53 protein-coding genes and 2 tRNA genes (2 of these 55 running past the window's edge) are annotated in these 53,547 nt (G+C 67.1%); 30 read left to right on the top strand and 25 right to left on the bottom strand.

Going from position 1 to position 53,547, the window contains the following annotated elements; translation table 11 throughout:
* A protein-coding gene (gene pdxR, locus HFGMBDPB_RS18970) for a MocR-like pyridoxine biosynthesis transcription factor PdxR (RefSeq protein WP_212646010.1) crosses the window boundary here: on the bottom strand, positions 1-121 show its beginning. The gene continues 1,343 nt to the left of window position 1, outside the view; the window shows 121 of its 1,464 coding nt (coding positions 1-121); the start codon lies at positions 119-121; its stop codon lies beyond the left edge, outside the window.
* A gap of 105 nt (positions 122-226) precedes the next feature.
* On the opposite strand from pdxR, the gene HFGMBDPB_RS18965 reads away from it, so the two are divergent.
* Positions 227-973, top strand: coding sequence for a GNAT family N-acetyltransferase (locus HFGMBDPB_RS18965; protein WP_212646009.1), 747 nt, complete (start codon positions 227-229; stop codon positions 971-973).
* Here HFGMBDPB_RS18965 and HFGMBDPB_RS18960 read toward each other — a convergent pair.
* Complete coding sequence (locus HFGMBDPB_RS18960; RefSeq protein WP_174538880.1) at positions 949-1,854, bottom strand: LysR family transcriptional regulator; 906 nt, start codon at positions 1,852-1,854, stop codon at positions 949-951. The two genes, HFGMBDPB_RS18965 and HFGMBDPB_RS18960, sit on opposite strands and share 25 nt — an antisense overlap.
* Before the next feature lie 143 nt (positions 1,855-1,997).
* Between HFGMBDPB_RS18960 and HFGMBDPB_RS18955 the strand changes: the two genes are divergently transcribed.
* The gene (locus HFGMBDPB_RS18955) at positions 1,998-3,005 is read left to right on the top strand and encodes a tripartite tricarboxylate transporter substrate binding protein (RefSeq protein ID WP_212646008.1); all 1,008 of its coding nucleotides are present in this window, start codon (positions 1,998-2,000) and stop codon (positions 3,003-3,005) included.
* A 12-nt stretch (positions 3,006-3,017) separates the two neighbouring features.
* Here the strand turns inward: HFGMBDPB_RS18955 and HFGMBDPB_RS18950 are convergent, their stop codons facing one another.
* Positions 3,018-3,788 carry a helix-turn-helix transcriptional regulator gene (locus tag HFGMBDPB_RS18950; protein ID WP_016445242.1) on the bottom strand — a complete coding sequence of 257 codons (771 nt, stop codon included), beginning with the start codon at positions 3,786-3,788 and terminating at the stop codon, positions 3,018-3,020.
* A gap of 187 nt (positions 3,789-3,975) precedes the next feature.
* Here HFGMBDPB_RS18950 and HFGMBDPB_RS18945 point away from each other — a divergent pair, with 187 nt between their 5' ends.
* Positions 3,976-4,464 (top strand): DUF3237 domain-containing protein, encoded by a 489-nt coding sequence (locus tag HFGMBDPB_RS18945; protein ID WP_016453040.1) that lies wholly within the window; start codon positions 3,976-3,978, stop codon positions 4,462-4,464.
* A 46-nt stretch (positions 4,465-4,510) separates the two neighbouring features.
* The gene (locus tag HFGMBDPB_RS18940; protein WP_212646007.1) at positions 4,511-5,518 is read left to right on the top strand and encodes a Bug family tripartite tricarboxylate transporter substrate binding protein; all 1,008 of its coding nucleotides are present in this window, start codon (positions 4,511-4,513) and stop codon (positions 5,516-5,518) included.
* 3 nt (positions 5,519-5,521) lie between these two features.
* Here HFGMBDPB_RS18940 and nth read toward each other — a convergent pair whose 3' ends face one another.
* Positions 5,522-6,175 carry an endonuclease III gene (nth, locus tag HFGMBDPB_RS18935; protein WP_017406542.1) on the bottom strand — a complete coding sequence of 218 codons (654 nt, stop codon included), beginning with the start codon at positions 6,173-6,175 and terminating at the stop codon, positions 5,522-5,524.
* Positions 6,176-6,385: 210 nt separating this feature from the next.
* Between nth and HFGMBDPB_RS18930 the strand changes: the two genes are divergently transcribed.
* A complete protein-coding gene (locus HFGMBDPB_RS18930) occupies positions 6,386-7,456 on the top strand; it encodes a PDDEXK nuclease domain-containing protein (RefSeq protein ID WP_016445246.1) in 1,071 nt (356 codons plus the stop codon).
* A gap of 62 nt (positions 7,457-7,518) precedes the next feature.
* Here HFGMBDPB_RS18930 and HFGMBDPB_RS18925 read toward each other — a convergent pair whose 3' ends face one another.
* Positions 7,519-8,427, bottom strand: a complete 909-nt coding sequence (locus HFGMBDPB_RS18925) for a LysR family transcriptional regulator (RefSeq protein ID WP_016445247.1) — start codon at positions 8,425-8,427, stop codon at positions 7,519-7,521.
* Between the two features lie 116 nt (positions 8,428-8,543).
* Here HFGMBDPB_RS18925 and HFGMBDPB_RS18920 point away from each other — a divergent pair, with 116 nt between their 5' ends.
* From HFGMBDPB_RS18920 to HFGMBDPB_RS18905, 4 genes are all read left to right on the top strand, one after another.
* Entirely contained in the window at positions 8,544-10,031 is a 1,488-nt protein-coding gene (locus HFGMBDPB_RS18920) for an amidase (RefSeq protein ID WP_016445248.1), read from the top strand.
* 74 nt (positions 10,032-10,105) lie between these two features.
* A complete protein-coding gene (locus HFGMBDPB_RS18915; RefSeq protein ID WP_212646006.1) occupies positions 10,106-11,092 on the top strand; it encodes a Bug family tripartite tricarboxylate transporter substrate binding protein in 987 nt (328 codons plus the stop codon).
* Between the two features lie 180 nt (positions 11,093-11,272).
* A complete protein-coding gene (locus HFGMBDPB_RS18910; RefSeq protein WP_016445250.1) occupies positions 11,273-12,469 on the top strand; it encodes an aminotransferase-like domain-containing protein in 1,197 nt (398 codons plus the stop codon).
* Positions 12,466-12,723 carry a SlyX family protein gene (locus tag HFGMBDPB_RS18905; protein WP_016445251.1) on the top strand — a complete coding sequence of 86 codons (258 nt, stop codon included), beginning with the start codon at positions 12,466-12,468 and terminating at the stop codon, positions 12,721-12,723. Before HFGMBDPB_RS18910 ends, HFGMBDPB_RS18905 begins: the two co-directional genes overlap by 4 nt.
* A gap of 52 nt (positions 12,724-12,775) precedes the next feature.
* Here HFGMBDPB_RS18905 and HFGMBDPB_RS18900 read toward each other — a convergent pair whose 3' ends face one another.
* The 5 genes from HFGMBDPB_RS18900 to HFGMBDPB_RS18880 all read right to left on the bottom strand — a co-directional run bounded on the left by HFGMBDPB_RS18900 (position 12,776) and on the right by HFGMBDPB_RS18880 (position 16,359).
* A complete protein-coding gene (locus HFGMBDPB_RS18900; protein WP_016445252.1) occupies positions 12,776-12,910 on the bottom strand; it encodes a DUF3149 domain-containing protein in 135 nt (44 codons plus the stop codon).
* A gap of 141 nt (positions 12,911-13,051) precedes the next feature.
* Entirely contained in the window at positions 13,052-13,513 is a 462-nt protein-coding gene (locus HFGMBDPB_RS18895) for a type II toxin-antitoxin system YhaV family toxin (protein WP_043789674.1), read from the bottom strand.
* Positions 13,513-13,833, bottom strand: a complete 321-nt coding sequence (locus HFGMBDPB_RS18890; protein WP_017404436.1) for a type II toxin-antitoxin system PrlF family antitoxin — start codon at positions 13,831-13,833, stop codon at positions 13,513-13,515. The genes HFGMBDPB_RS18895 and HFGMBDPB_RS18890 overlap by 1 nt, the downstream gene beginning before the upstream one ends.
* Positions 13,834-13,906: 73 nt before the next feature.
* Entirely contained in the window at positions 13,907-15,334 is a 1,428-nt protein-coding gene (locus tag HFGMBDPB_RS18885; RefSeq protein ID WP_212646005.1) for a M20 family metallopeptidase, read from the bottom strand.
* Entirely contained in the window at positions 15,331-16,359 is a 1,029-nt protein-coding gene (locus HFGMBDPB_RS18880) for a tripartite tricarboxylate transporter substrate-binding protein (RefSeq protein WP_212646004.1), read from the bottom strand. Before HFGMBDPB_RS18880 ends, HFGMBDPB_RS18885 begins: the two co-directional genes overlap by 4 nt.
* 189 nt (positions 16,360-16,548) lie before the next feature.
* On the opposite strand from HFGMBDPB_RS18880, the gene HFGMBDPB_RS18875 reads away from it, so the two are divergent.
* Entirely contained in the window at positions 16,549-17,538 is a 990-nt protein-coding gene (locus HFGMBDPB_RS18875) for a LysR family transcriptional regulator (RefSeq protein WP_016453034.1), read from the top strand.
* A 109-nt stretch (positions 17,539-17,647) separates the two neighbouring features.
* Entirely contained in the window at positions 17,648-18,196 is a 549-nt protein-coding gene (locus HFGMBDPB_RS18870) for a DUF2721 domain-containing protein (protein WP_016445256.1), read from the top strand.
* A 28-nt stretch (positions 18,197-18,224) separates the two neighbouring features.
* On the opposite strand, the gene HFGMBDPB_RS18865 is transcribed toward HFGMBDPB_RS18870, so the two are convergent.
* Positions 18,225-19,130 (bottom strand): HTH-type transcriptional regulator ArgP, encoded by a 906-nt coding sequence (locus HFGMBDPB_RS18865; protein WP_016445257.1) that lies wholly within the window; start codon positions 19,128-19,130, stop codon positions 18,225-18,227.
* A 71-nt stretch (positions 19,131-19,201) separates the two neighbouring features.
* On the opposite strand from HFGMBDPB_RS18865, the gene HFGMBDPB_RS18860 reads away from it, so the two are divergent.
* Complete coding sequence (locus HFGMBDPB_RS18860; protein ID WP_016445258.1) at positions 19,202-19,852, top strand: LysE/ArgO family amino acid transporter; 651 nt, start codon at positions 19,202-19,204, stop codon at positions 19,850-19,852.
* A gap of 30 nt (positions 19,853-19,882) precedes the next feature.
* Here HFGMBDPB_RS18860 and HFGMBDPB_RS18855 read toward each other — a convergent pair whose 3' ends face one another.
* Positions 19,883-20,191 carry a hypothetical protein gene (locus HFGMBDPB_RS18855; protein WP_016445259.1) on the bottom strand — a complete coding sequence of 103 codons (309 nt, stop codon included), beginning with the start codon at positions 20,189-20,191 and terminating at the stop codon, positions 19,883-19,885.
* Between the two features lie 56 nt (positions 20,192-20,247).
* Positions 20,248-20,736, bottom strand: coding sequence for an Lrp/AsnC family transcriptional regulator (locus tag HFGMBDPB_RS18850; RefSeq protein ID WP_016445260.1), 489 nt, complete (start codon positions 20,734-20,736; stop codon positions 20,248-20,250).
* Positions 20,737-20,833: 97 nt separating this feature from the next.
* On the opposite strand from HFGMBDPB_RS18850, the gene HFGMBDPB_RS18845 reads away from it, so the two are divergent.
* On the top strand, positions 20,834-21,736 hold the full coding sequence (locus HFGMBDPB_RS18845) for an EamA family transporter (RefSeq protein WP_016445261.1): 903 nt from the start codon (positions 20,834-20,836) through the stop codon (positions 21,734-21,736).
* A gap of 92 nt (positions 21,737-21,828) precedes the next feature.
* Here the strand turns inward: HFGMBDPB_RS18845 and HFGMBDPB_RS18840 are convergent, their stop codons facing one another.
* The gene (locus HFGMBDPB_RS18840) at positions 21,829-22,614 is read right to left on the bottom strand and encodes a MetQ/NlpA family ABC transporter substrate-binding protein (RefSeq protein ID WP_017404430.1); all 786 of its coding nucleotides are present in this window, start codon (positions 22,612-22,614) and stop codon (positions 21,829-21,831) included.
* A gap of 198 nt (positions 22,615-22,812) precedes the next feature.
* Here HFGMBDPB_RS18840 and HFGMBDPB_RS18835 point away from each other — a divergent pair, with 198 nt between their 5' ends.
* Positions 22,813-23,031 carry a DUF3820 family protein gene (locus HFGMBDPB_RS18835; RefSeq protein ID WP_209802199.1) on the top strand — a complete coding sequence of 73 codons (219 nt, stop codon included), beginning with the start codon at positions 22,813-22,815 and terminating at the stop codon, positions 23,029-23,031.
* Between the two features lie 40 nt (positions 23,032-23,071).
* Here HFGMBDPB_RS18835 and HFGMBDPB_RS18830 read toward each other — a convergent pair whose 3' ends face one another.
* Positions 23,072-24,412: an aminotransferase-like domain-containing protein gene (locus HFGMBDPB_RS18830; protein WP_016445264.1), complete on the bottom strand. Its 1,341-nt coding sequence runs from the start codon at positions 24,410-24,412 to the stop codon at positions 23,072-23,074.
* A 102-nt stretch (positions 24,413-24,514) separates the two neighbouring features.
* On the opposite strand from HFGMBDPB_RS18830, the gene HFGMBDPB_RS18825 reads away from it, so the two are divergent.
* Entirely contained in the window at positions 24,515-25,000 is a 486-nt protein-coding gene (locus tag HFGMBDPB_RS18825) for a PaaI family thioesterase (RefSeq protein ID WP_012204692.1), read from the top strand.
* Between the two features lie 63 nt (positions 25,001-25,063).
* On the opposite strand, the gene HFGMBDPB_RS18820 is transcribed toward HFGMBDPB_RS18825, so the two are convergent.
* The 4 genes from HFGMBDPB_RS18820 to mfd all read right to left on the bottom strand — a co-directional run bounded on the left by HFGMBDPB_RS18820 (position 25,064) and on the right by mfd (position 30,917).
* Complete coding sequence (locus HFGMBDPB_RS18820) at positions 25,064-25,585, bottom strand: ABC transporter substrate-binding protein (RefSeq protein WP_154834709.1); 522 nt, start codon at positions 25,583-25,585, stop codon at positions 25,064-25,066.
* Between the two features lie 306 nt (positions 25,586-25,891).
* Positions 25,892-26,605: a phosphoserine phosphatase SerB gene (gene serB, locus HFGMBDPB_RS18815; RefSeq protein ID WP_016445267.1), complete on the bottom strand. Its 714-nt coding sequence runs from the start codon at positions 26,603-26,605 to the stop codon at positions 25,892-25,894.
* Positions 26,606-26,740: 135 nt separating this feature from the next.
* Positions 26,741-27,406 (bottom strand): hypothetical protein, encoded by a 666-nt coding sequence (locus HFGMBDPB_RS18810; protein ID WP_154834708.1) that lies wholly within the window; start codon positions 27,404-27,406, stop codon positions 26,741-26,743.
* A 16-nt stretch (positions 27,407-27,422) separates the two neighbouring features.
* Positions 27,423-30,917, bottom strand: coding sequence for a transcription-repair coupling factor (gene mfd / locus HFGMBDPB_RS18805; protein ID WP_209802196.1), 3,495 nt, complete (start codon positions 30,915-30,917; stop codon positions 27,423-27,425).
* Between the two features lie 161 nt (positions 30,918-31,078).
* On the opposite strand from mfd, the gene ispD reads away from it, so the two are divergent.
* Positions 31,079-31,909, top strand: a complete 831-nt coding sequence (gene ispD / locus HFGMBDPB_RS18800; protein WP_212646003.1) for a 2-C-methyl-D-erythritol 4-phosphate cytidylyltransferase — start codon at positions 31,079-31,081, stop codon at positions 31,907-31,909.
* Positions 31,910-31,925: 16 nt separating this feature from the next.
* Positions 31,926-32,405 (top strand): 2-C-methyl-D-erythritol 2,4-cyclodiphosphate synthase, encoded by a 480-nt coding sequence (ispF, locus tag HFGMBDPB_RS18795; RefSeq protein ID WP_013803157.1) that lies wholly within the window; start codon positions 31,926-31,928, stop codon positions 32,403-32,405.
* Positions 32,406-32,520: 115 nt separating this feature from the next.
* Here the strand turns inward: ispF and HFGMBDPB_RS18790 are convergent, their stop codons facing one another.
* Both HFGMBDPB_RS18790 and ompR read right to left on the bottom strand, forming a co-directional pair.
* Positions 32,521-34,023 carry an ATP-binding protein gene (locus tag HFGMBDPB_RS18790; protein WP_012204699.1) on the bottom strand — a complete coding sequence of 501 codons (1,503 nt, stop codon included), beginning with the start codon at positions 34,021-34,023 and terminating at the stop codon, positions 32,521-32,523.
* Between the two features lie 242 nt (positions 34,024-34,265).
* Complete coding sequence (gene ompR / locus HFGMBDPB_RS18785) at positions 34,266-35,003, bottom strand: osmolarity response regulator transcription factor OmpR (protein WP_017404718.1); 738 nt, start codon at positions 35,001-35,003, stop codon at positions 34,266-34,268.
* Between the two features lie 305 nt (positions 35,004-35,308).
* Between ompR and HFGMBDPB_RS18780 the strand changes: the two genes are divergently transcribed.
* Positions 35,309-36,055, top strand: a complete 747-nt coding sequence (locus HFGMBDPB_RS18780) for an SIMPL domain-containing protein (protein WP_061287643.1) — start codon at positions 35,309-35,311, stop codon at positions 36,053-36,055.
* Positions 36,056-36,128: 73 nt separating this feature from the next.
* On the opposite strand, the gene HFGMBDPB_RS18775 is transcribed toward HFGMBDPB_RS18780, so the two are convergent.
* Complete coding sequence (locus HFGMBDPB_RS18775; RefSeq protein ID WP_016445272.1) at positions 36,129-36,923, bottom strand: 3-hydroxybutyrate dehydrogenase; 795 nt, start codon at positions 36,921-36,923, stop codon at positions 36,129-36,131.
* A 177-nt stretch (positions 36,924-37,100) separates the two neighbouring features.
* Between HFGMBDPB_RS18775 and HFGMBDPB_RS18770 the strand changes: the two genes are divergently transcribed.
* The 3 genes from HFGMBDPB_RS18770 (at position 37,101) to HFGMBDPB_RS18760 (ending at position 40,390) form a co-directional block, all read left to right on the top strand.
* Entirely contained in the window at positions 37,101-38,000 is a 900-nt protein-coding gene (locus tag HFGMBDPB_RS18770) for an alpha/beta fold hydrolase (RefSeq protein ID WP_061287642.1), read from the top strand.
* Positions 37,997-40,246: a RelA/SpoT family protein gene (locus HFGMBDPB_RS18765; RefSeq protein ID WP_016445274.1), complete on the top strand. Its 2,250-nt coding sequence runs from the start codon at positions 37,997-37,999 to the stop codon at positions 40,244-40,246. Before HFGMBDPB_RS18770 ends, HFGMBDPB_RS18765 begins: the two co-directional genes overlap by 4 nt.
* Before the next feature lie 67 nt (positions 40,247-40,313).
* Positions 40,314-40,390: transfer RNA gene (locus HFGMBDPB_RS18760), tRNA-Val, on the top strand.
* A 146-nt stretch (positions 40,391-40,536) separates the two neighbouring features.
* Here the strand turns inward: HFGMBDPB_RS18760 and speG are convergent.
* Positions 40,537-41,067: a spermidine N1-acetyltransferase gene (gene speG, locus HFGMBDPB_RS18755; RefSeq protein WP_212646002.1), complete on the bottom strand. Its 531-nt coding sequence runs from the start codon at positions 41,065-41,067 to the stop codon at positions 40,537-40,539.
* A 4-nt stretch (positions 41,068-41,071) separates the two neighbouring features.
* Positions 41,072-41,752, bottom strand: a complete 681-nt coding sequence (locus HFGMBDPB_RS18750; RefSeq protein ID WP_016445276.1) for a TetR/AcrR family transcriptional regulator — start codon at positions 41,750-41,752, stop codon at positions 41,072-41,074.
* Positions 41,753-42,076: 324 nt separating this feature from the next.
* On the opposite strand from HFGMBDPB_RS18750, the gene HFGMBDPB_RS18745 reads away from it, so the two are divergent.
* The 9 genes from HFGMBDPB_RS18745 (at position 42,077) to adhP (ending at position 52,802) form a co-directional block, all read left to right on the top strand.
* The gene (locus HFGMBDPB_RS18745; protein WP_212646001.1) at positions 42,077-43,444 is read left to right on the top strand and encodes an NAD(P)-dependent oxidoreductase; all 1,368 of its coding nucleotides are present in this window, start codon (positions 42,077-42,079) and stop codon (positions 43,442-43,444) included.
* 34 nt (positions 43,445-43,478) lie between these two features.
* Positions 43,479-44,798 (top strand): NAD-dependent dihydropyrimidine dehydrogenase subunit PreA, encoded by a 1,320-nt coding sequence (gene preA, locus HFGMBDPB_RS18740; RefSeq protein ID WP_013803150.1) that lies wholly within the window; start codon positions 43,479-43,481, stop codon positions 44,796-44,798.
* A gap of 132 nt (positions 44,799-44,930) precedes the next feature.
* On the top strand, positions 44,931-46,424 hold the full coding sequence (locus tag HFGMBDPB_RS18735; protein WP_034363133.1) for an NCS1 family nucleobase:cation symporter-1: 1,494 nt from the start codon (positions 44,931-44,933) through the stop codon (positions 46,422-46,424).
* Positions 46,425-46,454: 30 nt separating this feature from the next.
* Complete coding sequence (gene hydA, locus HFGMBDPB_RS18730; RefSeq protein ID WP_212646000.1) at positions 46,455-47,915, top strand: dihydropyrimidinase; 1,461 nt, start codon at positions 46,455-46,457, stop codon at positions 47,913-47,915.
* A gap of 24 nt (positions 47,916-47,939) precedes the next feature.
* Positions 47,940-49,208 (top strand): Zn-dependent hydrolase, encoded by a 1,269-nt coding sequence (locus HFGMBDPB_RS18725; RefSeq protein ID WP_154834701.1) that lies wholly within the window; start codon positions 47,940-47,942, stop codon positions 49,206-49,208.
* A 70-nt stretch (positions 49,209-49,278) separates the two neighbouring features.
* A tRNA-Val gene (locus HFGMBDPB_RS18720) sits at positions 49,279-49,355 on the top strand.
* A gap of 245 nt (positions 49,356-49,600) precedes the next feature.
* Entirely contained in the window at positions 49,601-50,140 is a 540-nt protein-coding gene (gene phaR / locus HFGMBDPB_RS18715) for a polyhydroxyalkanoate synthesis repressor PhaR (protein ID WP_016445296.1), read from the top strand.
* 92 nt (positions 50,141-50,232) lie between these two features.
* Entirely contained in the window at positions 50,233-51,621 is a 1,389-nt protein-coding gene (gene rimO / locus HFGMBDPB_RS18710; RefSeq protein ID WP_047468807.1) for a 30S ribosomal protein S12 methylthiotransferase RimO, read from the top strand.
* Between the two features lie 152 nt (positions 51,622-51,773).
* Complete coding sequence (gene adhP / locus HFGMBDPB_RS18705; protein ID WP_212645999.1) at positions 51,774-52,802, top strand: alcohol dehydrogenase AdhP; 1,029 nt, start codon at positions 51,774-51,776, stop codon at positions 52,800-52,802.
* A gap of 63 nt (positions 52,803-52,865) precedes the next feature.
* On the opposite strand, the gene HFGMBDPB_RS18700 is transcribed toward adhP, so the two are convergent.
* Positions 52,866-53,547 carry the 3' end of an MATE family efflux transporter gene (locus HFGMBDPB_RS18700; protein ID WP_046983666.1) on the bottom strand. It continues 740 nt past the right edge of the window, so 682 of the gene's 1,422 nt are visible here — the last part of the coding sequence; its start codon lies off the right edge, out of view — the gene reads right to left on this strand; its stop codon occupies positions 52,866-52,868.

The raw sequence follows: 53,547 nt of genomic DNA, 5'->3' as shown, positions 1-53,547 counted from the left end.
CACCGGCCGGCAGCCGGCCAGCCAGGATGGCCTGCTTCAGGCGCTGGATCAGCTGGCGCTGGCGGGGAGCCGCTCCAGGGCCGGATTGCAAGGGACTGGTCAGCAGGTCGGAAGCGTGCATGCAATGGACGGCGTGGCACCATGAAATAAGGAGGATATGGCGCTTTCAATGATGCCACGCGGGCGATATCGTGGCCCTGCCAAATGACCTGACCAGGAATCTCCCATGCCCCCCGCACTCAACGCCCACTCCCAACCCGTAGGCCACGACCTTCCCAACTGGACCCCACGCCAGCGCCCGCCGCGCACGCCCATGCAAGGCCGCTACTGCCGGCTGGAGCCGCTGTCCGCCGCGCGCCATGCAGCCGATCTGTTCGATGCCTTCAGCCAGGCGCCGGACGCCAGCGACTGGACCTACATGTCGGTAGGCCCCTTCGCGGATGCCCAGGCCTATCTGCGCTTTGCCGAGGCCGCCCAGGCCAGCGATGACCCGCTGCACCACGCCGTCATCGACCTGGCCACGGGCCGTGCCATCGGCTCGCTGGCGCTGATGCGCGTGGACACGGCCAGCGGCGTGATGGAAGTGGGCTTTGTCTGCTACTCGCGCCAGCTCAAGCGCACGCGTGCGGCCACCGAGGCGCAGTTCCTGCTGATGCAGCGCGCCTTCGACGAGCTGGGCTACCGCCGCTACGAGTGGAAGTGCGACAGCCTGAATGCGCCGTCGCGTGCCGCAGCGGCGCGCCTGGGCTTCCGGTTCGAGGGGGTGTTCCGCCAGGCCGTGGTCTACAAGGGCCGCAGCCGCGACACGGCCTGGTTCTCCATCATCGACAGCGAATGGCCGGCGCTGCGCGCGGCCTACCAGTGCTGGCTGGAGCCCGGCAACTTCGATGCGCAGGGCGGGCAGCTGCGTTCGCTGTCCAGCCTGATGGAGCCGGGAGCGCAGGCGGCTCAGGAGCCTGCCGGCGTGGCGTAGTAGGCCTGCAGCACCTCGATCAGGGCCTGCGCATGGCGCGGCAGCCGGCCCTGATCGCGCACGAGGATGCGGCGCTCGCGCACGCTCCAGGCATCGGTCAGCTCGATCAGTGCCAGCCGCATGCTGTCGCTGTTGCGCCGTGCGGCGCTCTCGGGAACGATGCCGATTCCCACGCCCGCGCCGATCATGCGGCACATGGCGTCGAAGCTGGACAGCTGAATGCGCAGCTTCATGGGCTTGCCCAGGCGCTCGGTCACACCCGCCAGAAAGGTCTGCAGCGTGCTGCCCTGCTGCATGCCGATGGCGTCCTCGTCCAGCGTCTCGGCAAACGCAATGCGCTTGCGCCGCGCAAAGCGGTGGCCGCGCGGCGTGGCCAGCACCAGCCGGTCGGTGCTGAAGTGGATGGTCTGCAGGCCCAGCGTGTCCACCTGGCCGGCCACGATGCCCAGGTCGGCCCGGCCGTCGAGCACGCCGCGCGCGATCTCGGCGTTGGGCCGCTCCTGCAGGTCCACGTTCACGCGCGGGTGGTCGGCAAGAAAGGCGGGCAGGATCTCGGGAAGAAAGTCGGTCACGGCCGTGGTGTTGGCAAACACCCGCACATGGCCGCGCAGGCCGGCGCCGTACTCCTGCAGGTCGTGGCGCAACTGCTCGGACTGCAGCAGCATGCCGCGCGCATGGTGCAGGAAGGCTTCGCCGGCCGGCGTGGGCCGCACGCCGCGCGCCTCGCGGTACAGCAGGGGCATGCCCGCCTGCTCCTCCAGCGCCTTGATACGCAGGCTGGCTGCGGCCAGGGACAGGTGCTGCCTTTGCGAGGCGCGCGTGAGGCTGCCCAGTTCGGCGGCATGCACGAACAGGCGCAGGTCCGTCAGGTCGAAATGCATGAGGGGCATGAAGGGCGAAGAGGGCATGGGCGGGGTCAAGGCTTTGTCAATTCCGAAGGCCGGGTCAGGAAATGCGCGATTGTGCGCCGGCCCGGCACGGGCAACCATGCGGGCTTGCGACAAGAACAAATGGAGACATGACCATGCCGGATTCTTCCTTTCCCCTGCCGTCGAGCCTTTTGCACCGCCGAAGCCTGCTGGCCGCCGCACTCGCCTTGCCCCTGCTGGGCCATGCCCAGGCCTGGCCCGCGCGGCCCATCGTGATGATCGTTCCGCAGACGCCGGGCGGCACCAACGACATCGTGGGCCGGCTGGTCAGCCAGAAGCTGGCCGAGGTGCTGGGCGCCAGCGTGGTGGTCGAGAACCGGCCCGGTGCGGGCGGCAACATCGGCACACAGGCCGTGGCCAAGGCGCCGCGCGACGGGCATACCCTGCTGATGACCATCAGCAGCAGCCAGGCCATCAACCCCGCGCTGTACCGCAAGCCGGGCTTCGATCCGGTGAAGGACTTCCGGCCCATCGGCCTGATCGGCTCCGTGCCCAATGTGCTGCTGGCCCATCCCGGCTTTGCGGCCAAATCCGTGCCTGAGCTGATCGCCATGGCCCGGGGCCGGCCCGACGAGTTCCGCTATGCCTCGGCCGGCAACGGCACGCTCAACCATCTGCTGGGCGAGATGCTCAACAGCATGGCGGGCATCCAGCTGCAGCATGTGCCCTACAAGGGCGTGGCGCCCGCGCTCAACGATGTGCTGGGCGGGCAGGTACCGCTGCTGTTCGGCAGCCTGCCGTCAACGCTGCCCCATATCCAGGCCGGCCGGCTGCGCGCGCTGGCCGTGAGCGGCGCGGCGCGATCGCCGCTGCTGCCTGATGTACCCACCATTGGCGAAACGGTGCCCGGCTACAACGGCACGCTGTGGGTAGGGCTGTTTGCTCCTGAAGGCGTGCCCGCGCCGGTGCTGGCGCAGTTGCAGGACGGCATGGCCCGCGCGCTGGCGGCCGGCGATCTGCGCGGCAAGCTCGAAGCCTCCGGCGTGGAGCTGGCCGGCCCGGCCGACAAGCCCGTGTCACCGGACCGGATGGCGGCCTTGCTGCGCGAGGACATCGCCAAGTGGGCGCGCATTGTGAAGGACTCCGGCGCCTCGCTGGACTGAGCCCCGGCCCCTTCAGCCCTGCGGCTCCATGGCCAGCGCGAACAGCTCGCTGCGAAAGTGGATGCCCAGCCGTGCAAATGCCCGGTTACGGTAGGTCTTGACGGTGGGCAGGCTGAGGGACAGGTCGCAGGCAATGCCCTCGTGCGTCATGCCCTGCAGCAGCCGGGCGCAGACATCGAGTTCGCGCGGCGTGAGGCCGGGCTGTGCCTGCAGCAGGCGCATGCGCAGGGCGGGCAATGTCTGGCGCTGTCTGGGCTGGGGGGCTGGGGACGCCGATGCCGCAGCCACGGCAGGCTGCGCCTGCGTCAGCGCGATGTGCTTGTGCGCCAGGGCCAGCAGCACGGGCGCCATGCTCTCGAAGCAGCCGATCTGCGCATCGCCCAGCGCCCTCTGGTGCTGGTGGCGGTAGAAGTTGACGGCAAACACACCGCCGTCGTCCTGGTGCTCGACGATGGATACGCGCTCGGCCATGCCGTGCGCGTCGTAGACCAGGGCGCGGTGCTCGCCTTCCACCTCCTGGGCCGTGATGTGGCACAGCGCCGTGCTGCGTGCCGGCGCTGTGCCGCCGTGCTTCCACGTGCTGTCGCGCAGATGGGGGCCTGAGAGATAGGCGCGCCAGCACTCGCGTGTGGTGTCACGCGCCTCGCTGCTGGCCGACAGGAACAGCTGCGGCCGGCTGCGCTGCCCCGTGCGGTAGACCGACCAGGAGGCGACAGGCAGCAGCGCGTTCATGGCCTGCAGCACCTGCAGGGCGAAGCCCGGCCCACCCAGGCTGGACACCATCTGGCCCAGCGCATGGCTGGACGCCTGGCCGGGCAAGGCGCTGGCGTCAAGGGCGGGGGAGGGGCAGGTCCAGTGTCTCAAGGGATGGCAGGGGCGGGCAGTGCGCTGTCATCTTCCGGGATGACGGCCTGCCCGGGCAATGGTGCTTATGCTAGGTCCCGATCCCATTCACCGGAGCCCCAGAACCATGCCAGATGACGTGCCGCAGCTTGCGGCCTTGCCCGATCCGCGCTTTCGCTTCTTCGCCGACCTGAGCGTGCAGGTGGGCCCGCCGCAGGAGGTCGGTGCCACGGCGCACGGCGGGCGCCGGCTGATCCCCATCCTGGGCGGCACGGCCCGGGGCGACGGCTGGAGCGCGCGCGTGCTGCCCGGAGGCGCGGACTTCCAGCGCATCGTGCACGGCGGGCTGGCCGAACTCGACGCGCGCTATGTGCTGGAGACCGATGCCGGCGACCTGATCTATGTCTGCAACCAGGCCCTGCGCAGCGGCGACCCGGCGCACATGGCCAAGCTGGCACGTGGCGAGCCCGTGGACCCTGCACATATCTACTTCCGCTGCGCGCCCCGCATGGAGACGGCCAGCCGTGCGCTGGCCTGGATCAACGAGCGCCTGTTCTTCGGCACCGGCGCGCGCCATCCCGATCGCGTGCAGATGCGCTTTCACGAGCTGCTCTGAGGGGGCCTTCCCCGCTTCGATACCTACAACACAGGAGACACAACACATGAACAACCCTGCATCCAAGGCGCGCCGCGCCGCCGTGGCCTGCACTCTTGCCGCCGTGCTGGCCACCGGCCTGGCTCCCTGGGCCGCGGCCAGCGCCCAACCTGCTTTTCCGAGCAAGCCCGTGCGCCTGCTCGTCGGCTTTCCTGCGGGAACGGGGCCGGACATCGTGGCGCGCCTGCTCGCGCAGAAACTCTCCGAGCAATGGGGCAACCTGGGCGTGGTCGTGGACAACAAGCCGGGCGCTGGCGGCCTCATCGCCGCCAGCGAGGCGGCACGCGCCGTGCCTGACGGCTACACGCTGATGCTGGGCGAGACCGGCCAGCTCAGCATTGCGCCCAACACCTACCAGCGCCTGCCCTACGACCCGCAAAAGGACTTTGTGCCCGTCAGCCAGGTCGTCACCTCCGACTTCGTGCTGCTGGTCAATCCGCAGAAAGTGCCGGCCCGCAATGTGCCCGATTTCGTGGCCTGGGCGCGCCAGCGCAAGGAGCTGTTCATCGCCACCTTCGGCGCCGGCACGCCCGGCCACTTCGGCGCCTTCATGTTCGGCAGCGCCGTGCAGCTCAAGCCCGAGCCCGTGCACTACAAGAACACCAACGATGCCCTGGGCGGCCTGTTCAGCGGCGACGTGCAGGCCGTCTTTGCCACGGCAGCCCTGGCCGCGCCCCAGGTCAAGGCCGGCAAGCTCGCAGCCCTGGGCAGCACGGGCGCCACGCGCACCCCGTCCATGCCCGATCTGCCGACCATCCGGGAGCAGGGCTATCCGTCGCTGGAGTTCAATTCCTGGTTCGGCGTGGTCGCGCCCGCCAAGACACCGCCCGAGATCGTGGCCAGGCTGCAGGCCGACATCGTGCGCGCCCTGCAGCAGCCCGACAGCCGCAGCCGGCTGGAAGAGGCCGGTTTCCGCGTGACGGGCACCACGGGCGACGAGCTCGCCCGCATCATGCGCGCCGACACGGTCACCTGGGGCAAGGCCGTGGCGGCCACGGGCTTCAAGGCCGATTGAAGCTCAGCGCTTGCCCGCAGCCGGCGCAGGCGTCTTGGGCGAGTAGTCGCAGTACGGCGCCACCACGCACTCCCAGCAGCGCGGCTTGCGGGCCTGGCAGACGTAGCGGCCCAGCAGGATGAGCCAGTGGTGCGAGTCCACGGCGTAGGCCGCCGGCACGCGCTTCATGAGCTGCATTTCCACGGCCAGCGGCGTCTTGCCCGGCGCCAGGCCCGTGCGGTTGCCTACGCGGAAGATGTGCGTGTCCACGGCCATGGTGGGCTGGCCAAAGGCCACGTTGAGCACCACGTTGGCGGTCTTGCGGCCCACGCCGGGCAGGGCTTCCAGTTCCTCGCGCGTGCGCGGCACCTGGCCGCCGTGGCGCTCGACCAGGATCTGGCAGGTCTGCATCAGGTGTTTGGCCTTGCTGCGGTACAGGCCGATGGTCTTGATGTATCCCTCCAGCCCTTCAAGTCCCAGGTCCAGGATGGCCTGGGGCGTATTGGCCACGGGAAACAGCTTGCGCGTGGCCTTGTTCACGCCCACGTCCGTGGCCTGGGCCGAGAGCAGCACGGCAGACAGCAGCTCGAACACGTTGGTGTATTCCAGCTCGGTCTGGGGCGAGGGGTTGGCGGCCTTGAGTGTGGCGAAGAAGGGTTCGATGCTGGTGGTTTTCATTGTGGGAAGCGCGTGTCCATCGATGTGGCGAGCATTGTCGTGCAAGTGTGATTTCTAGGACTGTTCTGGTTTTTGATGTCTGCGAGGGCCAGATCGTCTGGTTATGCCGTTGCGGCGTTGACGTGCTGGGGCCGCATGGCAATAGTGGGCCGGATCGATTCCGCCGACACCACACATACAGACAACACGCCACCAGGAGGGGGCGACCGCATGGCCACTCGCAAGATATCCGTTTCTCCCGCGATCGCGGCGGCGCAGACCCTGCTGGGTGATGTCCGCGACCTGATCGAGGCCGCGCGGCTTCGGGTGGCTTCCACCATCAACAGCGAAATGACCCTGCTGTACTGGCATATCGGCCAGCACATCCATGACTGCGAATCCGAGGTGCGGCAGGCCGGCTGCAGCGACAAGGTCCTGCCCTCCCTGGCCGGGCATCTGGTCCAGGGCTATGGCGGCAGTTTCTCGGAAAAGAACCTGTGGCGCATGGTGCAGTTCTCCACCACCTTTCCTGATGAGCCCCTGGTCATCTCGCCCACGCGGCAGTTGAGCTGGGCGCATTTCATCGCGCTGATTCCGCTCAAGGACGCCCTGCAGCGCGAGTACTACGCCAGCATGGCGAGCATTGAGCGCTGGAGCGCTCGCACGCTGCGCAGCCGCATCGATTCCCGGCTGTACGAGCGCACCGTGCTGTCCTTCGATGCGGACACGCTGGTCGCGCAGGAGCCCACGCAGCGAGCCACCGAGCGCATGTCGCCAGCGCTGTTCATGCGAGACCCCTACATCCTCGACTTCCTGGGGCTGCACGATGCCTGGCAGGAGGGTGACCTGCAGGCGGCCGTCATCCGCGAGATGGAGGCCTTTTTCCTGAAGTCGGGCATGGGCTTCAGCCTGGTGGCGCGGCAAAGGCACATGCAGATGGATGACCAGGATTTCCAGCTTGACCTGCTGTTCTACCACCGCAGGCTGCGGCGGCTGGTGGCGGTGGAGCTGAAGGTGGGCGAATTCGCGGCCGAGGACAAGGATCGGATGGAGCACTACCTGCGCTGGCTGGATCGGCATGAGCATGAGCCGGGCGAGGATGCGCCGCTGGGCATCATGCTGTGCTCGGGCAACAGCTCGGAGCAGATCGAGCTGCTGGAGCTGGGCCGCGGCGGCGTCCAGATGGCCGAGTATCTGCCCGGCCTGCCTGCTCGCCATGTGCTGGCCCAGCGGCTGCGGGAGGCCACGCGCCGGGCGCAGTGGCACTGGGCACAGTGCCACCTGGAAGTCGGGCAGGGCTGAGCACGGGCCCCGGCCTGCAGTCCATCCCTTCCGTCTTTCTCTGCTTTTTCTACTTCGTCTTCTTACCCGGGAGGCAGCAGCTCCCGCAGATGCTCCACGAAGGCCCGCACTCCCTTGGACAGCGTGCGGCCTGCCAGCGTCTGCAGCTCGATGGCGCGTGCATTCATGCCGCGTTCGCGTATGGGCACCGCATGCAGTTCGCCACGGCGCACACGCTCGCGCATGGTGACCTCACCACCCAATGACAGGCCGCCGCCATGCAGCACGAAGTGCACCAGGGTCTCGAACTGGCCGCTGACCAGGGCAGGCTCGAACACCAGGCGCCGGTGGCTGCAGGCAATGTCGAACAGCTGGCGCGCGGTGTTGGCGTCCTCGGGCAGGGCAATGGCATGGGGATGCATCTGGGCCAGGGTGATGCTGGCATGCCGGGCCAGTGCGTGGTCGGGTCGCATGATGGCGACCACGGGCGAGACCTGGCGGTGCCAGACCTCGATATCGCGTGCCGCCGCACGGCTGTAGGTCAGGCCGACATCGGCCTCGCCGCCCAGCACGGCCTGGGTCACGGCGGCAGGTGCTTCCACGCGCAGGTGGAACTGCATGCCCGGGTACTGTTCACGAAACAGCGCCATGGCGCGCGGCAGGAATTCGATGGCAAAGCCGCCCGAGCTGCACACGCGCACCACGCCCCGGCGCAGGCCCTGCAGGGCCTCGATATCCGAGACCACGCGGTCGGCCTCCAGCGCACCGCGGCGCGCGTGGGCGGCCAGCAGCTCGCCTGCCGGGCTGGGCGCCATGCCGCGCGGGCGGCGCTCGAACAGCGGCACGCCCAGCATCTCTTCCAGACCGGCGACCTGGCGGCTCACGGCCGAGGGCGAGACGTTGAGCCGCGCGGCGGCATCGCTGACCGAGCCGCTGCGCACCACTTCGAGAAAGTAGCGCAGGGCCGTGTCCTGAAGGCGGTTGGAAAGCATGTGGCTCCCATTTATGGTTTGCGGAAAACGCAACGATAAGCCGAGAAAATGGCGATTGTCGAAATATTTGCGCCTGCTTATGCTGACTTCGTTCTGTCACGAAAACGAGGAAATCCATGGAGTCAAGCACAAGCGCCGCTGCGCTGCAGCCGGGTCTGGCCACCGGGGGCGGTGCCGTGGTGGAGATGTCGGCCGTCGCGCTGTCCAAGGCCATCCACGGCCGCGAGCTGTCCTGCCTGGAAGTGCTGGATGCCTACTGCGCGCAGATCGACCGGCTCAACCCCGTGGTCAATGCGCTGGTGGCTCCGCTGGACCGGGACTGGCTGCGCGGCCGCTCCCGCGAGCTGGATACGCTGCTGGCGCGCGGCCAGAGCCTGGGGCCGCTGCACGGCTTTCCGCAGGCTCCCAAGGACATCATGCCGGCCGCAGGCATGGTCACGACCAAGGGATCGCCGATCTTCGCGAACCAGCTGTCGCAGGCCGATTGCGTGGTGTTCGAGCGCATGCGCGCAGGCGGTGCGCTCTTCGTGGCACGCAGCAATTCGCCCGAGTTCGGCCTGGGCGGGCATACCTACAACCCGGTCTACGGGACCACGCGCAATGCCTTCGATCCTTCGCGATCGGCAGGCGGCAGCAGCGGCGGGGCGGGCGTGGCCGTGGCGCTGCGCATGCTGCCCGTGGCCGATGGCTCGGACATGATGGGCTCGCTGCGCACGCCGGCCGCCTTCAACCATGTCTATGGACTGCGCACCTCGGTGGGCTGCGTGCCGCATGGCCCCTCGGAAGAGGTGTTCTTCCAGCAGTTCAGCGTGGCCGGTCCCATGGCGCGCGACATCCCCGACCTGGCCCTGCTGCTGTCCGTGCAGGCAGGCTTTGATGCGCGCCTGCCGCTGACCCGCCGCAGCGAGCCGCCCCAGGACTGGACCGCGCAGCTGCAGCGCGACTGCAAGGGCCTGCGCATCGGCTGGCTGGGGGACCTGGGCGGGCACCTGCCCACCGAGCCTGGCCTGCTGCAGACCTGCCGGGCGGCGCTGCAGCATTTCACGGCCGCAGGCTGTACGGTGGAGGAGGCCGTGCCGCAGTTCGATTTCGAGCGCCTGTGGCGCGCCTGGATCGACCTGCGCAGCTTCAGCGTGGCCGGCGCCAACGCCGCCTTGTACAACGATCCGGCCAAACGCGCCCTGCTCAAGCCCGAGGCCGTCTGGGAAATCGAGCGCGGCCTGGCGCTGCCGGCCATGGCCGTCTATGACGCGGCGCGCGTGCGCTCGGCCTGGTATGAAACATTGCGCCGCCTGTTCGACAGCTACGACTTTCTGGTGCTGCCTTCCGCCCAGGTCTTTCCCTTCGACGCAGCGCTGGACTGGCCTCACGCCGTGGACGGCCGCGAGATGGACACCTACCACCGCTGGATGCAGACCGTGGTGCCTGCCACCATGGCCGGCCTTCCGGCCCTGGCCGCGCCTGCGGGCTTCGGGCCGCAGGGCTTGCCTGCCGGGCTGCAGATCATCGGCCCGGCGCAGGCCGACCTGGCCGTGCTGCAGATCGGCCATGCCTATGACCAGGCCAGCGGCTTGTCGCGCGTGCGCAGCCCGCTGCTCGACTGAAGACTGACGACTGAATTGCCGCATTGAGCTTGTTCCCAGGTTCCCGTTCCCTCGTTCCCCAGGAGATCCGTGCCATGGCCTTGTCCCGTTCCCGTTTTCTGTCGTGCCTGATGGCCGGCGCCGCTACGCTTGCCTTGCCCTTTGCGCATGCCCAGGCCCAGTCCTACCCGGATCGCCCGATCAAGCTGGTCGTGCCCTTTGCGCCCGGCGGCGCCACCGACATCCTGGGCCGCCTGCTGGCCACATCGCTGGGAGAGCGCCTGGGCCAGCCCGTGGTGGTGGAAAACCGTCCCGGCGCGGGCACCGTGGTGGCGGGCGCGCTGGTGGCCAAGGCGCCGCCCGATGGCTACACGCTGCTGCTGGGCGCCAGCACCACGCTGACGCTGAACCCCGTGATCCGCAACCCGCTGCCCTACGATCCGCTGCGCAGCTTCACGCCGCTGGGCCTGGTGGCCGACATGGGGCTGGTGCTGGTGGCGCACAACGAAACGCCTGCACGCACCCTGCCTGAACTCGTGGCCCTGGCCAAGGCCGATCCGGACAAGCTGTCCTACGGCTCCTTCGGCACGGGGTCGTCGGTGCACTTCGGTGGCGAAATGCTCAAGACCGCCACGGGCATGCGCATGGTGCACGTGCCCTTCAACGGCAGCTCGCCCAGCCTGACCGCGCTGATGGGCGGCCAGGTGCAGGTGGCCGTGGACACGGTGGTGGCCACCACGCCGCTGATCAAGGCCGGCAAGATCCGTCCCATCGCAGCCCTGGGCCCGCAGCGCCTGGCCCTGCTGCCCCAGGTGCCCACCGTGGCCGAAAGCGGCTACCCCGGCTTTGCCATGGACACCTGGTTTGCCTTCCTCGCCCCGGCCGGCCTGCCCGCTCCCATCCAGAAGAAGCTGGAAAAGGCGCTGGCTGACACCATGGCCGAGCCGGCCATGAAGAAGAAGCTGGTGGACATCGGCCTGTCGCCCGCATGGGGTCCGGGCAGCGCGCTGCAGGAGCGCATCGAGCGCGAACTGCCGCAGATGCGCGCCGTGGCCGCCAGGGCCGACATCAAGGTTGATTGAACGCAGCTGCCTTCCGGGAGAGAGGGGCAGAGATGGCGTCGTCCCCCTTGGGGGGGGCGCCGTGCAACGGGAAGGCGCGAAGCGACTCAGGGGACTTCTAATCGTGCAGGAAAGCTGCGGCAGGATTGGCGACAATGCAGGCTTCGCCTTTTCATCGCATCGACAACGAGAATCCTGCCCATGCAATTCGCCGACCGTCTGAACAACGTAGAAACCTCCGCCATCCGCGAGCTGTTCAAGCTGCTGGGCAAGCCCGGCATCATCAGCTTCGCGGGTGGTTTTCCGGACAGCGCCATGTTCGACGTGGCCGGCATCAGCGCCGCCTCCCAGGCAGCGCTGCAGCAGGAGCCGGGCGCCGCGCTGCAGTACGGAGCCACCGAGGGCTACCAGCCGCTGCGCGAGCAGATCGCCGCCTTCATGGCCGGCAAGGGCGTGCGTGAGCTGGCCCCCGAGCAACTGGTGGTCACCACGGGCAGCCAGCAGGCGCTGGACCTGCTGGGCAAGACCATGATCAACCCTGGCGACAAGGTCATCGTGGAAGGCCCGACCTTCCTGGCCACCATCCAGTGCTTTCGCCTGTACGGCGCGCAAGTCATCAGCGCGCCCATCGATGCCGAAGGCGCCCAGGTCGATGCGCTGGAAAAGCTCATTGCCGAGCACCGCCCCAAGCTGGTCTACCTGATTCCCACCTTCGGCAATCCCAGCGGCGCCATGCTGAGCCTGGAGCGCCGCAAGAAGGTGCTGGAGCTGGCCGTCAAGTACCAGACCCTGGTGGTGGAAGACGATCCCTACGGCGACCTGTATTTTGGCGAGGCGCCACCTCCCAGCCTGCTGGCCCTGTCCAGCCAGGTGCCCGGCAGCCGCGACTGGCTGGCCCATTGCGGCTCGCTGAGCAAGGTGCTCAGCCCCGGCCTGCGCATCGGCTGGCTGGTGGCCCCGCCCGAGCTGCTGGCCCGCGCCGTGATGTGCAAGCAGTTCAGCGACGCCCACACCAGCACCTTTGCCCAGGCCACGGCCGCGCAGTACCTGAAGTCCGGCGCCATGCCCGCCACGCTGGCCCATGTGCGCGAGGTCTATGCGCGCCGCGCCAAGGCCATGGGCGATGCGCTGCGCGAGCACCTCGGCGATGCCGTGGAATTCCTGCAGCCCCAGGGCGGCCTGTTCCTGTGGGTGCGCCTGACCGGCAAGGGCGGCGCGCTGGCCGATGCCGGCGAGCTGGCCAAGCGGGCCATCGCCCAGGGCGTGGCCTTTGTGCCGGGCGCGCCGTTCTTCGCGCAAAACCCCGATGCCACCAGCTTCCGCCTCTCGTTCGCCACGGCCGACGAGGACAAGATCCGCGAAGGCATCGCCCGCCTGGCCCAGGCGCTCAAGGCGTGAGCGTGGCTGGGGACAACGAGCGCAGCGGCGAACGCGACGAGGCCCAGGCCCTGCAGGCGCGCGTGATGGAGCTGGAGATCAAGGCCAGCTACACCGACGACCTGCTGGAGCAACTGAACCTGACCATCTACCGCCAGCAGCAGCAGATCGACCGGCTCCTGGACGAGCTGCGCGACCTGCGCCGACGGGTGCCGGAGGGCGGGCCTGCTGGCGGTGCGACCCATCTGCGCGACGAGCTGCCCCCGCACTATTGAGTGCGCAGGGCTGCATGCGAATGCCCAGGCCAGGCCCTGCCTGGGCATCTTTTCATTCAAGCGGCTTGTTGGCCACGTGCTTCATCTTGCCCAGGAACAGGCGCAGGAAAAAGCCCGCCATGATCAGGATGAAGACGATGACGCCCAGGCTCATCAGCCCGTAGTCGGTGGAAAAGAGATCGATCATCAGCTTCACAAGTCCTCCTGTGGTTTGTAGGTATCGGTGGGGTCCCGATCCGACTATCGCCGTGGCATGGCGTGGAGGGCTTGTGATGGGTCAACGCGGCGGCGGGGCGGGTTTGCGGCAGCGCAAAGGCCGGGTGCCCGGCTACCGCGGGCCAGCGTGCCAATGTTCCGTGCTGGCCGCTTTCAGATCTTCCCAATCGTCGGGCGGATGGCCGCGTCCGAGCATTTTTTCGAAAACTGCATAGGGGTCGGACGCGCTGCCCGACGAGCGAAGGGTCTGCTCGTCGTTGACCCATGCGAAGACGATCACCCTGGAGCGGGAGTCGTACCGGAAGAACAGCCTGAACCTTCTGCCGATCTTGGCCCGCCGCCAGTGGCGGTGGCTGGCTCCCAGCGTATTGCCCTGGCGGTATTCGTCGCGTGAGGGATCGCCGGGAATCACTTCCAGCATCAACTGGCTCAGAGCCCTGAACAGTTTGACGTTGGCATTGGAGCCGAAGTCTTGCGGACTGTTGTGCTCTGCGCGTCGGGCGGCCTGGTGCAATTTGCGCAACTGTTCCACCACGCAGTCATGGAACAGCAGGGTCCAGCCGTGGCGCTGCATCAGATCACCACATCGCCCTGGATATCGTCATCCAGGTCCACCGTACGACCTGCGAGCGCAAGCATGTCGCGGGCCAGGTCGTCGGGCAGGCTCTGGAGCCTTTGGCCGGACTGGATATCGGCAGCCAGCAGATCGAGGAAGGCCGCTATGGCGGGGTCCTGATGCCCTTCTTCGGCGCGGCTGACAACGACCAGGCCATCCTCGCGCAGTCGGAATGCAATCTTGCCGCCCGCATCGACGCCCAAGGCCTGGCGTATGGGCTTGGGCAGCGTGACCTGGCCCTTGGAGGTGAGGGTGGCCAGTTCATGGATGTCGGGCATGGCGCAATCCTTCACAAATGACTTGGGAGATGAGTGTAAGGAATTTTCCTTACATTCGTCGATGCCAAGGACATCACCCTCGCATGAACGGCAAGGGCACCTCCGCAGGAATCGGGCAGGCATAGGGCCTGCCGCCGCGGCGCTCGAGCAGCTCCGCCTTGGCCTCGGCCATGCGCTCGGGCCGCTGCAGCAGGGCGATGGCGGTGGCGGCCATCACCTGGGCGGCGCGCACCATGCCGGCGTGGGCCAGGCCGGACTGGCCCTGCGAGACCATCTGCCAGGAGTGCAGCGGCGTGCCGAAGGCGTAGCAGGCCACCCAGGCCTGGACGGTGGGCGTGATCCAGCTCACATCGGCCACGTCGGTGGAGCCGAACAGGGTGCCCTCCACAGTGGGATCGTAGGGCGCCAGGCCCTCGAACACGGCCGGCACCTTGCCGCGCAGCACGCTGGCCAGCGGGCGGCTGACCTGGTCTACGTCATTGCTGTCCAGCGTAGCCTGGAAGTCTCCGGCCAGGCTGTGCAGTCCGGGGTCCACGCGCAGCGGGCCCAGGGCCTGCATCTGTTCGTACATGACCTGGTTCAGCGTGCGGTTCTGCAGCAGGTTGGAGCAGGCCTTGTCGAAGACGATCTCCAGCCGGCAATCCGTCATCAGCGCGGCGCCGCGCGCCACGTTCTGCACGCGCTCGTACAGTGCGGCCGCCTCATGGTTGCGCGCGGCCCGCACCAAGTACAGCACCTCGGCGCGCGCCTGCACCACGTTGGGCGACAGGCCGCCCGAGTCGGTGATGGCGTAGTGCACGCGCGCATCGGTGGGCATGTGCTCGCGCAGGTAGTTCACGCCCACGTTCATCAGCTCCACGGCGTCGAGCGCGCTGCGGCCCAGGTGGGGGGAGTGCGCGGCATGCGAGGCCTTGCCGTGGAAGACGAACTTCGCCTGGATATTGGCCAGCGTGCTCTGGCTGAACACGCCGGAGAAGCTGGCCGGGTGCCAGGTCAGCGCCGTGTCCACATCGTCGAAGACCCCGGCGCGCGCCATGAAGGTCTTGCCCGATCCACCTTCTTCTGCCGGGCAGCCGTAGTAGCGCACGCGCGCCTTGGCGCCGCTGCGGCGCAGGTGCTCCTGCAGCGCGATGGCCGCGAAATGTGCCGAGGTGCCCAGCAGGTGGTGGCCGCAGCCGTGGCCGGCCAGGCCCGGGCTGTCGGTGGACGGCGTGCAGACCAGGGCGCCGCTTTGCTGGTTCAGGCCCGACAGTGCGTCGTACTCGCCCAGGAACGCCAGCACCGGGCCCTCGTCGCCCCATTCGGCCAGAAAGGCGGTGGGAATGTCGGCCAGGGCGCGTGTGATGCGAAACCCGGCCTGCTCCAGCGCATCGATGTGCAGCTGGGCCGAAGCCGTCTCGGCATAGCGCAGCTCGGCCAGCGACCAGATGCTGTCGGCCAGGGCCGCCATGCGCGCGGACTGCTGCTGGAAGAAATCCTGAAGATGATCGACTGCGCTCATTCCGGCTTCACTCCTGCCTTGTCCAGCAGCGCCTTGTTGCGCTGCAGTTCGCTGGCGATCTGGGCAGGGAAGCGGCTCTGGTCCATCTCGGTGACCGATGCGCCCAGCAGCTTCAGGTGCTTTTGCACCTCGGGCAGGCGCACGGCCTTCGTGGACGCTTCCTGCAACTGCCGGACGATGGCGGGCGGCGTGCCGGCCGGCACGACCAGGCCGAACCAGCTGATGCCCAGCTCGTTGAGCTGCGCATAGCCCAGCTCCTTGAAGGTGGGTACATCGGGCAGATCGGGCGAGCGGCTGTCGCCCGACAGTGCCACGGGGATGAGCTTGCCACCCTTGATCTGGGGCATGGCCGAAGGCAGCTGATCGGTCATCACCTGCACCATGCCCGCCAGGGCGTCGTTGAGCGCCGGGCCGTTGCCGCGATAGGGCACGATCTGGATCTGGGTCTTCATGGTCTCGTTGAAGGACGCCACCATCAGATGGCCCAGCGTGCCCAGGCCCGGCACGCCCGCGCTGTAGGCGCCGGGCTGGGCGCGCAGCTTGGCCAGAAAGCCCGGGAAATCCTTGACGCCCATCTTGGGATGGACCATGTAGACCGATGGCATGGTCACCAGGTTGGCCACGGGCAGGAGCCTGCCTTCCAGCCTGGCGGCGCGCGTGTACAGCGAGGGGTTGATGGTGGCCGTGCTCACCGTGGCCATGCCTATGGTGTATCCGTCTGGCACGGCCTGGGCAATGCTTTCGGTACCGATCAGGCCGCCCGCGCCGGCCTTGTTGTCCACCACCACGGGCTGGCCCAGCGTGCTGCGCAGGCCTTCGGCGATCACGCGCGCGACGATGTCGGTGGAGCCGCCGGCCGCAAAGGGCACGATGAGCTTGACGGGCTTGCTCGGATAGGCGTCGGCCGCATGAGCAGTGCGGGCCAGGGTGAGGCCGCACAGCGCGGCGCAAAGGCCCGCGCCCAGGGAAAGCAGGGTGCGGCGCGGCAGGTGAGAGAGAGGCTGTAAGAGGGGCTTGGCTTGCATGGCATGGACTCCATCGACGGGGAGGGAGCCGCAGCCTGGGCCGTGCCGGCTCCCGATGCAGGCGACTATAGAAATCCTGCCGCCCGCGTGGGCCACGGTATTTGTGCCAAGCTATAAGCCGTTCCGATAGCTTGCCCTGCGCCGCCTGTGGCGCGCCAGGGCCTGCCTGGGGAAAACACCAAGATTCCCATGAGCCACGATTTTGACGACCGCGAAGGCCTGGACGACGCGGCCACGCCCCAGGGCCGGCTGCTGTTCTCGCGCCTGACCAAGCATGTGCGCCTGCGCCAGCTGCAGTTGCTGGTGGCGCTGCAGCAATGCGGCTCGGTGGTGCAGGCCGCCGCCACGCTGCACATGAGCCAGTCGGCAGCCACCCAGGCGCTGGCCGAGATGGAGCGCGTGCTCGACATCCGCCTGTTCGAGCGGCATGCGCGCGGCATACGCCCCACGCTGGCCGGCCAGACCCTGGTGGACACGGTGCGCGGCGTGCTGGCCGCGCTGGAGGAGGTGGCGGAATCGCTGGCCGCCATTCGCCGGGGCGCCGCGGCCGCGCTGCGCCTGGGCGCCATTCCGGCGGCGGCCCTGGCCATTCTTTCGCCCCTGCTGGCGCGGTTCTATGCCGAACACCCCGAGGTGCATGTCGATGTGCACGAAGACGCCAGCACCCGGCTGCTGTCCCAGCTGCTGGGCGGCGGGCTGGACGCGGTGTTCTGCCGCGAGCCGGCGCTGCTGCCCGGCCCCTTCGTCTTCGAGCCGCTGCTGGCCGACACGGCCGTGGTGGTGGCCGCACGCTCGCATGCACTGGCCGGGCGCCGTGGCGTGCCGCTGCAGGCCTTGACCGGCGCGCGCTGGGTACTGCCCACGGCCAACATCGCCGTGCGCGGGATTTTCGAGGCCGAGGTGCTCCAGGCACTGCCCGATGCGCCCTGGTTTCCCGTCTCCACCGTTTCCCTGCCGATACTGGAAGGCCTGTTGAGCCAGCCCGGCGCCGTGGCCCTGGTGCCGTTGAGCATCGCGCCGGGCCTGCAGACCCATGCGCGCGTGTGCCGGCTCGACGTGCAGCTGACGGGCCGGCTGGCGCCGCTGGGCGTGGTCCGCCGCCGCGACCGGGCGCCCGCCCTGCTGGACCAGATGCTTTCGCTGTGCGCGCAGGTTCTGCCGGCACCCCCGGCGCGCTGAAAGCGGGCGGCATGGCTTCTTGCGGCCCCCGGTTGCGGCCACAATACTGTCCGCGCGAAAACACGGCAGCACGGCCGGACCAGACAACAGAAAGCACGCAGAGGACCGCATGATCAATTGGTCGCTAGACGCCGATACCGTCACCCACAGCATCCAGCTGGCGCTGGCGCCGGTGTTCTTCCTGACGGCCGTGGCCGGCATGATAGGCGCCGTGGCCGGGCGGCTGGCCCGCATCATCGACCGCGCCCGCAAGCTGGAGGAACTGCTGCGCACGCCGCAGGAGGAGGAATTCATCGCGCGCAGCCTGACCGAGCTGCACTTTCTGCGCAAGCGCGGCCGGCTGGCCAATGTCTGTATAGGGCTGCTGACCGTCTGCGGCTTTTGCATCGGCCTGACCATTGCCCTGCTGTTCCTGGGCGAGGCCTACGGCATCAACGGCCATGGCTATGCGGTGCTGGGCTTTCTGTTCGGCGTGCTGATGTTTCTCTCGGCCCTGGCCTGCTTTCTCTGGGAAACCATCATGGCCACCAGCCTGCTGGACTTCCACACCCTGACCCGCGTGCGCGCGGCTGTGCGCACCATACAGCGGCCGGAACGCAACGACCAGGCCCAGGCTGAGCCGTCCACCCCGGCAGACGACACCGGCCGCCAGCCCTGAGCCGGGCGCGGACGGCGCCGCCGCCCCCTCACTCCATCGGGTCAAGACAGGCGGCTGCCGCCTGGATCACGCAGTCCGTCAGCCGCTGCAGGCTGGCCTGCGCATTGCGCGCATGGGCCCAGTACATGGGAATGTCCAGATCGTTGCCGGGCAGCAGCTCCACCAGGCTGCCTTCGGCCAGTTGCGCGCCGATCATCAGCGGCGGGTGCATGCCCCAGCCCATGCCCAGCTCGCAGGCCCGCGTATAGCCCTGGTTGGACGGCAGAAAGTGGCGCGGCGTGCTGCGCCGGCCTTCCGCGCCCAGGCGCTGCAGCCACTGGTCCTGCAGGCTGTCCTTGCGGCCGTAGCTCATCATGGGCGTGCGCGCCATGGCCTCGGGCGTGATGCCGTCCTTGAGGTAGCGGCGGATGAAATCGGGACTGGCGGCCGCCACGTAGCGCATGCGTCCCAGCGGCCAGGTGTTGCAGCCCGGAATGGCCGAGGACGTGGCCGTGACGGCGGCCATCACCTCGCCCTCGCGGATGCGCTTGGCCGTGTGGTCCTGGTCGTCGATGCTGATGTCCAGCAGCTCGTTGCCGTCGCGCGTGAAGGCGGACATGGCGTCCATGAACCAGGTGGACAGCGAGTCGGCATTGACGGCCAGCTTGAGCGTGGGCAGGGCCGTCTGGCCCTCGGGCACCAGTTCGGGGTTCTTGCGGCGCAGGTCGTTTTCCAGCAGGGCGACCTGCTCCACATGCAGGCACAGGCGGCGGCCTGCCTCCGTGCCTGAACAGGGCTGGCCGCGCAGCACCAGCACCTGGCCCACGCGCTCTTCCAGCAGCTTGATGCGCTGGGAGACGGCCGAGGGCGTGACGTGCAGCTTGCGCGCCGCGCGTTCGAAGCTGCCTTCGCGCACCACGGCTGCCAGGGCTTCGAGTCCGGCGTAGTCGAGCATTTAGATATTCTTCATTTGATTGAGTAAATGTAATTTTACTTAACCATTTGCGAGCCAGACAATCCCTGCCCATGTGGACTGCAAATGTTTCTTCTTCCTGGCTGGCGGGCTTCACGGTCTGCCTGTCGCTCATCGTCTCCATCGGAGCCCAGAACCTGTATGTGCTGCGCCAGGCCGTGCACGGCCAGCATGTACGCGCCTGCGTGGCATGGTGCGTGGTCAGCGACGTGGTGCTCATCGGCCTGGGCGTGGCGGGCATGGCCCGGCTGCTGGGCGACAACCCCGATCTGGCCCGCTACCTGACCCTGGGCGGCGCCCTGTTCCTGCTGGCCTACGGCCTGATGGCGCTGTGGCGCATGGCCATGGCGCCCGATGCGCAGCTGGCCGCCTCGGGCGGGCAGCTGGCGCCGCGCGGCCTGCTGGGCGTGGTCTCCACGCTGGCCGTGATCACCTTGTTCAACCCCCATGTCTATCTGGACACGGTGCTGCTGATGGGCTCCATCGGCGCGCGCCAGGAAGGCGCGCTCAAATGGGTGTATGTGATTGGCGCCGCTTCGGCCAGCCTGTCATGGTTCGTGCTGCTGGCCTTTGCAGGCCGCCGCCTCAGGCGCCTGTTCGAGAAGCCGCGTGCCTGGCGGATTCTCGATGGCCTGACGGGGGTGATGATGCTGGCGCTGGCCTGGTGGGTGGCCGGCAGCGTCTGGGCGCCGGCGGGGGCCTGAGCCGGCCTGAGCCGGCCAGAGGCGGCAGGCTCAGCCCGCCGCCTGCTCCGGCTCCGGTGCCCAGGTGCCCACGGCCTCGATGAGGTTCCAGCTGTTGCACTCGATGCAGTAGTGGCCGGTGGTGCCGGTCTTCTGGCTCTCGGCCTCGATCACCACGCGGTGACCATGGCGCTGGGCCGGCGACAGCGGACGGATCTTGTCGTACTTGAACTGCTCTGCCAGATCGCCGCGAAAGGCGATGGTGATGCGGTCGCGCTTGGGGAAATAGTCGTTCTCGTACTTGTCGAGGGTGCGGATGGCCACCAGATTGGCCATGCTGTCCGGATGCGGTGCGCTCATTGAAGTCTCCCTGCCTGTGATGGCGTTCTATGTTCAAAACGATCTGATGACGGTGGTCAGGCATCCGTGGCTTGCGGCTGCAGCGGTAGCTGCAGCCCGGTCTTGACGCGTTCCAGCGCTATCGAGGTGGTGTAGCGCCGGATGTTGTCGTCCCCCGCAAACAGCCGAGCCGCCAGCGCCTGGTACTCCTCCATATCGGCAGCCGTGACGATCAATGAATAGTCGGCTTCACCGGTCACGTAATAACACTGCTGTACCGCGTCCTCCCGATCCACGCGTGCGCGAAAGGCCTGCGACAGATCGGGGCGCTCGTTGACCAGCTGCACGTTGATGAGCACGGTCAGCGGCCGGCCTATGCGCGCCGGATCGACCACGGCCACGTTGGCCGCGATCACGCCCAGCTCCTGCAGCCGCTTGATGCGCCGCTGCACGGCCGGCGCGGAAAGGTGCACACGCTCGGCGATGAGGCGCTGTGGCGTGAGGTTGTCGCGCTGCATCACGTCGAGAATGGCGCGGTCGAAGGAGTCCAGGGCGATGGCGGGCATGGGCGGCTGGCGGCGAGAAGAGGAAAAGAGCGAATATTGCGTGAAGCGGCTCAAAAACGAGCTGTTTGCGCGGTGCGCTTGCAATATCGTACGCGCCATGACAACAAACATCACATGGAACCGCGCTTGGCCGCTGTTGGCCGTGCTGGGCTCGGTGACGGCGCTGGGCGTGGGAACGTCACTGGCCAAGCAGCTTTTTCCGGTGCTGGGAGCCCAGGGCACCTCGGCATTGCGCGTGGGCTTTGCCGCGCTGATCCTGGTGGCCATCTGGCGGCCCTGGCGCTGGACGCTGGCGCGGCCGCAGGCCTGGGCGCTGCTGCGTTTCGGCGTGGCGCTGGGCGCCATGAACCTGCTGTTCTACATGGCGCTGCGCACCATTCCCTTCGGCCTGGCCGTGGCCATCGAGTTCTCGGGGCCGCTGGCCGTGGCCATCTACCACTCGCGCCGGCCCGTGGATTTTGTCTGGCTTGCGCTGGCGGTGGCGGGGCTGGCCCTGATCCTGCCCATAGGCGGTGCCAGCGCCGGCGCCCTGGTGCTGGAGCCCGTGGGCATTGCCTGCGCCGTGGGCGCGGCCATCTGCTGGGCGCTGTACATCCTGCTGGGCCAGCGGCTGGGCAGCATTCCCAGCGGCCAGGCCGTGTCGCTGGGCCTGGTGTTCGCCGCCATGGTGGTGGTGCCCTTCGGCGTGGCCGAGGCGGGGGCCAAGCTGCTGCAGCCATCCATACTTCTTTTCGGGTTGATGGTTGCGGCCATCTCCAGCGCCTTGCCCTACACGCTGGAGATGATGGCGCTGCGCCGCCTGCCGCCCGCCACCTTCGGCATCGCGCTTGCAACTGAGCCCGCGATAGCCGCCCTCATGGGCATGCTGCTGCTGCATGAGCAACTGGTGGGAACGCAGTGGCTGGCCATTGCCTGCATCATGGGCGCGGCCATGGGCAGCGCCATCACGCGGCCGGCTGCTGCGGCCAAGGCGCCGGCGGAGGTGGCCTCCGCAGGCTGAGGCAAGGAATGCCAGCCACAAAAAAAGCGCTGCCGGGGCAGCGCTTTTTTTTCGCGGCGGTCGCAGCCGGCAAGGCTGCGGCCACCTCGCATTCAGAACGCGGGAACGACGGCGCCCTTGTACTTCTCGACGATGAACTTCTTCACATCAGGCGTGTGCAGTGCGTTCATCAGCTTGGCGATGTTGGGATCGTTGGCGCGGTCCTGGCGCGACACCACGATGTTGGTGTAGGGCGAGTCGGCACCTTCGATGAACAGCGCATCCTTGGTGGGATTGAGCTTGGCCTCGATGGCGTAGTTGGTGTTGATCAGCGCCAGGTCCACATCGCCCAGTGCGCGCGGCAGCAGCGGGGCTTCGAGTTCCTTGAACTTGAGCTTCTTGGGGTTCTTGGCCACATCCAGCGGCGTGGGCGTCAGGCTCTTGGGGTCCTTGAGCTCGATCAGGCCCTGCTTGGCCAGCAGGATCAGGGCGCGGCCGCCGTTGGAGGGGTCGTTGGGGATGGCAATGGTGGCGCCGTCCTTCAGGTCCTTGACGTTCTTGATCTTCTGCGAGTAGCCGCCGAAGGGCTCCACATGGACCTTGCCATTGGGCACGGCCACCAGCGAGGTCTTGCGGTCCTTGTTGTAGCTGTCCAGGTAGGGCTGGTGCTGGAAGAAGTTCACGTCCAGCTGCTTGTCCTCGACGGCCGCATTGGGCTGCACGTAGTCGCTGAATTCCTTGATCTGCAGATCGATGCCCTGGGCCTTCAGCGCGGGCTTGATGTGATTGAGGATTTCTGCATGCGGCACGGCCGTGGCACCGACCTTGAGCACGTCGGCGGCCTGGGCTGTCAGTGCCAGCGTGGCAATCGCGATTGCGGAGAGGGCTTTCTTCAACATGACCGGAGGACTTTCTTCAACGGGTTGCGATAAAACGCCGCCGGCCCGGGAGAACGGCTCCGCGTCGGGCTTGGCGGCAGGCAGGCGCATAGTCTAGTGCTGCGCCAGGGGCCGCGTTGAACATTTTTGATATTTGGTTATAAGGCTGTGGTTTTTTATGCGGATTCTTGCGATGGCGCAGCGCGTACCATCGCCGCCATGGACTCCGAAATGCTGCAAAAGCTGGTGCAGGTGCAAATGCCCTATGGCAAGTACAAGGGCCGGCTGATCGCCGATCTTCCCGGCAACTATCTGAACTGGTTCGCACGCGAGAGCTTTCCCAAGGGAGAGCTGGGCCAACTGCTGGCGCTGATGCAGGAGCTGGACCACAACGGCCTGTCGCACCTGCTGCAGCCGCTGCGCGACGGGCGGCGCTGAAGCGCAAGGCCCCTGAACCGGGCCCTGGCCCGGCACAGGCTCAGGGCGGAAAGCCTTCCACGGTATCCCGCAACTGAACGAGTACGGCCTCCAGTTGCGGCAGAGGCACTGAACCCAGTCCCAGACGCAGCGCATGCGGGGCATGGGGTGTCGTTGCATAGGCGTGGGCCTGCGATACGGCGATGCCGCACTGGGCCAGCGCCGTGGCCGCCCGGTCCATCCGCAGCTCCCCGGGCAGGCGCAGCCAGAGGAAGAGCGAGCAGGGGTGGGCCAGCATCTGCATTCCTGCCAGCGCCTTGCGCGCAATCGCCTGCCGGCGCCGTGCCTCCTGCCGCATGCGTTGTTCCTGCTGCCGCACGGAGCCGCTGGCCATCCAGCGCGTGGCCATGGCCGTGACCAGGCCCGGCATGCTCCAGTGGCTGGCGCGCACCACGGCCTTGACGCGGCCTGCCCATGCCTGGGGCACCACCATGAAGCCGAAGCGCAACCCGCTGGCCACGCTTTTCGAGAGGCTGGAGACGTGAATGCAGCGCTCTGGCGCCAGCGTTGCGAGGGCTGCGGGCGCCTTGCCTGCCAGAAAGGCATAGGCAGCATCCTCGATCAGCAGGCAATCGTGGCGCCTTGCGATCTCCACCAGGCGCTGGCGCTGCGCCAGCGGCATCACCCATCCCAGGGGGTTGTGCAGCGTGGGCATGGCATGGATGGCGCGTATGCGCCGGCGTGCGCACAGCCGCTCCAATGCATCGAGGTCGGGACCCTCGTCAAGGGCAGGGACCGGCTGGAGGTCCAGGTCCTGGAGCTCGGCCAGCATCCTGAAGCCCGGGTAGGTCAGCGCGTCCACGGCCACCGCATCGCCGGGCCGCAGCAGCGCACGCACGGCAATGTCCAGTCCTTGCTGCGCGCCGTTGACCAGGAAGATGCGTTCCGGCTCGGCAGCCAGGCCGCGTTCGCGGGCAAGGAAGTCGGCCACGATGCGCCGCTCGTGCAGCCGGCCGCCGGGCGGCTGCTGGTGCATGAGCGCAGCCAGGTCGCCCGAAGCAGCCAGCTCGCGCAGCATGGAGCGCAACAGCCCGGCCTGCCCCGGCCAGGTGGGATGGTTGAAGGACAGGTCGGCCGTGTCCGAACTCAGGCGGGATTCGTCGCTGCCATCCCATTCGCGCTGCTGCGGCCGATCCCGCACAAAGGTGCCGCGCCCGGTTTCACCGATGACCAGGCCGAGGGAGGCCAGCCGCGCATACACCTTGCTGGCGGACGCCACGGCCATGCCATGGCGGGCCGCGAGGTCGCGGTGCGTGGGCATCAGCGTGCCGGGCGCGAGCCGGCCGGCGCGGATGTCTTCGGCCAGCCGTTCAGTCAGCAGAGCAACGCGAGAGGCAGCCATGGAGTGTAGTTAGGACAATTTTTTGATTGTTCCAGTCTAGGTCATCACACTGGCGAGACGGGCATTCCCGGGCCTTGCCCTCCCGCTCCAGACAGGAAATCCATGCATCTTCCCAGCACTTATCTCCCCGTGCTCGACTATCTGCAGCGGCAGATCGAAGGGCGGCTTGCCGCAGACGAGGCCACGCACATGCGCTATCCGACCGCGATCTCGCAGATGCTGGGGTTTCGCATAGTGGCCGTCGGCGAAGCCATGGCCGTCGTGGAGTTCGACGCCGATGCGCAGCGCCATGGCAACCAGCAGGGCACGGTCCATGGCGGGATGCTGTGCGAACTGGCCGATGCTGCCATAGGCACGGCGCATTCCACTTTGATGGAGCCAGGCCAGAGTTTCACCAGCATCGACCTGAAGGCGGCCTTCCTGCGCCCGGTCTGGCGCTCCAGGCTGTGCGCGCGGGCGTGGGCCGAGCACCGTGGACGCACGATCAGCCACTACCGCTGTGAAATCGAGCGTGATGATGGCAAGACCGTTGCGAGCATCGCCAGCGCCGTGATGACGCTGCGTGGAGAGCATGCGCAAGGCCGTTGAAGCAGCCGCTGGACAAAACAGAAAGGCCGCGACAGGCGCGGCCTTTTGCAAGGAGCAGGCGGTTTACTTGGCGGCGGCGCGGGCGGCTTCTGCCTTGGCCTTGGCTTCATCGGCCTTGCGCTGCAGCTCGGCTGCCTCGGTTTCGGCGGCCTTGGCCTTGGCTTCGGCCTCCTTGGCGGCAGCGTCCTTTTCAGGGGTCATGGCGCCGGCCAGCGCATTGCCGGCCATGGAGCCGGCAACGGCGCCCACGGCGGCGGCGCCCAGCGTGCCCATCATGCCCGGGCCTGCAGCACCTGCAGTGGCAGGTGCCGCTGCCGGAGCGGCGGCTGCGGCCGGCGTTGCTGGCGTGGCAGGAGCTGCCGGGCTGGCGGGCGTTGCCGCCTTGCTGGCGGTGGGCGCCGCAGGCGCTGCGGGCTGGGCAGGGGCCTTGCCGATCGACGCCGGGCGCACGGACTTGCCGCCGCTGCCCATGCGCTTGGCCTGGGCCAGCGTGGGCACGGTCAGCGATGCAATGGCCAGGGCGATCACGGAGGCAGTGGTGCGGAACGAAGTCTTCACGAAGGTTTTTCCAATCATGGTGGTCATGTGCACGGTCGGCGCAGGCGGGCCTGCGCCGGTCGGAGCGCCACAGGCCGCCCGTCTGCGGGCAGGCCTGCGGCCTTGGGTGTCACATGGGGATGGGGCAGGAGATTCCAAGCACCGGCATGCGGATACGCCGGTGTGCAGCCTGCTGTTGTAGGAGAGCCACCGGCGCTGAGGCGGTGGCCTATGGGGCTGCGTCAAGCATTGTAGAAAAGACCGGGGCCTGCCGGAAAAGCAAGCCCACAAAACATTCTCAGCTATTGATTGCGGAGCAGTGCAGCGGCCTGCGCCAGCCCCCACCGCCGGTTTTCAGCGCAGCACTTCCAGCAGGCGGTCCAGGCCGCCTTCGGTGATGGAGACCTTGGCCTCGTTGCGCACGCGCGGCTTGGCGTGGTAGGCCACGGACAGGCCTGCGACCTGCATCATGGGAATGTCGTTGCTGCCGTCGCCCACGGCGATGCACTGGTCGGGGCGAATGCCCAGCAGAGAGGCGACTTCCAGCAGCGTGCGGCGCTTTTCGGCGCCGTCGCAGATGTCGCCCCAAGGCTGCTCGATCAGGCCGCCGGTCAGCGCGCCATCGCGCATCTCCAGCACGTTGGCACGCACGAAGTCGATGCCCAGCATGCCGCGCACGTGCTCGGCAAAGTAGGTGAAGCCGCCCGAGACCAGCAGCACCTTCAGGCCCGCAGCCTGGGCTGCGCGCACCAGGGTTTCGGCGCCCGGGGAGAGCTTCAGGCGCTCGGCCAGCACGCGGGCCATGTCGGCCTCGGTCACGCCGACGAGCTTGCCCACGCGCTGGCGCAGGCTGTCCTTGAAGTCGGTGATCTCGCCGCGCATGGTGGCTTCGGTGATGGCCGCGACCTCGGCCTTCTTGCCGGTGGCGTCGGCGATCTCGTCGATGCATTCGATGGTGATCAGCGTCGAGTCCATGTCGAACGCGATGAGCTTGTAGTCGGCCAGCTTCAGTGGCGGCTGGATGCCGCGGATCAGCAGTCCGGGCGCGAATTCGGTGACATCGGTCATGGGTGGGGCAGCAAAAAGGGACGGGCCGCCGGGCTGGCGGGTATCAGGCGCGAATCATATCCAGAGCCAGGGCCGCGCGGCGCAGTCACTGGCCTTGGCACTGCGGCGCGCCACGGCTTGTGCCTGGATGCGCCCTCAGGGCGCGGGTGGGCGGCGCAGGTAGATGGCATCCGACCAGGTGGCCAGCCATTGGGGGCGGAACACCACGAAGATGGCCGTCACCATGCCGGTGATCACGGCATCGCCCCAGGCCATGAGCCAGCGCGCAATGCGCGACAGGTCCTCGTTGACACCGGGAAGCGAGTGGCCTGCGGCCTGGGCCAGCAGGGCCGAGATGAAGACGCACAGCACCGTGCCCGCAAAGCCGCGCGCGAGAATGAAGACAAAGATCTGGTGCGGCAGCCAGCGCCGCAGCGCCGCACCCCAGAGCATGGCCAGCGTGGCGGGCACGATGCCCTGCCAGACCGAGATGCCCAGCGCATCTCCCCAGCCCAGGGCCGGCGACAGCAGGGCGGCCAGCCCGCCCACGATGAGCAGCAGCGGAACGGCCAGAGGCCAGCCCAGCATGAGCACCACCAGCGGCGCCGAGGACCACTGCAGTTGCAGCGGCATGCGGTGCAGCGTGGGCAGGGCCCAGATCCAGGGCAGCAGCACGAGTACGGCCAGCAGCGGCGTGACCAGGGGCGAGGCCATGCGGTCCAGCGGCCCGCCCGGACCCGGGCGGCCGGCCAGCATGCGCCAGGGGCGCAGCCACAGCGCGGTGGCCAGGGCCAGCAGGGCGATGCTCGCTTCGAGGAACATGGCTAGGACAACCCTTCTATGCGGGCTGGGCCGCCTTTGCCTCCACCAGCGGCTGGCCCAGGCTGCGCAGCACGTCGCGCACCATCTGGGCGCGGTCCTTGGGATTGTCCAGGGCGCGCTCTATGCGCAGCTTCTCGTTGCCGGCCAGCTTGATGTGCTTGTTCTTCTGGATGAGGTGGATGATGGCCATGGGGTCCACCGGCGGCTGGGGCTTGAAGGTGATGTTGATGACGCCGGGCGCCGCATCGACCTTGACCACGCCGTAGGGCTGGGACAGCACGCGCAGGCGGTGCACGTCGATCAGCGTCTGCGCCTGGGGCGGCAGCTTGCCGAAGCGGTCCACGATTTCTTCGAGCAGGGTGTCGATCTGGTCGCTGGTGCGGGCCGTGGCCAGTTTCTTGTAGAAGGACAGGCGCAGGTGCACATCTCCGCAGTAGTCGCCCGGCAGCAGGGCCGGCGCGTGCAGGTTGATGTCGGTGGAGGCCGACAGCGGGCTGAGCAGATCGGGCTCCTTGCCGGCCTTGAGGCTGCGCACGGCCTCGGACAGCATCTCGTTGTAGAGCTGGAAGCCCACCTCCATCATGTTGCCGCTCTGGTTCTCGCCCAGCACCTCGCCGGCGCCGCGGATCTCCAGGTCGTGCATGGCCAGGTAGAAGCCCGAGCCCAGTTCCTCCATCTGCTGGATGGCCTCCAGCCGCTGCTGGGCCTGCTTGGTCAGGCTGTCCAGGTCGGGCACCATCAGGTAGGCATAGGCTTGGTGGTGGCTGCGGCCCACGCGGCCGCGCAGCTGGTGCAGCTGGGCCAGGCCGAACTTGTCGGCGCGGCTGATGAGGATGGTGTTGGCGCTGGGCACGTCGATGCCCGTCTCGATGATGGTCGAGCACAGCAATATGTTGTAGCGCTGGGCCACGAAGTCGCGCATCACGCGTTCGAGCTCGCGCTCGGGCATCTGGCCGTGGGCCACGGCGATGCGGGCCTCGGGCAGGATTTCCTCCAGCTTTTGCTTGCGGTTCTCGATGGTCTCGACCTCGTTGTGCAGGAAGTAGCACTGGCCGCCGCGCTTGAGCTCGCGCAGCACGGCCTCGCGGATCACGCCCGTGCCCTCGTTGCGCACAAAGGTCTTGATGGCCAGGCGCCGCTGGGGCGCGGTGGCGATGACGGACAGGTCGCGCAGGCCTTCCAGCGCCATGCCCATGGTGCGCGGGATGGGCGTGGCCGTCAGCGTGAGCACGTCCACCTCGGCGCGCATGGCCTTCATGGCTTCCTTGTGGCGCACGCCGAAGCGGTGCTCCTCGTCGATGATCAGCAGGCCCAGGTTCTTGAACTGCGTGGACTCGGACAGCAGCTTGTGCGTGCCCACGACGATGTCCACCGAGCCGTCGGCAATGCCCTTGACGGCCGCCGTGATCTCCTTGCCCGAGCGAAAGCGCGAGACTTCGGCCACCTTGATCGGCCACTTGGAGAAGCGGTCCACCAGGGTCTGGTAGTGCTGCTCGGCCAGCAGCGTGGTGGGCGCGAGAAAGGCCACCTGCTTGCCGCCCGTGATGGCCACGAAGGCCGCGCGCAGCGCCACCTCGGTCTTGCCGAAGCCCACGTCGCCGCAGACCAGGCGGTCCATGGGCTGGGGGCTGATCATGTCCTGGATCACGGCGTGGATGGCAGCGCGCTGGTCCGCCGTTTCCTCGAAGCCGAAGTCGTTGGCGAACTGCTCGTAGTCCTGGGGCGAGTAGCGGAAGGCGTGGCCCTGGCGTGCGGCGCGGCGTGCGTAGATGTTCAGCAGCTCGGCCGCGGAGTCGCGCACCTGCTCGGCCGCCTTGCGCTTGGCCTTTTCCCACTGCGTGCCGCCAAGCTTGTGCAGCGGCGCGTCCTCGGGTGAGACGCCCGTGTAGCGGCTGATCAGCTGCAACTGGCTGACGGGCACGTAGAGCACGGCGTTGCCCGCGTACTCCAGGTGCAGGAATTCCTGCACGGCCGGCGTGCCGTCGGGGTTCTTCTGGCCCATGTCCATGTGGACCAGGCCCTGGTAGCGGCCGATGCCGTGGTCCGAGTGCACCACGGGGTCGCCCACCTTGAGTTCGGACAGGTCCTTGATCAGTGCCTCGACATCGCTGACCTGCTCCTGGCGCCTGCGCCTGCGGCCCGTGGGGCTGGTGGCGAACAGCTCGGTCTCGGTGACGAAGTCCAGGCCTTCCTCCACCCAGGCGAAGCCGTTCATCAGCCCGGCCGTGGCAATGCCCACCTTCTCGCCCGCATCGCCCTGGAACTCGGCCAGCGAGTCGAAGACCGGCGGGTTCACGCCCGAGGCGCGGAAGAAGTCCAGCAGGCTTTCTCGGCGGCCATCGGACTCGGCCAGCAGCAGGATGCGGTGGGCGCTGGCGGCAATGTGCCTTTGCAGGCGCGCCAGAGGGTCTTCCGCGCCGCGCACCACGGACAGGTCCTCCAGCTTCTGGAAGATGGCGCTGTCTGCCACGTCCTCGGTGCCTGGGCGCAGCGCGAGCTGGGCGTGCTCCTTGGCGCGCGTGTAGAACTGGTCGGCGGACAGGAACAGCACCTCGGGCGGCAGGGCCGGGCGCTCGGGGTCGCCCTGCACCAGGCGGAAGCGCTCCTTGGTGTCCTGCCAAAAGCGCTGGAAGGCCGGCTCCAGGTCGCCATGCATGACCACGGTGGCATCGGCGCCCAGGTAGTCGAAGACGGTGGCCGTTTCGTCGAAGAACAGCGGCAGGTAGTACTCGATGCCGGCCGTGGCAATGCCCTGGCCCATGTCCTTGTAGATGCGGCTGCGCGTGGGATCACCCTCCAGCAGCTCGCGCCAGCGCTGGCGGAACTTGGCGCGCGCGTCCTCGTCCATGGGGAACTCGCGGCCGGGCAGCAGGCGCACCTCTGGCACGGGGTAGAGGCTGCGCTGGGTGTCGGGGTCGAAGGTGCGGATGGAGTCGATCTCGTCGTCGAACAGGTCCACCCGGTAGGGCTGCAGCGAGCCCATGGGAAACAGGTCGATCAGGCCGCCCCGCACCGCGTACTCTCCATGGCTGACCACCTGGGAGACATGCTGGTAGCCGGCCAGCGTCAGCTGGGCCTTGAGTTTGGCCTCGTCCAGCTTCTGGCCGCTCTTGAACTCGAAGGTGTAGCCGGCCAGGAAGGAGGGCGGCGCCAGCCGGTACAGCGCGGTGGTGGCGGGCACCAGCACCACGTCGGCGCCATGCTCCTTGTCGCGCTGGTTGATGCGCCACAGCGTGGCCAGGCGCTCGCTGATCAGGTCCTGGTGGGGAGAGAAGCTGTCGTAGGGCAGGGTCTCCCAGTCGGGGAACAGCGCGCAGCGCAGGCCCGGGGCGAAGAAGGCCATCTCGTCGATCAGCCGCTGGGCATCCGAGGCGTCAGCCGTGACGATGGCTGTCACCCGGCCAGCAGCCTTCTCGCGCTCGCCCAGGCGGGCCAGCAGCAGGGCGTCGGCGCTGCCCACGGGGTGGGGCAGGGTGAAGCGTTTTCCGGGAGTGAGCTTGGGCAGTTCCATGGTGCTTGGACGTGGGCGCCGCAGCGCCTGGGCGAAGTAACGACAAAACCCCTCGGCACGCGCAGAGGGGTATCGAAGCATTTTAGCCAGCACGCATGGCGGCCATGCAGGCATGCCCGCATGGCCATGGCGGCACATGGCCGTCACTACAATGCGCCACCATGAAAGATCTGCTTGCGGCGGCTGCGCCCGCATCCCTGGAGCCGGCCCGCCTGTGGGCCTTGATCCCCTGCGCGGGCACGGGCTCGCGCGCCATCGCACCCGATGCGCCTGCGCCTGAACTGCCCAAGCAATACCACCTGGTGGCCGGTGCGCCCATGGTGGCGCACACGCTGGCCGCCTTTGCGGGCACAGCGCGCGTGCACCACACGCTGGTGGTGATCGCGCCTGGCGACGACTTCTGGCGCCAGGGCCTGCCGGGCCCGTCGCCCACGCGCTACTCCACGGCGGCATGCGGAGGCGCCACGCGGGCCGAATCCGTGACCAACGGCCTGAAGGAGCTGCTGGCGCGCGGTGCGGGCGCGCATGACTGGGTGCTGGTGCACGACGCCGCGCGCTGCCTGGTGACGCCCGCGCTCATCGATGCCCTGATCGACGCCTGCGAGCACGATGCCGTGGGCGGCCTGCTGGCGCACAAGCTGCCCGACACGCTCAAGACGGCCGTGGCCGGGCCCAGCGGGGTGCGCGTGGCGGGCACGGTGGACCGCAGCGACAAATGGCTGGCGCAGACGCCGCAGATGTTCCGCATCGCGCCGCTGCTCGATGCGCTGCAGCACGCCGGCTCGGCCGTGACCGACGAGGCCAGCGCCATGGAGGCCGTGGGCCAGCGCCCGCGCCTGGTGCCCGGCGGCGCGCAGAATTTCAAGGTCACCTATCCGGACGATTTCGCGCTGGCCGCCGCCGTGCTGTCGCAGCGCGAGCGCAGCACCACGCTGGAGCGATACCGGGGCCAGCGCGACCATCCGCAGGCGTCGGGCAATCCATTTTTCTGAACCTGGAATGTTTCACATGAATTTTCGTATTGGCGAGGGCTGGGACGTGCATGCCCTGGTGCCCGGGCGCAAGCTGATCCTGGGCGGCATCGAGGTGCCGCACGAACTGGGGCTGCTGGGCCATTCCGATGCCGACGTGCTGCTGCACGCCATCACCGACGCGCTGCTGGGCGGCGCGGCGCTGGGCGACATCGGCCGGCATTTCCCCGACACCGACCCCGAATTCCGTGGCGCCGATTCGCTGGTGCTGCTGGTGGAAGCGGCGCGCCGCGTGCGCGCCACGGGGCTGGAGATCGGCAACATCGACAGCACCATCATTGCCCAGGCCCCCAAGCTGGCGCCGCACATTCCTGCCATGCGCGAGCGCATCGCCACGGCGCTGGGCTTGGCGCTGGACCAGGTCAACGTCAAGGCCAAGACGGCCGAAAAGCTCGGCCCCGTGGGCCAGCAGCAGGCCATGGAGGCGCGCGCCGCCGCCTTGCTGTTCCGCGCCTGACCAGCGGGGTGCCATCCCCATGCAAAAGGCCCCGGCGATCGGTCAACGATCGCCGGGGCCTTTGTATCTGCCGAACGTATCTGCCGAACGTATCTGCCGAACGCGCGCTGCGGGCTTAGTCCTCTCCGTCCAGGGCGCCGTCCTGCGCACGCGGGGGCAACTGGCGCTTGATCTGCGGGCGCTGCAGACGCTGCTCGGGCTCGGCACCCTTGGCCACGCCCGAGGCACGCTGCAACTGCACATGGGCAACCAGCCCGCCCGTGGAGGAGTTGGACAGCGCAAACACGCCGCCCATGCGCTGCACCGTCTTGTCCACGATGGACAGGCCCAGGCCCGCGCCCGCTGCGGCCGTGCGCGCGGAGTCGCCACGGAAGAAGGGCTGGGTCAGGCTGGCGAGCTGCTCGGGCGGCACGCCACGGCCATGGTCGCGGATGCGGATCACCACCCAGCTTTCGCGTTCCGATGCCGTCACGTCCACGTGCGTGGTTTCGGTCTCTGGCGTCTTGCCGTAGCGGCGTGCGTTCTCGAACAGGTTGGAGATCACGCGCGCCAGTTCCACCTCGTCGGCCAGTACATAGACGCCTTCGGGCACGGCCATGCTGATCTGCAGCTCGCGGTGGTCCTGCACCGCATAGACGCAGGAGGACACCACGGCATGCAGGTTCACCGGGTTGAGGGTGACATGGTCGGGGCGGGCGTAGTCCAGGAATTTGTCGATGGTGGCGTCCAGCTGCACGATGTCGGCCACCATGTGCTCGCGCGCCACGTCGTCCACCACGCTCATCTCGGTCTCCAGCCGCAGGCGGGCGAGCGGCGTGCGCAGGTCGTGGGAGATGCCAGCCAGCATCACCGCGCGGTCCTGCTCCAGCTGGGCCAGTTTCTGCGCCATGCGGTTGAAGCCGATGTTGACCTCGCGGATCTCGCTGGTGACGGCTTCCTCGTCGAGCTGGCTGGCGTCGAAGTCGCCATCTCGCACGCGGTTGGCCGCATAGCTCAACTGCTTGAGCGGCCGGTTGATCAGGCGCGCGATGGCTGCCGCCCCCGCCAGGGACAGCAGGCCGGCCGTGATCAGCCAGATCAGCCAGGTGCGCCCGCTGGCCGGCGTGAAGCGCGAGCGGTCCATCAGCAGCCAGGTGCGGTCGCCATTGATGGTGAAGCCCACCCACAGCCCCGGCTCGCCATTGACGCTACGCGCCACGATGGTGCCGTAGCCCAGGCGGCGCGTGAGCTCCTCGGTCAGGCGCTTGCCCAGCGTGCTCTGGTCCAGCAGCTCGAAGCTGTCGCCAGGCTCGCGCGGCAGAATGCGCACGCCTTCCTGGTCGGCCATGGTCTTGATCAGCGAGACGCGGTTGATGGCATCCGAATGCACCAGGGCCGCGCGGCTGAGGTTGACCAGCGAGGCGATCTGCTGGGCGGTGTGCAGCGTGCGCGGCTCGAATTCGAAGGCGCGCAGCGTCTGCAGCCACGCCAGGATGCTGCCCACCAACAGCAGGGCCAGCAGGCAGAAGGTACGCCAAAAAAGGTTGAGTCCCAGCGGAGAGCGCGCAGTCATGCGCCGCTCGTAGTCGAGCGGCGCAGGGCTGGTGGCGTCATGGGGCGGGACGGTGAAGGAACTCATGGAAGCGGTTCGTCATTCTAGGGGCCGGCTGCGAGATTACGCCTGTGCCGGCCAGCCTGCGTTACCGGTTGTCTCGGTCGACAGGGTGAGGTTTTGGCGCTGCGCATTGTCAACGGCACATAAAACGTTACGGCCCCAACCCAGGGACGCCGAGCAAGAGCCGCCTCGCGGCGAGGGCGTCGTCCCCCTCCCGCGGAGCGAGAGAGGGGGAAGGCGCGCAGCGCCTCAGGGGGTGATGCATTTCAGTTCGCGCCGTCCGGTACGAACACATAGCCGACGCCCCAGACCGTCTGGATATAGCGCGGAGCGGCGGCATCTTCCTCGATCAGCTTGCGCAGGCGCGAGACCTGCACGTCCAGGCTGCGGTCGAAGGGCTCGAATTCGCGGCCGCGCGCCAGCAGGGCCAGCTTCTCGCGCGACAGCGGCTGGCGCGGGTGGCGCACCAGGGCCTTGAGCATGGCGAATTCGCCCGTGGTCAGCGGCAGTTCCTCGCCGTTCTTTTGCAGCACGCGCGTGCCCAGGTCGAAGGTGAAGGGGCCGAAGCTCACCACCTCGTTGTCGCCGGAAGGCGCGCCCGGCGCTTCCTGCGGCGGGCGGCGGCGCAGCACGGCATGGATGCGGGCCAGCAGTTCGCGCGGGTTGAAGGGCTTGCCCAGGTAGTCGTCGGCGCCCACTTCCAGGCCCACGATGCGGTCCACATCCTCGCCCTTGGCGGTCAGCATGATGATGGGCGTGCGGTCGTTGGCCGAGCGCAGGCGGCGGCAGATGGACAGGCCATCTTCGCCGGGCATCATCAGGTCAAGCACGATCAGGTCCACCGTTTCGCGCAGCAGGATGCGGTTCAGCGCCTTGCCATCTTCGGCAATCATGATCTCGAAGCCTTCCTGCGTCAGGTAGCGGCGCAGCAGGTCGCGGATGCGCGCATCGTCATCCACCACCAGGATCTTGTCGGTGCGGTTGGTCGTAGTGGCCATGTTCATCCTCGGTCGGTCATTTGTAACAGCCGCCATTGTTACCAGCTTGCGCCGAAAAGTCTGGACAAACCCCCGAAATATTGCCGTGTGTTACAGATGTTGCGTTTAAATTTAGAACGGAAAATGTGTCTTTAGAATATTTAACTATGGGTTTTCCATGTTGATGCATTTATCGTTGCAATAATGTTGTCAATGGAGGAGCCGGCAGGCCTGCTTGGCTCCACACCTGTCACCATCTGGCGGCATGCCGTAGCGAAAGGGCGGCATGCAGTTGTATCCCTGAACTACCTTTCATTTCAAAGGGTGAACGCATGAGCAAGCTTTCCAAACAGCTGTCCCGCCCCTGGGTCAAGTCCGTGGTCGCGGCCACTGCGCTGGCCTGTGCCAGCGGTGCCTGGGCGCAGAACGCCGCCACGGCGCCGGCACAGCCTGCCAACGTGGTGCAGTTGTCTGCAGAAGGCTCGGTGGACGTGGTGCAGGACCTGCTGACCGCCACCTTGTCGGCCACGCGCGAAGGGCGTGATGCCGCCACGGTCCAGTCCCAGCTGCAGAAGGTGGTCGAGGCCGCCATGGCCGTGACCAAGCGCAGCGCCCAGCCGGGCCAGATGGATGTGAGCACCGGCAGCTTCGGCATCTATCCGCGCTATGGCAAGGACAACAAGGTGGAAGGCTGGCAGGGCCGCGCCGAGATTCTTCTGCAGGGCCGCGACTTCGCGCGCATCACGCAGACGGCGGCCCAGGTGCAGGACATGACGCTGTCGCAGGTGGGCTTCGGCCTGTCGCGCGAGGCCCGTGAAAAGGTCGAGGGCGAGGCCCAGGCCAAGGCCATCGAACAGTTCAAGCAGCGCGCCTCCACGCTGTCCAAGAGCTTCGGCTTTGCCAACTACAGCCTGCGCGAGGTCAACGTGAGCAGCAGCGATACCTCGGTGCCCATGCCGCGTCCGCGCATGATGGCCATGTCCGCCAAGGCCGCTGGCGCGGAAATGGATGCCGTGTCCGTGGAAGCGGGCAAGGCGCAGGTGATGGTCCACGTGTCGGGCTCGGTGCAGATGTACTGAGCAGGCGTGGGCCGCCCATGAAAAAAGGAGCGCCGTGGCGCTCCTTTTTTGACGTGAACCGGTGCTGGCGCGCTTACTGCGCCGCCCAGCCGCCATCCATGTTCCAGGCCACGCCGCGCACATTGGCTGCGGCGGGCGAGCAGAAGAACACCGCCAGTTCGCCCAGTTCCTCGGGCGTGGTGAACTGCATGGAGGGCTCTTTCTCGCCCAGCAGCAGCTTCTTGGCTTCTTCATTGCTGATGCCGTGCTGCTCGGCCTTGGCGTCCACCTGCTTTTGCACCAGCGGCGTCAGCACCCAGCCGGGGCAGATGGCGTTGCAGGTGATGCCGGAGGTGGCGTTCTCCAGGGCCGTTACCTTGGTCAGACCGACAATGCCGTGCTTGGCCGCCACATAGGCGGACTTCTGCGCCGAGCCCACCAGGCCGTGCACCGAGGCCACGTTGATGATGCGGCCCCAGCCCTTGCCGCCATCGGCCGCCTGCATCATGGGCAGGACCAGGCGCGAGGTGTGGAAGGCGCTGGACAGGTTGATGGCGATGATGGCGTCCCAGCGCTCGGGCGGGAAGTCTTCCACGCGCGCCACGTGCTGGATGCCGGCATTGTTCACGAGGATGTCGATCTGGCCGAAATTGCGCACGCTGTACTGGACCATGTCCTCGATGTCCGCCACGCGGCTCATGTCGGCGCCGTGATAGGCGACCTGGGCGCCGGCGGCCTGGCCTGCGGCCAGCACTTCGGCACGGGGGCCGTCCACATCGCCGAAACCGTTGAGCACGATATTGGCGCCCTGGCGGGCCAGCGCCTTCGCGATCCCGAGGCCGATGCCGCTGGTCGAGCCGGTCACGAGGGCGGTCTTGCCTTTCAACATAGAGAGTCTCCGAATGAATGTACGATGCAACACAGCCATTATCGGCGCCGGCTCCGCGAATGCGTTTCCATGAATCATCCTACGCTGAACTACGTATCCTGCCCGGGGGTTGCCGGGCGTGCCTCACCCTGGAGCCGTACTGCCAGCCCGGCTGCTCAAGAGAATGCTTCGCACCGCATGGCTTATTGGGAATGGAATCGCACCGGCGATCCGCACCATCCCCATGTCGTGGTCTGCGTGCACGGCCTGTCGCGCCAGGGGCGTGACTTTGATGCGCTGGCCGAGCGGCTCAGCGAACGCGCCCGCGTGATCTGCCCCGATGTGGTCGGGCGTGGCGAAAGCGACTGGCTGCAGGATCCGGCCGCCTACCAGGTGCCTCTTTACGCAGCCGACATGCTGGCCTTGCTGGCCCAGGTGCATGCGCAGGCGCCTGTCGAACAATTGGATTGGGTGGGCACCAGCATGGGCGGGCTGATCGGCATGGCGCTTGCGGGCCAGCCGGGGCTGCCGCTGCCGGCGCCCATCCGCAGGCTGGTGCTCAACGATGTGGGACCTGTCATCGAGTGGTCTGCCCTGGAGCGCATAGGGCAGTACCTGGGCAAGGGCGCGCATTTTGAAAATCTTGAGCAGGCAGCCCATGCGCTGCTCTTGATTTCCGAAGGCTTCGGCCCACATAGCGAAGGGCAATGGTTGCGATTGACGCGACCTATGATGCGGCCGGCCGCCGATGGCGGCCTTGTCCTGCACTATGACCCTCAGATTGCGGTGCCCCTGCAGCACATGACGCGCGAGATGGCCCAGGCCGGCGAAGCGCTGCTGTGGCAGCTGTATGACCAGATCAAGGCACGCGTCTTGCTAGTTCGTGGTGCGCAGTCCGACCTGCTGACGGCGGCCACGGCACAGGCCATGGCGCAGCGAGGGCCGAAGGCGCATTGCGTGGAATTTGAAGGGGTGGGACATGCGCCCACCTTCGTCGCGGCAGGGCAGGTGGCCTTGCTGTGCCGGTTCTTATGGGGAGAAGAGCGCTTGCCAAGCACCATGAATCTTGCCGAGCAGGCCAGGGAGAGTGACGAATGAAGACTGCCAGCAGCGAGGCCGCCGTGCAGGCGCCTTCGCCCGGCGCAGCCGCGCCGGGCCAGGTGCCGTCGGTGCTGCCGCACCTGATCACGGCCACGTCGCAGACCCTGCCCGAACAGGTCAACGCGCTGGCGCGCGCGCGCAGCTTTGCCGAGCCGCTGATCGCCACCGAGACCATGGAGTCCGGTGAGAACACCATGGCCCATGCCGATGCGGTGGCTGCCATCCTCAAGACCATCGGCGGCTCCGAAACCATGCAGGCGGCGATCTATCTGGTGCATGCCAGCGTGCACCTCAATCGCCCGCAGGAAGTGATCGCCAAGGCCTTTGGCGAGAATTTCGCCACCCTGGCCGTGGAAACCAACAAGCTCATGCGCGTGCAGGAGCAGGCGCGCGGCGCCGAGCTGGGCGGCCAGTACCTGGACGATGAGGCCACGCAGACCGAGAACGTGCGCAAGATGCTGCTGGGTTTCTCGCGCGACCTGCGCGTGGTGCTGCTGCGGCTGGCGTCGCGCCTGCAGACGCTGCGCTATTACGCAGCCAGCAAGCGCCCGGTCTCGCCCGGCATTGCGCGCGAGGCGCTGACGGTGTTTGCGCCGCTGGCCAACCGGCTGGGCATCTGGCAGATCAAGTGGGAGCTGGAGGATCTGTCCCTGCGCTTCCTGGAGCCCGAGACCTACCGCGAAGTGGCCCGCCTGCTCGATGAAAAGCGCGTGGAGCGTGAAGCCTATATGGAGCAGATGCGCGCACGGCTGGAGGCCGACCTGCGCGCGCACAGCATCAGCGCCACCGTGCAAGGCAGGCCCAAGCACATCTACAGCATCGTCAAGAAGATGCGAGGCAAGTCGCTGAACTTCGACCAGGTCTTCGACATCCGCGCCATGCGTGTCGTCGTGCCCACGATCAAGGACTGCTACGCCACCCTGTCCTGGGTGCATGAGCAGTTCACGCCCATCGAGGCGGAATTCGACGACTACATCGCCAAGCCCAAGCCCAACGGCTACCAGTCGCTGCACACCGTGGTGCGCGACGAGACGGGCCGCGCAATCGAGATCCAGATCCGCACCCAGGCCATGCACGACCATGCCGAGCACGGCGTGGCCGCCCACTGGGCCTACAAGGAGGCGGGCACCAAGGGATACGCGGGTGTCACGGCCAGCAGCGAGTACGACGCCAAGATCGCCGTGCTGCGCCAGTTGCTGGCCTGGGGCAGCGACCTGGCGGGCGCCCACCATCGGGGCCTGTTCGAGGACCGCATCTACGTGCTCACTCCCGATGCGGCCGTCATCGAGCTGCCGCAGGGCGCGACGCCCGTGGATTTCGCCTATTCGGTGCACACCAGCCTGGGGCACCGCTGCCGCGGCGCGCGCGTGGACGGCGCCATGGTGCCGCTGAACACGCCGCTGCAAAACGGCCAGACCGTGGAGATCACCACGGTCAAGGAGGGGCGCCCCTCGCGCGACTGGCTCAACGCCGACCTCGGCTACCTGACCAGCAACCGTGCCAAGGCCAAGGTGCGTGCCTGGTTCAATGCCCAGGCCACGCACGAGACCGTGGCGCGCGGCCGCGAGGCGGTCGAGAAACTGCTGCAGCGCGAGGGCAAGACGGCCGTCAAGCTGGAGGAGCTGGCCGTTCAGCTCGGCTTCAAATCGGCCGATGCCTTGTTCGAAGTCGTCGGCAAGGATGAATACTCGCTGCGCAACATCGAGACCGTGCTGCGACCGGCCGAGGCGGAGGAGGAAGTCGAGGAATTCTCCCCGGTGCGCAAGGCACGCGGCACGGACTCGCCCAAGGGCGGCGTGCTGGTCGTGGGCGTGGATTCGCTGATGACGCAGCTGGCCAAGTGCTGCAAGCCTGCGCCGCCGGACGACATCCGGGGCTTTGTCACGCGCGGCAAGGGCGTGAGCGTGCACCGCTGCGACTGCTCCAACTTCCGTGAAATGGCAGCGCGCAATTCCGAGCGCGTGATCGACGTGGCCTGGGGCCAGCCCAAGGCGGCGGCCGTGGCCTCGGCCGTCTACCCGGTCGATGTGTCCGTGGAAGCGGCCGACCGGCAGGGCCTGCTGCGCGATATCTCCGAAGTCTTTGCGCGGGAGAAGACCAATGTCATCGGCGTGCAGACCCAATCCGTCAAGGGAACGGCCTGGATGACCTTCACCGTGGAAGTGGCCGATTCCGGTCGCCTCAACAAGGTGCTGGGCATTGTGGCCGCCGTGGCGGGCGTGCGTTCGGCACGGCGGCGCTGAGCCTGTTGGGGTATTTTTGCCGGAGCCCTGGAAAACCCGTGCTAGAATCGCTTTCTCGAACAAACACAGGCGCGTAGCTCAGCTGGTTAGAGCACCACCTTGACATGGTGGGGGTCGTTGGTTCGAGTCCAATCGCGCCTACCAATTTTCCATTGCCAGATGGAATGCAAGAAGCCTTCTGATCACTCAGAAGGCTTTTTTGTTTGGTTTTTTTGTTTGTGCGCCCGCCAACGATGGGGAGACTTGCTGGTCAAGGAGGCGGGCAGGGCCCGCGCTCCTCTGTCAGGAGGTCAGGTGCCGACTCCGGCCTGTGCCTGCAGGTAGTCGTTTTGCAGGAGGTACATGCGGATGGCGTTGCGGTACTGGCCATTGGCGAAGAATTCGTCGATCAGCACGCCTTCCTGCACGAAGCCTATGCGCGCGTAGATGTGGATGGCCTTCTCGTTCTCCTGGTCCACATGGAGAAAGATCTTGTGCAGGTTGAGCGTCTTGAAGCCATAGTCCAGCGCCAGCCGCGTTGCCTGGGCTGCGATGCCCTGGCCCTGCTGCTCGGGGGCGATGATGATCTGGAGCTCGGCGCGCCGGTGGATCAGGTCGATCTCCACCAGCTCGACGAGACCGGCGCGATCGCCCTGGTGCTCGACGATGAAGCGGCGCTCGGTCTGGTCGTGCACGTGCGCGTCGTAGAGCGCGGAAAGCTCGTCGAAGGTCTCGTAAGGCTCCTCGAACCAGTAGCGCATGATGGCGGCATTGTTGTTGAGCAGATGCACGGAGCGCAGATCTTCGCGCTCCAGGGGTCTCAGGCGGATGCTGTGATTCATGCGCTCATTGTGCGAGAGCCGCGGTATCCGGCTGCAGGCCACGGATTACCAGCCGGTAGATCAGATCGGCCGCCGTGTCGTAGTCGTCGGCGGTCAGTTCCGGCCGGCCCAGCAGCAGCGCGAACTGGGCCTGCTGGTCGGCGTAGGCCTGGGTCACGGACCAGAGGATGAACATCAGGTGGGTGAAATCCACGCGGGCAATCTTGCCCTGCGCCACCCAGCGCTCGAAGGCCTGCACGTCGGCTGCCAGCGCCGGGCCTACCTGGCTCGATATGGCCTGCCCGAAGCGGGGCGCGCCGGCCATCACCTCGCGCGTGAAGACACGGGAGCCATGGGGCCGCTCGCGCGAGGACTGCAGCTTGGCTCGGATGTAGATGCGCAAGGCCTCCGCCGGGTCGTCGCCGCGCAGCAGGTCGGACATGCCGGCCAGCCACTGCGTCAGCACATCGCCCAGCACGCGCAGGTACAGCTCCTCCTTGCTGGCGAAGTAGTACAGCAGGTTGTGGCGGCTGAGGCCGGCGTCGTGCGCGATCAGTTCCAGCGATGCGCCTTCGAAGCCGTATTGCGCAAAGTGCAGTTCGGCCGTCTGCAGGATGTTCAGCTCCTTGCGCAGCCGTGCAGCGGTGGGCTTGCGCGTGGCCGATCGGGCCTGGGGGGAGGGCGCATTGTCAGAAAGGGTTGCCATTGCGCAGATGGTAAGTGGAGATAAGTGGCGCCATTTTGGTGCGATTGTCTGGCATCTTTCTTGCTGACGACTTTCTGGGTGATTTTACTGATTGGTAAATTTTTTCACCCGCGTAAATTCCGTTCCACCCCCAGTGCGCCCGACAAGAGGCGTCACTTGCACATGCGAGGACCACGATGAAACCTCCGAAGACTGTGTTGCTGGATCCGGGGCCTTGCAGGAGTTCCTCCTGCGGGCCGCTTTGCGTTGTCCGAGATGGCCCGGCATGGCCCTGCATGCCGTGTCCCCCTTCACGCCCTCAATCCTGACTCTGGAGGATGCACCATGGATAGCCCCGCGCAACGCGCCTGCGGCATTGCCGCCGGCCGCCTGAACCTGGCCGACTACGCGGCCAATTTCTCCGACGCCCACCCCCCGCTGAACCGCGCCCAGGCCCTGATTGAGGCCGAGCGCTGCTACTACTGCTATGACGCGCCGTGCACCACGGCCTGCCCCACCAGCATCGATGTGCCGGCCTTCATCGCCCGCATCGCCCAGGACAACGTCCGTGGCGCGGCGCGCGAGATCCTGACGGCCAACCCGCTGGGCGGCATGTGCTCCCGTGTCTGCCCCACGGAGCAGTTGTGCGAGCAGGCCTGCGTGCGCAACACCCAGGAAGACAAGCCGGTCGAAATTGGTGCACTGCAACGCTATGCGACCGATGCCTTCATGGCCTCCGGTGGTGCACCGCTGTTCCAGCGTGCCGCCGCCACGGGCCGCAAGGTGGCCGTGGTCGGAGCTGGCCCTGCCGGCCTGACATGCGCGCACCAATTGGCGCTGCAGGGCCACGAGGTGGTGCTGTTCGACGCCCGGCCCAAGCTGGGCGGGCTCAATGAATACGGCCTGGCCAGCTACAAGACCCCCGGTGATTTTGCGCAAAAGGAAATCGACTGGCTGCTGTCCGTGGGCGGGATCACGCCGCGCAACAACCAGCGGCTGGGACGAGATTTCACGCTGGATTCGCTGCTGGCAGAGCATGACGCCGTATTCCTCGGCCTGGGCCTGGCGGGCGTCAATGCGCTGGGCGCGGCCGAGCCGCAGGCCGAAGGCTTGCGCAATGCGGTGGACTTCATTGCCGACATCCGCCAGACGGCCGACAAATCCATGGTGCCGGTGGGCCGGCGCGTGGTGGTGATCGGCGGCGGCATGACGGCGGTGGATGCGTCCGTGCAGGCCCGGCTGCTGGGCGCCGACGAGGTCACCATGTTCTACCGCCGGGGCAAGGATGCGCTGTCCGCCTCCTGGGTGGAGCAGGAATGGGCGCAGACCCATGGCGTCAACTTGCGGCTGTGGGCCGCGCCCCAGGAGATCCTGGTGCAGGACGGCAAGGTCTGCGGCGTGCGCATGGCCTGCACCCGCATGGAGGGCGACAGGCTGCAGGTGACGCAGGAGGTGTTCGACGTGCCGGCCGACATGGTGCTCAAGGCCATTGGCCAGACCTATGTCGCCACGCCGGCGGGCGCGGCCATTGCCTTGCGTGACGGCCGTATCGACACCGACGACGAAGGCCGCACCAGCGTGCCGCGCGTGTGGGCCGGCGGCGACTGCCGCGCCGGTGGCCAGGACCTGACCGTGCAGGCGGTGGAGCACGGCAAGGTCGCCGCGCGGGCCATGCACCAGGCGCTGACCAGCGCCGTGGCGGCCGGGGTTTGAGCGGCTGTGCCCGCGCTTTTCAAGGAGCATCGACATGGCAGACATCAGCAGCCGCTTTCTGGGCATTTCCAGCCCCAATCCGTTCTGGCTGGCCTCGGCACCGCCCACGGACAAGGAGATCAACGTCACCCGCGCATTCGAGGCCGGCTGGGGCGGCGTGGTGTGGAAGACGCTGGGCGAGGACCCGCATGTGGTCAACGTGAACGGGCCGCGCTACTCCACCCTCATGGCGCAGGACCGGCGCGTGATGGGCCTGAACAACATCGAGCTGATCACCGACCGGCCGCTGCGCACCAACCTGGAGGAAATGACCCGCGTGAAGAAGGCCTGGCCTGACCGCGCGCTGATCGCCTCGCTGATGGTGCCCTGCGTGGAGGAAAGCTGGAAGCGCATCCTGCCCATGGTGGAGGATACCGGCGCCGACGGGCTGGAGCTGAACTTCGGCTGCCCGCACGGCATGAGCGAGCGCGGCATGGGTGCGGCCGTGGGCCAGGTGCCCGAGTACATCCAGATGGTCACGCAGTGGTGCAAGCAGTACAGCCGGCTGCCGGTGATCGTGAAGCTCACGCCCAACATCACCGACGTGCGCTTTCCCGCGCGGGCGGCCAAGGCCGGCGGGGCGGATGCGGTGTCCCTGATCAACACCATCAACTCGCTGATGGGCGTGAACCTGGACACCCTGGTCATGCACCCCAGCACCGACGGCCAGGGCTCGCACGGCGGCTACTGCGGCCCGGCCGTGAAGCCCATCGCCCAGAACATGGTGGCCGAGATCGCGCGCGACCCGCAGACGGCGGGCCTGCCCATCTCGGGGATCGGCGGCATCACCACCTGGAAGGACGCGGCCGAATACATCGCGCTGGGATGCGGCAATGTCCAGGTGTGCACGGCGGCCATGGTCTACGGCTTTCGCATCGTGCAGGACATGTGCGACGGGCTGTCCAACTACATGGACGCGCACGGCTTTGCGCGCATCGAGGACTTCCAGGGCCGGGCCGTGCCCACGGTCAGGGACTGGAAGGACCTCAACCTCAACCACATCGACAAGGCCGTCATCAACCAGGACAGCTGCATCCAGTGCGGGCGCTGCCACGTGGCCTGCGAGGACACCTCCCACCAGGCCATCACTTTCAGCAAGGAGGGCGGTGTGCGCCGCTTCGAGGTGGATGACACCGAATGCGTGGGCTGCAACCTGTGCGTGTCCATCTGCCCCGTGCCCGAGTGCATCACCATGCGCAGCCTGCAGCCGGGCGAGGTGGACCCCCGCACCGGCCAGACGGTCACCGGGGAGTATGCGAACTGGACCACGCACCCGAACAACCCCATGCGCCAGGCCGTGACGGCGCAGGGCTAGAGGGGGCATTGCGGCAGGTCGGCGCACGGCCCGCATCCGGGCCGACCTGGCACGAAATGCGCTTGATGGAAAAAGTCAGACCCTGGATCAGCAATGGATTGGTGATTTCTCTCTTCGAGAAGGAGCTTCGCAATGTCGCATGCCCCGCATTCCGGTGAGTCCGCAGGCAGCCTGTGGAACCACGACCTCGCACCCACGCTGCCGAGCCAGCGCACCTGGACCTGGTACCACTTCGCCGCCCTGTGGATAGGCATGGTGATGTGCATCCCGGCATACACGCTGGCCGCCAGCATGATCACGAACGGCATGTCGTGGTCGCAGGCGGTGATGACGGTGTTCCTGGGCAATCTCATCGTGCTGATTCCCATGCTGCTCATCGGCCATGCCGGGGCCAGGTACGGCATTCCCTTCGCCGTGCTGGCCCGTGCCTCCTTCGGCACCCACGGGGCCAAGCTGCCCGCACTGCTGCGGGCCCTGGTGGCCTGTGGCTGGTACGGCATCCAGACCTGGTTCGGCGGCATGATGATCTACACCCTGCTGGGCGTGCTGCTGGGCCATCCGCTGGAAGGCGAGAAGATCGCGGGCCTGGGCATCAATGTGGGGCAGCTGGTGTGCTTTCTGGTGTTCTGGGCGATCCAGTTCTACTTCGTGGTGCATGGCATCGAGTCCATCCGCAAGCTGGAGACCTGGACAGCGCCGCTCAAGATCCTGATCTGCTTCGTGCTGCTGGGATGGGTCTACCAGAAGGCCGGCGGCTTCGGCCCCATCATGGAGCAGCCTTCGCAGTACGCGCCGGGCGGCCCCAAGGCGGGCCAGTTCATGTCGGTGTTCTGGCCGTCGCTGACGGCCATGGTGGGCTTCTGGGCCACGCTGGCCTTGAACATTCCGGACTTCACGCGCTTTGCCAAGTCGCAGAAGGACCAGGTGGTGGGCCAGGCCATCGGCCTGCCCGTGCCCATGGGGCTGCTGGCCATGCTGGCGGTGGTGGTGACATCGGGCACCGTGGTGATCTACGGCAAGGCCCTGTGGGACCCCGTGGATGTCGCCAGCCGCATGACGGGCGCGGCCGTTTTGATCGCGCTGATCGTGCTGCTGATCGACACCGTGAGCGTGAACCTGGCAGCCAACCTGGTCGGGCCGGCCTATGACTTCTCCGCCCTGGCGCCCAGGAAGATCAGCTACCGCGTGGGCGGCTACATGACGGTGGCCATTGCCATCGTGATGATGCCCTGGAAGATCCTGGAATCGACCGAGGGCTACATCTTCACCTGGCTGATCGGCTACTCGGCACTGCTGGGGCCGATCGCGGGCATTCTGATGGTGGACTACTTCCTGGTGCGCAAAAAGCAGCTGGTGGTGGAAGACCTGTACAGGGAAGAGGGCGTCTACCGCTACTCCAACGGCTGGAACTGGGTGGCCGTGGCCGCCTTCGCCCTGGGCGTGGCGCCCAACCTGCCCGGCTTCCTGCACGCGGCGTTCCCCGCTGCATTCCCGAACGTGGGTGATTTCTTCAAGCATGCCTATGACTACGCATGGTTCATCGGCCTGTTCATTGCCGGCGTGGTCTACCGCATCGGCATGGCAGGCCAGGTGACCAAGGGCGCGCCTGCGCTGAGCAAGGCATAGGCCGGACCAACCAACAGGAGGCATGACGCTATGGGTCAATCACAGGGTTCGGTATGGGTGCGTGGCGGCACGGTGGTGAATGCAGACCGGCAGGAGAAGGCCGACGTGCTGTGCGTGGATGGGGCGATTGCGGCCGTGGGGCCGGATGTGGCGGCCCTGGTGCCGGCCGGGGCGCAGGTGATCGATGCCTCGGGGCAGTTCGTCATGCCCGGTGGCATCGATCCGCACACCCACATGCAACTGCCCTTCATGGGCACGGTCACGGCCGATGACTTCTACACCGGCACGGCGGCGGCGCTGGCCGGTGGCACCACCAGCATCATCGATTTCGTCATTCCCGATCCGCAGGAGCCGCTGCTGGACGCCTACCGCAAATGGCGCGGCTGGGCCGAGAAATCGGCGGCGGACTACTCCTTCCACGTGGCCGTCACCTGGTGGAGCGACAGCGTCCATGCCGACATGGGCACGCTGGTGCGAGAGGAGGGCATCAACAGCTTCAAGCACTTCATGGCCTACAAGAACGCCATCATGTGCGACGACGAAACGCTGGTGAACAGCTTCAAGCGCGCGCTGGAGCTGGGCGCCATGCCCACGGTGCATGCCGAAAACGGCGAGCTGGTCTACCTGCTGCAGCAGGAAGTGGCCAAGATGGGCATCACCGGGCCCGAGGGCCATCCGCTGGCCCGTCCGCCCATGGTGGAGGCCGAGGCGGCCAACCGCGCCATCGCCATCGCCGGCGTGCTGGGCGTGCCCATCTACGTGGTGCATGTCAGCTGCACCGAGGCGGCGCAGGCCATTGCCGCGGCCCGTGCACGCGGCCAGCGCGTGTATGGCGAAGTGCTGGCCGGCCATCTGGTGATCGACGAAAGCGTGTACCGCGACCCCGACTTTGCCAAGGCGGCAGCCCATGTGATGAGCCCGCCCTTCCGTGCCAAAGGCCATCAGGAGTCCTTGTGGCAGGGCCTGCAGTCGGGCCAGCTGCACACCACGGCCACCGACCATTGCACCTTCTGCGCCGCGCAGAAAGCCATGGGCCGGGACAACTTCGCCAAGATCCCCAACGGCACCGGCGGCGTGGAGGAGCGTCTGGCCGTGATCTGGGATGCGGGCGTGAACACCGGCCGGCTGACGCCCAGCGAATTCGTGGCCATCACCTCGGCCAACACGGCCAAGCTTTTCAACATCTATCCGCGCAAGGGCCTGGTCGGCGTGGGCGCCGATGCCGATCTGGTCGTCTGGGACCCTGCTGCCACGCACACCCTGTCGGTCAGGACCCAGCGCTCCAAGGGCGACTACAACATCTTCGAGGGGCGCACCGTACAAGGCATGCCCAGCCACACCATCAGCCAGGGCGTGGTGGCCTATGCGCAGGGCGATCTGCGTGCCGAGAAGGGCAAGGGGCGCTATATCAAGCGCCCTGCCTTCGGCCCCAACTTCGATGCGGTGCAACGCCGCGCCGCCACGCTGCAGCCCACGGCCGTGGCGCGCTGAAGCCCGCATGACAAGGAGACCGCAATGGATACAGATACCCAAGTGAAGCAGGACATCGCGCAGCTGCGCGTCAACGGAAGCCGGCTGTGGGATTCACTCATGGAGCTGGCGCAGATCGGCGCCACGCCCAAGGGCGGCGTCTGCCGCCTGACGCTGACCGACCTGGACCGCCAGGGCCGTGATCTGGTGACCCGCTGGGCGCGCGAGGCGGGCATGACGGTGACCATCGACAAGATCGGCAACGGCTTCATGCGCCGGCCCGGGCGCGACAACAGCCTGCCGCCCATCATGACGGGCAGCCACATCGACACCCAGCCCACGGGCGGCAAGTTCGACGGCAACTACGGCGTGCTGGCGGGGCTGGAGGTGGTGCGCACGCTCAACGACCACGGCATCGAGACCGAAGCGCCCATCGAAGTGGCCTTCTGGACGAACGAGGAAGGCTCGCGCTTCGTGCCGGTGATGATGGGCTCGGGCGTGTTCGCCAAGGCCTTCACGCTGGAGCATGCCTATGCAGCCACCGACTCCGAAGGCAAGACCGTCAAGGGCGAGCTAGAGCGTATCGGCTATGTGGGCAGCCAGGAACCGGGAGACCACCCGATCGGCGCCTACTTCGAATCCCATATCGAGCAGGGCCCGGTGCTGGAGGACAACGCCAGGACCATTGGCGTGGTTACCGGCGTGCTGGGCATCCGCTGGTATGACTGCGTGGTCACGGGCATGGAGGCCCATGCCGGCCCCACGCCCATGGCCCTGCGCAAGGATGCGCTGCAAGTGGCCGCGCAGCTGATGCAGGAAGTGGTGGCCTGCGCCCACCGCCATCCGCCCCACGGGCGCGGCACCGTGGGCATGGTGCAGGTCCATCCCAACAGCCGCAACGTGATCCCGGGGCAGGTCAAATTCAGCATCGACCTGCGCAACGCCACCGATGCCGACTGCGAAGCCATGGACGCCGACATCCGCGCAGTGGCCGACCGCATCAGCCGGGAGACGGGCCTGCCCATAGCGATCAACCTGGTGTCCAGCTACCCCGCCCAACCCTTCCATGCCGACTGCGTGGATGCGGTGGCGCGCGCCGCCAAGGCCCTGGGCTACTCGCACATGCCCGTCGTCTCGGGCGCCGGGCATGATGCGGTCTACATGGCGCGGCTGGCGCCGGCCGGCATGGTCTTCATCCCCTGCAAGGACGGCATCAGCCACAACGAGATCGAGGACGCCACGCCCGCGGACATCACCGCAGGCTGCAATGTGCTGATGCACGCCATGCTGGAACGCGCCAGGGTGGCGGGTTGATCCAAAAAACTGCGCAACTTGCCCGGAAGCCCTGTTTTGCACTGCTATACTTGCGGCTTCAACAAACGACAGGCGCGTAGCTCAGCTGGTTAGAGCACCACCTTGACATGGTGGGGGTCGTTGGTTCGAGTCCAATCGCGCCTACCAAACACAGCAGTCTCACCAGGGGCTGCAAAAAAGAAATCCCGCTTCAAGCGGGATTTTTTTTGCCCCAACGGTTGCATGGCGGCCATTTGCCGTGTCGCATGCGTTGATCCCCATCAGGGTTACTGCTGCGCCGGGTGCTGCAGGTGCTGCCTAGAATCTGTTGCAGTGCAATAGCCGATTGCCCGCACGAGCCGGTGCAAGCAGGCGCAAACAGGTACAGCAGGTACAAGAGGAGAAGCATTGCAATGCAAGAGACGACAACAGCCGCCGCCCCCAGCGCACAGCGCGTGATCAAGAAATACCCCAACCGCCGTCTCTACGACACCAACACGTCCTCCTACATCACGCTGACGGAAGTCAAGCAGCTCGTGATGGGCAACGAGCCCGTGGTGGTCAAGGACGCCAAGACGGGCGAAGACCTCACGCGCAGCATCCTGCTGCAGATCATTCTGGAAGAAGAGGCGGGCGGCGCCCCCATGTTCTCCGAGACCGTGCTGGCCAACATCATCCGTTTCTACGGCCACGCCATGCAGGGCTACATGGGCTCCTACCTGGAAAAGAACGTGCAGATGTTCACCGACTTCCAGAACAAGCTCGCCGAGCAGGCCCAGGGCACCTCGCCCGAGGCCTGGAGCCAGTTCATGCGCATGCAGCCGCCCGCCATGCAGAACATGATGAGCAGCTATATGGAGCAGTCGCAGAACATGTTCGCCCAGATGCAGGAGCAGATGCAAAAGCAGACCGAGCAGATGCTGGGCGCGCTCGGGATCAAGCGCAATAGCTGAGCTTGCAGGGATAAGTTCGGGGGCGGTTTACCAAGTTCGCGCAGAACTGGGACAATATCGCCCCTATGACCCCCACGAGCGACGCAACAACCATGACAACCCCTGCCGGCGCGGCCGCTCCGCGCGTGGGCTTCGTCTCCCTCGGGTGCCCCAAGGCACTCACGGACTCCGAACTCATCCTTACCCAGCTCAGCGCCGAGGGTTACCAGACCTCCAAGACCTTCGAGGGCGCTGACCTGGTGATCGTCAACACCTGCGGCTTCATCGATGACGCCGTGCGCGAGAGCCTGGACACCATTGGCGAGGCGCTGGCCGAGAACGGCAAGGTCATCGTCACGGGCTGCCTGGGCGCCAAGGCGGGCAAGGATGGCGGCAACCTGATCCAGGAAGTGCACCCCAGCGTGCTGGCCGTGACCGGTCCGCACGCCACGCAGGAGGTGATGAATGCCGTCCACACCCATCTGCCCAAGCCGCACGATCCCTTCATCGACCTGGTGCCGGGCGCCTTTGGCGAGGCGGGCATCAAGCTCACGCCCAGGCACTACGCCTACCTGAAGATTTCCGAGGGCTGTAACCACCGCTGCACCTTCTGCATCATCCCTTCCATGCGCGGCGATCTGGTTTCGCGTCCGGTGGGCGATGTGCTCAAGGAGGCGCGCGCACTGTTCGAGGGCGGCGTCAAGGAACTGCTGGTGATCAGCCAGGACACCTCGGCCTATGGCGTGGACGTGAAGTACCGCACGGGCTTCTGGGACGGCAAGCCGGTGAAGACGCGCATGCTCGAACTGGTGCAGACGCTGGCCGAGATCGCCGAGCCCTATGGCGCCTGGGTGCGCCTGCACTATGTCTACCCGTACCCCAGCGTGGACGAGATCATTCCGTTCATGGCCACGGGCCGCGTGCTTCCTTATCTGGACGTGCCCTTCCAGCACAGCCATCCCGATGTCTTGAAGCGCATGAAGCGCCCCGCCAACGGTGAAAAGAACCTGGAGCGCCTGCAGCGCTGGCGCGAAATCTGCCCGGACCTGGTGATCCGCTCCACCTTCATCGCGGGCTTCCCCGGCGAGACGGAGCAGGAGTTCGAGCACCTGCTGCAGTTCCTGCGCGAGGCGCAGATCGACCGCGCGGGCTGCTTTGCGTACAGCCCGGTCGAAGGCGCTGCCGCCAACGAGATTCCCGGCATGCTGCCCCTGGAAGTGCGTGAGGAGCGCCGCGCGCGCTTCATGGCCGTGGCCGAGGAGGTTTCCACTGCGCGCCTGCAAAAGCGCGTGGGCCAGACCATGCAGGTGCTGGTGGACAAGTCCGTGGGCCTGGGCAAGAAGGGTGGCGTGGGCCGCAGCTATGCCGATGCCCCCGAGATCGACGGCCTGGTGCACCTGCTGCCGCCCGAGAAGGCCAGCAAGACCTACAAGGTGGGCGACTTCGTCAAGGCGCGCATCGTGGGCACGCAAGGCCATGACCTGGTGGGCCAGCCCGTGTAAGCCTGCCGTTCTGCCATCTCCCGAAAACGGGCAAGGTTCTCCTTGCCCGTTTTTTTTGTCTTTTCCGGACCAGTGCCTGATATCGATCAAGGCGGCCGGACCTCTTCGCTGAAATGCTGTACCTACTTTGACGCAAAGAAAGGATGGCGCGAATGAACAGGACCATGAAGGCCGCCGTGGTGCGGGAGTTTGGCAAGCCGCTCACCATCGAGGAAGTCCAGGTGCCCAGGCCCGATCCCGGCCATGTGCTGGTGAAGATCGAGGCCTGCGGCGTCTGCCATACCGACCTGCACGCGGCGAAGGGCGACTGGCCCGTCAAGCCCAATCCGCCTTTCATTCCCGGCCACGAAGGCGTGGGCTATGTGGCCGCCGTGGGCGCGGGCGTCACCCACGTGAAGGAGGGCGACCGCGTGGGCATTCCGTGGCTGTACACGGCCTGCGGCCATTGCGAGCATTGCCTGGGTGGCTGGGAGACGCTGTGCGAGCAGCAAAAGAACACCGGCTACTCCGTCAACGGCGGCTTTGCGCAGTACGCGCTGGCCGATGCCAATTTCGTGGGCCTGCTGCCCGGCAGCGTGGACCTGATCGAGATCGCGCCCGTGCTGTGCGCGGGCGTCACGGTCTACAAGGGCCTGAAGGTCACCGACACCAAGCCCGGCAACTGGGTGGTGATCTCGGGCATCGGCGGCCTGGGCCACATGGCCGTGCAATATGCCAAGGCCATGGGCCTGAACGTGGCGGCGGTGGACGTGGATGACGACAAGCTGGCGCTGGCACGGCGCCTGGGCGCACAGGTCACGGTCAATGCCATGACCACGGACCCTGCGGCCTACCTGAAAAAGGAGATCGGCGGCGCGCACGGCGCCCTGGTCACGGCGGTCTCGCCCAAGGCCTTCGAGCAGGCGCTGGGCATGGTGCGGCGCGGCGGCACGGTATCGCTCAACGGCCTGCCGCCCGGCAGCTTCCCGCTGCCCATCTTCAACATGGTGCTCAGCGGCGTGACGGTGCGCGGCTCCATCGTGGGCACGCGGCTGGACCTGCAGGAGTCGCTGGATTTCGCGGCCATGGGCAAGGTCAAGGCCACCGTGTCCACCGACCGGCTGGAGAACATCAACGACATCTTCGCGCGCATGCATGAAGGCAAGATCGAAGGGCGCGTGGTGCTGGACCTGAACGCCTGACGCTTTGCCCACCCCCAAAAAAACAGGCTTCCCTCGGGAAGCCTGTTTTGCATGGCGCACGCCTTACACCATGCGGCGGATCGGGCGCTTCTTCCACACCAGCTTGTAGTAGGCGGTCTGCAGGCACAGCGTCAGGGTGTAGGACAGCGGAAAGGCCATCCAGATTCCCATCAGCCCGAAGCTGCGGCTCAGCCACCATGCCATGGGCAGCTCCAGCACGGCGAGCACCGTGATGGTGATGGCCGTGGGAATGACCACATCGCCGCTGGCACGCATGATGGACGACAGGGCAATGAAGCAGCCCAGCAGCAGGCCGCTCCACAGCACGATGTACAGCAGCTCGATGGCCAGCACCAGCACCTGCTCGTCGGTGATGAACATGCCCAGCAGCGGCCGCGCGAACAGGCTGCCGATCAGGGCCAGGGCGGCACCCAGCACCAGGTTCATGCGTATGGCCGTGGCCGTGATGGCGCCCAGGCGCTCGCTGCGGCCAGCGCCGATGGCCTGGGCGCCGAGGATGGAGGCCGTGATGGCCACCGAAATGACCGGGAACTGCGCAAACGAGTTGATCTGGTTGACCGCACCATAGGCTGCCGTGGCGCTGGAGCCGAAGCCGTTGACCAGCGACACGACGACCAGCCCGGCCATGGACGAGGCGATCATCTGCACGCCCGTGGGAATGCCCACGCGCAGGATGCTCTTGAGCAGGGTCCGGTCAATGCGCATGGCTTTCCACAACGCGGCA

Source organism: Delftia sp. PE138 (assembly GCF_018320755.1).
Lineage (GTDB): Bacteria > Pseudomonadota > Gammaproteobacteria > Burkholderiales > Burkholderiaceae_C > Comamonas > Comamonas tsuruhatensis.
This window is presented reverse-complemented; position numbering and strand designations above follow the sequence as displayed.

What these genes read in the sequence shown, in the direction of transcription:
- HFGMBDPB_RS18890 (WP_017404436.1), bottom strand. Translation starts at nt 13,833, where the DNA reads ATGCCCGACATCCATGAACTGGCCACCCTCACCTCCAAGGGCCAGGTC.
- HFGMBDPB_RS18780 (WP_061287643.1), top strand. Translation starts at nt 35,309, where the DNA reads ATGAGCAAGCTTTCCAAACAGCTGTCCCGCCCCTGGGTCAAGTCCGTG.
- HFGMBDPB_RS18960 (WP_174538880.1), bottom strand. Translation starts at nt 1,854, where the DNA reads ATGCATTTCGACCTGACGGACCTGCGCCTGTTCGTGCATGCCGCCGAA.
- HFGMBDPB_RS18835 (WP_209802199.1), top strand. Translation starts at nt 22,813, where the DNA reads ATGGACTCCGAAATGCTGCAAAAGCTGGTGCAGGTGCAAATGCCCTAT.
- HFGMBDPB_RS18750 (WP_016445276.1), bottom strand. Translation starts at nt 41,752, where the DNA reads ATGGCAACCCTTTCTGACAATGCGCCCTCCCCCCAGGCCCGATCGGCC.
- HFGMBDPB_RS18940 (WP_212646007.1), top strand. Translation starts at nt 4,511, where the DNA reads ATGAACAACCCTGCATCCAAGGCGCGCCGCGCCGCCGTGGCCTGCACT.
- HFGMBDPB_RS18820 (WP_154834709.1), bottom strand. Translation starts at nt 25,585, where the DNA reads ATGACCACCATGATTGGAAAAACCTTCGTGAAGACTTCGTTCCGCACC.
- rimO (WP_047468807.1), top strand. Translation starts at nt 50,233, where the DNA reads ATGACAACCCCTGCCGGCGCGGCCGCTCCGCGCGTGGGCTTCGTCTCC.
- HFGMBDPB_RS18810 (WP_154834708.1), bottom strand. Translation starts at nt 27,406, where the DNA reads ATGTTCCTCGAAGCGAGCATCGCCCTGCTGGCCCTGGCCACCGCGCTG.
- HFGMBDPB_RS18765 (WP_016445274.1), top strand. Translation starts at nt 37,997, where the DNA reads ATGAAGACTGCCAGCAGCGAGGCCGCCGTGCAGGCGCCTTCGCCCGGC.
- HFGMBDPB_RS18885 (WP_212646005.1), bottom strand. Translation starts at nt 15,334, where the DNA reads ATGAGCGCAGTCGATCATCTTCAGGATTTCTTCCAGCAGCAGTCCGCG.
- hydA (WP_212646000.1), top strand. Translation starts at nt 46,455, where the DNA reads ATGGGTCAATCACAGGGTTCGGTATGGGTGCGTGGCGGCACGGTGGTG.
- HFGMBDPB_RS18965 (WP_212646009.1), top strand. Translation starts at nt 227, where the DNA reads ATGCCCCCCGCACTCAACGCCCACTCCCAACCCGTAGGCCACGACCTT.
- nth (WP_017406542.1), bottom strand. Translation starts at nt 6,175, where the DNA reads ATGAAAACCACCAGCATCGAACCCTTCTTCGCCACACTCAAGGCCGCC.
- HFGMBDPB_RS18870 (WP_016445256.1), top strand. Translation starts at nt 17,648, where the DNA reads ATGATCAATTGGTCGCTAGACGCCGATACCGTCACCCACAGCATCCAG.
- HFGMBDPB_RS18735 (WP_034363133.1), top strand. Translation starts at nt 44,931, where the DNA reads ATGTCGCATGCCCCGCATTCCGGTGAGTCCGCAGGCAGCCTGTGGAAC.
- phaR (WP_016445296.1), top strand. Translation starts at nt 49,601, where the DNA reads ATGCAAGAGACGACAACAGCCGCCGCCCCCAGCGCACAGCGCGTGATC.
- HFGMBDPB_RS18825 (WP_012204692.1), top strand. Translation starts at nt 24,515, where the DNA reads ATGCATCTTCCCAGCACTTATCTCCCCGTGCTCGACTATCTGCAGCGG.
- HFGMBDPB_RS18845 (WP_016445261.1), top strand. Translation starts at nt 20,834, where the DNA reads ATGACAACAAACATCACATGGAACCGCGCTTGGCCGCTGTTGGCCGTG.
- HFGMBDPB_RS18770 (WP_061287642.1), top strand. Translation starts at nt 37,101, where the DNA reads ATGGCTTATTGGGAATGGAATCGCACCGGCGATCCGCACCATCCCCAT.
- HFGMBDPB_RS18900 (WP_016445252.1), bottom strand. Translation starts at nt 12,910, where the DNA reads ATGATCGATCTCTTTTCCACCGACTACGGGCTGATGAGCCTGGGCGTC.
- adhP (WP_212645999.1), top strand. Translation starts at nt 51,774, where the DNA reads ATGAACAGGACCATGAAGGCCGCCGTGGTGCGGGAGTTTGGCAAGCCG.
- HFGMBDPB_RS18855 (WP_016445259.1), bottom strand. Translation starts at nt 20,191, where the DNA reads ATGAGCGCACCGCATCCGGACAGCATGGCCAATCTGGTGGCCATCCGC.
- HFGMBDPB_RS18880 (WP_212646004.1), bottom strand. Translation starts at nt 16,359, where the DNA reads ATGCAAGCCAAGCCCCTCTTACAGCCTCTCTCTCACCTGCCGCGCCGC.
- HFGMBDPB_RS18830 (WP_016445264.1), bottom strand. Translation starts at nt 24,412, where the DNA reads ATGGCTGCCTCTCGCGTTGCTCTGCTGACTGAACGGCTGGCCGAAGAC.
- HFGMBDPB_RS18925 (WP_016445247.1), bottom strand. Translation starts at nt 8,427, where the DNA reads ATGCTTTCCAACCGCCTTCAGGACACGGCCCTGCGCTACTTTCTCGAA.
- HFGMBDPB_RS18915 (WP_212646006.1), top strand. Translation starts at nt 10,106, where the DNA reads ATGGCCTTGTCCCGTTCCCGTTTTCTGTCGTGCCTGATGGCCGGCGCC.
- HFGMBDPB_RS18790 (WP_012204699.1), bottom strand. Translation starts at nt 34,023, where the DNA reads ATGAGTTCCTTCACCGTCCCGCCCCATGACGCCACCAGCCCTGCGCCG.
- HFGMBDPB_RS18745 (WP_212646001.1), top strand. Translation starts at nt 42,077, where the DNA reads ATGGATAGCCCCGCGCAACGCGCCTGCGGCATTGCCGCCGGCCGCCTG.
- HFGMBDPB_RS18895 (WP_043789674.1), bottom strand. Translation starts at nt 13,513, where the DNA reads ATGCAGCGCCACGGCTGGACCCTGCTGTTCCATGACTGCGTGGTGGAA.
- ompR (WP_017404718.1), bottom strand. Translation starts at nt 35,003, where the DNA reads ATGAACATGGCCACTACGACCAACCGCACCGACAAGATCCTGGTGGTG.
- HFGMBDPB_RS18860 (WP_016445258.1), top strand. Translation starts at nt 19,202, where the DNA reads ATGTGGACTGCAAATGTTTCTTCTTCCTGGCTGGCGGGCTTCACGGTC.
- HFGMBDPB_RS18945 (WP_016453040.1), top strand. Translation starts at nt 3,976, where the DNA reads ATGCCAGATGACGTGCCGCAGCTTGCGGCCTTGCCCGATCCGCGCTTT.
- HFGMBDPB_RS18840 (WP_017404430.1), bottom strand. Translation starts at nt 22,614, where the DNA reads ATGTTGAAGAAAGCCCTCTCCGCAATCGCGATTGCCACGCTGGCACTG.
- serB (WP_016445267.1), bottom strand. Translation starts at nt 26,605, where the DNA reads ATGACCGATGTCACCGAATTCGCGCCCGGACTGCTGATCCGCGGCATC.
- HFGMBDPB_RS18950 (WP_016445242.1), bottom strand. Translation starts at nt 3,788, where the DNA reads ATGGTGTCCAGCCTGGGTGGGCCGGGCTTCGCCCTGCAGGTGCTGCAG.
- speG (WP_212646002.1), bottom strand. Translation starts at nt 41,067, where the DNA reads ATGAATCACAGCATCCGCCTGAGACCCCTGGAGCGCGAAGATCTGCGC.
- HFGMBDPB_RS18875 (WP_016453034.1), top strand. Translation starts at nt 16,549, where the DNA reads ATGAGCCACGATTTTGACGACCGCGAAGGCCTGGACGACGCGGCCACG.
- HFGMBDPB_RS18930 (WP_016445246.1), top strand. Translation starts at nt 6,386, where the DNA reads ATGGCCACTCGCAAGATATCCGTTTCTCCCGCGATCGCGGCGGCGCAG.
- preA (WP_013803150.1), top strand. Translation starts at nt 43,479, where the DNA reads ATGGCAGACATCAGCAGCCGCTTTCTGGGCATTTCCAGCCCCAATCCG.
- HFGMBDPB_RS18850 (WP_016445260.1), bottom strand. Translation starts at nt 20,736, where the DNA reads ATGCCCGCCATCGCCCTGGACTCCTTCGACCGCGCCATTCTCGACGTG.
- ispF (WP_013803157.1), top strand. Translation starts at nt 31,926, where the DNA reads ATGAATTTTCGTATTGGCGAGGGCTGGGACGTGCATGCCCTGGTGCCC.
- HFGMBDPB_RS18775 (WP_016445272.1), bottom strand. Translation starts at nt 36,923, where the DNA reads ATGTTGAAAGGCAAGACCGCCCTCGTGACCGGCTCGACCAGCGGCATC.
- HFGMBDPB_RS18865 (WP_016445257.1), bottom strand. Translation starts at nt 19,130, where the DNA reads ATGCTCGACTACGCCGGACTCGAAGCCCTGGCAGCCGTGGTGCGCGAA.
- ispD (WP_212646003.1), top strand. Translation starts at nt 31,079, where the DNA reads ATGAAAGATCTGCTTGCGGCGGCTGCGCCCGCATCCCTGGAGCCGGCC.
- HFGMBDPB_RS18725 (WP_154834701.1), top strand. Translation starts at nt 47,940, where the DNA reads ATGGATACAGATACCCAAGTGAAGCAGGACATCGCGCAGCTGCGCGTC.
- mfd (WP_209802196.1), bottom strand. Translation starts at nt 30,917, where the DNA reads ATGGAACTGCCCAAGCTCACTCCCGGAAAACGCTTCACCCTGCCCCAC.
- HFGMBDPB_RS18955 (WP_212646008.1), top strand. Translation starts at nt 1,998, where the DNA reads ATGCCGGATTCTTCCTTTCCCCTGCCGTCGAGCCTTTTGCACCGCCGA.
- HFGMBDPB_RS18910 (WP_016445250.1), top strand. Translation starts at nt 11,273, where the DNA reads ATGCAATTCGCCGACCGTCTGAACAACGTAGAAACCTCCGCCATCCGC.
- HFGMBDPB_RS18920 (WP_016445248.1), top strand. Translation starts at nt 8,544, where the DNA reads ATGGAGTCAAGCACAAGCGCCGCTGCGCTGCAGCCGGGTCTGGCCACC.